The sequence below is a fragment of the Pelomonas lactea genome (assembly GCF_043555885.1).
GTDB classification, from domain to species: Bacteria; Pseudomonadota; Gammaproteobacteria; order Burkholderiales; family Burkholderiaceae_C; genus Pelomonas; species Pelomonas lactea.
The window spans coordinates 220,607-277,571 of sequence record NZ_JBIGHX010000006.1; the positions used below are offsets into that span (position 1 = coordinate 220,607).

Below are 56,965 nucleotides of genomic sequence, written 5' to 3' on the forward strand. Positions count from 1 at the left end.
CGCCCAGGCCGGGCGAGTTGCCCACGCTCAGGCCGCCCTCGAAGTACTTGTGGCCCGTGCCGGTCAGCAGCGCGCCGTTGCGCTGCGAGACGGCACCGAAGAACACGGCGGTGGCGCCGGCCGAGGTGCGCAGCTCGCTGCCGGCCTGCAGCTCCACGGCGTCGTAAAAGGTGGTGCTGCCGTTGCCGGAGAGGATGACCTGCCCGCCCTTCTGGTTCACCACGGCGCCGAACAGGTCGCTGTCGCCGGAGGTCACCAGCACCTGGCCGGCGTTGGTCAGGCCCTTGCTCACCGTCATGCGGGCGTCGCCCAGCAGCAGCCGCGCACCGGCGGCGTTGGTCCAGGCGCCTTCGGCCAGGGTGGTCGAGCGGTTCAGGTCGATGACGCCGCCGTTGCCGTTGAGCAGCGTGCCGGCCAGCTCCAGCCGGCCCTGGTTGATCTCGAAGGTGCCCAGGTTGCGGTGGCTGGCGCCGCGCAGCTGCAGGGTTTCGCCGGGCTGCACCAGCACGCGGCCGCTGGCCTGGTTGAGCAGGTCGGCGGCCAGGCCGGCACCGGTGCGCGGGCCACCCGCCACGCCGCGCAGCAGGCCGGCGTTGCTGAGGCTGGCGCTCATCACCAGCGGGTCGGCCTGCACCGTGCCCTGGTTGATGACCAGGCGCGAGAAGCTGCCCGTGCCGCTGAGCAGGCCGCGCGGGCCGATCACCACAGGGTCGGCGGCGTCGATGCTGCCGCCGACCATCTGCAGCGTCACCAGGCCGGTGCCGGTGCCCACCTGCAGGGACTTCAGCGTCACGGCGCCGGTGGGGCCGGTGACGTCGAGGCGGCTGGTGGTGTCCAGCACCACGTCGTGCACGTCGGCGGGGGCCAGGCCCAGCGTCCAGCGGGCGCTGTCGTCCCAGCTGCCGCCGGTGCTGCTGCGCCAGCGCAGCGTGGGCGTGAACAGGGACACGTTGTCCTTGCCCTTGGTCAGCTCCGCCTGGTAGGCCACCTGGCCCTTGTCGTTGATGGTCGCGTCACCCAGGCTCAGCACCACGTTGCTCAGGCCCACGGCGTCACCGGTGCGGGCCACCAGCACCTGCTCGATGCCATCGGTCAGCACCAGGGCATGGTCATTGCTGGCCGTGATGCCGCTGCCCAGCAGTTGGGCCTGCATCAGCACCTGCCCGCCGCCAGCCAGCGCCTTGAAGCTCAGGCTGCCCAGCGTCAGGCCCTGCAGGCCCGCGGCCGTGCTGGCCTGGCCGCCGCGGGCCAGCACGGTCTGGTCGCGCCACAGTGCATCTCGGGGCTCGGCCTGGCTGAGGAGCTGGCCGCTGTAGATGACCGCGCCGTCGCGGGTCGTGCCATGCAGCAGGGGGTTGCCCAGCTTCAGGGCTTGCCCGTCCACCGTGACGGTGCTGCCGGACAGCGCCACCAGGCTGGTGTCGCGCCAGATCGAGAGCCGGGACTCCGTTGGTCCGCCCGACGTCACCCGGGCGCTGTACGCCACCTGGCCGTTGTCGGCCAGGCTCAACCCGTTGAAGGTCATGAAGCGCTGCCCTTCGCCGGCCGCCGCGGCGCTGCCGCCGGCGCGGGCCAGCAGGGTCTGGCCGCGCCACACGCCCTCCTGCGACACGAAGCCGGAGTTGGCGTCGGTGAAGCGATGGTTGGTGTCGTCATGGCGGCCGATGAAGGCCAGCTCGCCGGCGGCATTGCTGTCTGCCTGCAGGAACGCCGTGAAGCTGCCAGCCAGCCCAGGCGCCGCCTCGCCGCCCAGCCGCAGCAGGCTGCCGTCCCGCCACAGGCTGGCCAGGGGGCGGTCGGCAGGCTGGCCGGTGCTTTGCAGCGCCGCGGCGTACAGCAGCGCGCCGCTGCGGCTGCGCCAGGTGCTGTCGATGCGGGTCAGCTGCCCGTTCACCGCGCGGCCGGAGGCGTCCTTGCCGATGGGCGAGCCGGTGCGCGCCAGCAGCCGGGTGCCGGTCCACAGCCCCACCTCGTTGCCCAGCACCGCGCTCGGGCCAGTGATGAAGCCCATGAAGCTGCCGCCACCCAGTGGGTTGAACCCCGTCAGCGTCTGGCCCTTGGCCAGACCGGTGACCGCGGCACCTTCCCGGGCAACCAGCGTGCTGCGCTGCCAGTAGGCTGCATCGTTGCCGGTGGCGACCGCCTTGCCGGCCAACTGGCTCATGAAGCCGAGTGCACCGTCATCACCCAGCGTGATCGGCCCTTGCACCCGGCTGAGCGTGGTGCCGGCCTCCAGGCCGCTGAGGCTGTCGCCGGTGGTGAAGACGACGGTGGTGCGGCCGGCCGGTGCGGCCAGGGCGGTGGGGCCGGCCAGCAGCAGGCCGGCCAGCGTGAGGGTTGTCAGGCGCAGGCGCGCCGCCAGGGTGTGCGACATGGGCGTTCGACCTCAGGCGTTGCGGCTTGCCTTGCGGCGCGACTGCAGCGCCACGCCCACCAGGCCCGCGGCCAGCAGCGCCCAGCTTTCGGGCTCGGGCACCGCGGCAGCGGCGAGGTAGATGCCGTCCGCCCCGTAGGCCTCGTCGAAGCCGCTGAACGTCAGCTGCACCTGCGTGAAGGGCTGGCTCTGCGACAGGCCGATGAACTGCGTGGCGCCGCTGGGCAGCACATCCGGCAGGCTCAGCACCGCGACGCCCGATGCATAGGTGCCGGCGTTGGTGGTCAGGCGCAGCGCGCCGGCGCGCACGGCGCTGTCACCGATGTCGGAACTGGTGAAGCCGAATGCGGTCACCGGCCGGGAGAAGGTGAAGGTCAGCGTGCCGGGCGTGGTGCCCGGGGCATAGACCAGCACGTAGTGGCTGCCGTCCGAGGCCGTCGTGTCGAAGCCGGGTTGCGGCGTGTTCGGGCTCGTCTGCACCGCCAGGCCGGGCAGGCTGACCGACAGGCTCACCAGCGGCGTGACGACCGGCGCCGTGCCCAGCGGCGTGCCGTCCAGCGTCTCGAAGCTTTCCATCGTCAGCCCGGGCACGGCGGCCAGGAAGCTGGCTTCACTGCTGAAGGTCTGGTCGGCGGCCTGGGCGCCGGTGCCGGCCGTCAGTGCGGCGGCCAGGGCCAGGCCCCGCAGGGGGGAATGAGGGGTGGGATTGCGCATGGATGTCTTCCTTGGGGCCCGTTCGGGCATCCAGGGTCATCCTGCCGGGCCACCGTCTCAGGGGCGTCTCAGCCGCTTCTCCCGGCGCGGCAGGCGCGGCGGCATCACCCCCCGGGGACGGGGGAGCCGATGGCGGGGACAGTGTTGTGGCTCAGCCCCAGCGCGGCTCGCGGTGGGCGTCGGCCGCATTGCCGCCGTTGGCGGCCAGCCAGGCGCAGGCGCGCCGGTGCAGGTCGGCGTAGCCCTTGGCTGCGGCCTGATCAGCCACGTCCTGCGCCAGCGGGCGCAGCGTGGCCTCGGGTTCGCCCATCAGGGTGCGGGCGTGCAGGGCCAGCAGTGCCGCCTCGGTGGCCCATTCCTGCAGGCCGTGGCTGCGGGCCACGGCGGCCTGGCGCTCGGCGGCGGCCAGCGCTGCGGCGCCGTCGCCCGCGGCCAGCGCCAGCGCGACGTCCACGCGCGCCTCGCGGGCCTGCACCATCGGGTGCTGCAGGCGGGCGCTGGCGTCGCGCAGGCGGGCGATGTCGTCGGCGTCCGGCGCCAGGCCCCGCGCGGTGGCGGTCAGCGTGGTCATCAGCACCCAGTTCGACACGCGCAGCGGCTCCCGGCTGTCGCGCAGCAGCGGCGCGGCGGCGGCCAGCGTGCGGGCGGCGTCGTCGGCCTGGCCGCACTGCAGCAGCAGCCGCGCCTGGCGCACGCGAGCCTCGGCCTCGAAGCCGGCGCTGGCCTGCGCCTGCGCCAGCGTGAGCGCCTGCGCCAGCGCAGCCTCGGCCTCGGCGTGGCGGCCGGCCGTGGTCAGCACGCTGCCCAGCACCAGCAGCGACAGCGTCTCGGTGTGGGCCACGCCGGCCCAGCTCTGCAGGCTGCGGCGCGCCATCGCCTCGGCCTGCGCCACCTCGCCCAGCGCGTGCAGCATGACGGCCAGGTCGTTCTCGATGGTGAGGCCGCGGCAGTGGTCGGGGTGGCGTTCCAGCAGCCGCGCCAGCGCGTCGTGCGCGGCGCGCACCTGGCCGCCGAACCAGTGGATCTGGCCCTCGAAGCTCAGCAGCGCGGGCAGCCGTGGCGCGGCCTCGCGCAGCCGCGCGTGCAGTGCCCAGGCGGCCGGGATGTCGGGCTCGCGCATGGCCAGCTCGATGAGCACCTCGTAGGCGTGGGTGCGCTCGCCCTCGGGCAGCGCCGGCAGCAGCTCGCGCAGCCGCGCGGCGTGCTGCACGGCCTGGGCCAGGTCACCGGCGAACACGCGGTTGTCCACCAGCGCGGCACGCAGCCGGCCTTCGATGAGGCGGTGCTGCTCGGGGTCGGCCACGCCGTCGAGCTGGGCCTGGATGGCGGTGAGCGCGGCCTCGCCGCGGGCCAGGTCTTCCAGCAGGTCGCAGGCGGCCAGCTCCAGCCGCGCGCGCAGCGACTGGGCCAGGTCCAGCGATTCGTCGGCCACCTCGCGCCAGACGGCGCAGGCCTCGTCGAAGCGGCCGCGCGCCTTGAGCTGCTCGGCGCCCTGGTGGCGCCAGGCCAGCGCGGTCTGCGGCTCGCCGGCGGCGCGCCAGTGCTCGGCGATGGCCATGGCGTCGGCCCAGGGCTGGTGGGCCAGCCACAGCGCGGCATGGCGGTGCAGGGCTGCGCGGCGCGGTGCGACAAGGTCGGCGACGGTGGCGGTGCGGATGAGGTCGTGGCTGCAGGCCAGCCCCGGGGGCTGGGCGCGCAGCATGCCGGCGGCCTGCGCCTGGTTGCGCGCCGTGGCCCAGTCGGCGTCGCCGGCCGCACCGGAGGGCAGGCCCAGCAGGCGGCGCAGGCCGTCCTCGGGCACGGGCTGCACGAACACCGCGGCAGCCTCCACGGCCTTGCGTGCCAGCGCGGGCAGCGCCTGCAGCCGGCGCTGCACCATCTGCCGCACGCGCTGGGGCAGCGCGTCGCCGCCCGCCACGGCCGGCGCGCCGGCGGCCACCAGCTCGCCCAGCGCGAAGGGGTTGCCGGCGCTGAGGTCGTGCAGGCGGTCCAGCTGCTCGGCGCCGAAGTCGCTGCCCGGCCAGCGGGCGCGGCAGACGGCCGGGAGTTGGTCCCGCGTGAGGGCGGGCAGGTCCAGCATCTGCAGCCGGCCGGCGCCGTGCAGCGGCTGCAGCGCCTGCTGCAGCGCGGCGCCCATCTCGTGGCTGCGCGCGGCGGCGCGCCAGCGCAGGCGGTCGCCGTGGGCCAGCAGCAGCAGCCATTCGACGGTGGCGGTGTCGCACCACTGCAGGTCGTCCACCAGCAGCACGGCGGTCAGCGCCTCGAAGGCGCGCGTCAGGGCTTCCGCCAGCCGGGCCTGGGCGGTGAGGGCGTCCAGCGCCGGCAGCGGCTCGTCGGGCGCGAGCTCGGGCAGCAGGCGGGCCAGGTCCAGGCGGTAGGGGCGCAGCGCGCCGTGGGGGTCGTCCAGTGCGGCCAGCAGCGCCGGCATGCGGGTGCGCAGGCAGTCCAGCAGCGGGCGGTAGGGCATGCCGTGCAGGCCTTCCAGCCCGCGCAGGCAGGGCGCGTGCGGGAAGGCGGCGGCCAGCAGCGTGCTCTTGCCGGCGCCCGGCTCGCCCAGCAGCAGCAGCGCGGGGGCCGTGCTGTGACGCAGCTGGTGGTGTTGTTCCTCGCGAGCGGGTGGCGCGGGGGCGGCGCCGGTATCGGCCGGTGCCTGGCGGCTGTCGCGCAGCCAGCGGCGGTGCAGCTCCCGGGCAGTGTCGCGGCACCAGTCGGTGAAGCCGTCGTAGCCGGCCAGGCGCCAGGCGGGTGGCCAGTCGGTGGGGTCTGGTGGCGGCGCGTCGGTGCGGGCGCTGAGGTCCGTGGGCAGGGCCAGGCGCAGCTGCTGGCCCTGCGCCTGCAGGCCGTCGGCGGCGCCCCAGCCGCGCAGCAGCGCGCGGGCGCGGTGCAGGTTGACGCGCAGATGGTGCAGCGCGTCGGTGGCGCTGGCGCCGGGCCAGAACAGCGCGGCCAGGCGCTCCCGCGGCAGGCCGGCCTCGCTGACCGCCAGCACGACGATGAGCGCGGCGGGCACGGTGGCCGGCAGCGGCAGGGCGCGGGCGCCCTCGGGGGCCCAGGCGGGTGGCGTCAGCAGGCGCAGCATGGTGGGTCGCAGTGTCGCCCAGGCCCTAGACTCGCGGCCCATGAGTTCAACCCCCTCCCTGGCCTTCATCGGCGGCGGCAACATGGCCGGCGCCATCCTCGGCGGTCTGCTGCGCGCGGGCCGGGTGAAGGCGGGCGACGTCATCGTCGTCGAGCCTTACGAACCGCAGCGCGACAAGCTGCGCGTCGATTTCGGCATCCACGCGCTGGCCGCCGGCGACGACTCGCTGGCACGTGCCAGCACGGTCGTCTGGGCCGTCAAGCCGCAGCTGTTCACCGCCGCGGCCGAGCCGCTGCAGGCCTGGCTGGGCGGCGCGCTGCATCTGTCGGTGATGGCGGGCATCCCGTCGGCCTCCATCGTGAAGCTGACCGGCAGCGAGCGCGTCGTGCGGTCCATGCCCAACACGCCGGCGCTGATCGGCCAGGGCATCACGGGCCTGTACGCGCGTCCGGCGGTGTCGGCCGAGGAGCGCGCGTCGGTGGAGCAGCTCCTGAAGCCGACCGGCCAGACGCTGTGGGTCGAGCGTGAGGATGACCTCGATGCCGTCACCGCACTGTCGGGCTCGGGCCCGGCCTATTTCTTCTTCTTCGTCGAAGCCATGATGGCCGCCGCCGTCGACATGGGCCTCACCGCCGAGCAGGGCAGGCGCCTGGCGCTGGCGACGTGCTCGGGTGCGGCCGCGCTGGGCCTGGCGTCCGACGAATCGCCCACGACGCTGCGCGAGCGCGTGACGAGCAAGGGCGGCACCACGCATGCGGCCATCTCGTCGCTGCAGGCCGACGCCGTCGACGCGGCCATCCGCCGCGCGGTCATCGCCGCGCAGCGGCGCGCCGCCGAGCTGGGCCGGGAGTTCGGCTGAAGACATGATGCCCCTCGTCCAAGGAATACCTTGGCCGGTCCCCCGCGGGGACGGCGATGCTTGGCGGATTGACCACCAAGCACATCGCCTGGGCGGGCCGGCTTGGGAGCGGCCCGGCGCTCGGCCCGCAGATCGCAGACGTCGTTACTGCTGACATGGGCATTTCGACCCGAGACAGCCTGCGCGACTGGCTGCGCGCCCCCGGGTCGCTGAGCCGCCGCCTGGCACGCCTGGGCGAGCGCTTCAGCGTGCAGGTGCTGCGCCAGCGCGTCGCGCCGTTCCGCGCTCTGGAGCGCGCCGCGCTGGGCCTGCCGCCGCGTGGCCTCACGGTGGTGCGAGAGGTGATCCTGCGCGTGGACGGCGAGCCGCTGGTCTGGGCCCGCTCGGCCGTGCACCAGCGCGCCACCACGGGGCCCTGGCGGGCGCTCAAGGGCCTGGGCGCCAAGCCGCTGGCCCACCTGCTGTACGACGACTATCGCATCCACCGCAGCGAGCTGCAGCCGCGCCGGCTCTCCCGTCACGGCCACACGCGCCGCCACGCCGCGCGCCAGTGGCAGGCGGCCACGGGCGGCGCGATGCCGGCGCAGATGCTGTGGTCGCGCCACTCGGTGTTCAGCCGTGGCGGCGCGCAGCTGCGCGTCATGGAGCTGTTCGCGCCGGGCCTGCGTCGCCACCGTCCGGGCAGACCCTAGCGAGGGTTGCCCCCTCAGTTGGGGGTTTAGCTGTCCGGCAGCTGACTTTCCGGGGATGAAAATGTTTCCACGGGCTCATTTATTCGCGACCCATGGCGCGGCGCCCATAAACTCTGCCGCAGCAGAGGGGCGTTAGACGACCTGCCGCGACACCGCAAAGGCAGGCATAAGAAGAGTGGGGCAATCATGAAGACCCGTGACGTGGCGATCTTCACCGGCGAGCGCTTTGTCGTGCCGCAGTGCATTCAGCGCATCGACCATCTTTCCACCCATGGCTGGCAGCTGCGCTACGGCGGCACCAAGCTGTTCTCCGACCACAGCCAGGACGGCACCGGCGCCCGCAAGGCGCTGGCGCTGGCCACCAAGGAACTGCTCAAGCGCATCGCGACGCTGCCGGCGCCGTCGCGCCTGCGCCGCACGCCCAGCCGCAAGAAGCAGAGCGACCTGCCGTCGGGCATCTCGGGCCCCATCGTTCGCCAGCGTGCGGGAAGTCGTGTCCGTGATTGCAGCTTCGCGGTAACCCTACCCCGCTTTGGCGACACGCCGCTGGCGCGCAGCGTCTACATCGGCACCGAGAACACCTACACCATCGAGCGCTACCAGGAAGCGCTGGAGCGCGCCGTGGCGTTGCGCGAGAAGGCCGAGGCGGCTTACCAGCGCGCCGCGACCAAGGAGCGCCGTGCCCAGGCGCAGGTGCTGAAGGCCGAGATGGCCAGCCTGCTGGGCAAGGGCTGAACGGCCTGAAACCCGGTTGAACCGGCGCAGGCGCCGGTGGCGGACACAATCGCCGGCCGGGCTTTGCGCCCGGCCCGCCCATGTCCCTCGCCGCCTCCCTGCCCGAACGACTTCTCGCACTGCTGAACGCGCTGCGGCCCGCGCCGCAGGCCGTCAATGCGCGCGAGCGGCTGCGCGTCGTGCTCGGCGCCGGTCTGGGCCTGCTGCTGGCGGGGCTGCTGAGCCGCGCCGAGATGCCGGCGGGCCTGCCCTGGCTGGTGGCGCCCATCGGTGCCAGCGCCGTGCTGGTGTTTGGCGTGCCGGCCAGCCCGCTGGCGCAGCCCTGGGCCGTCGTCGGCGGCAATACGCTGTCGGCGCTGGTGGGCATCGCCTGCATGAACTGGCTGCCGCTGCCGGCGCTGCCCACGGCGGCCATCGCCGTGGCGCTGGCCATCGCCGCGATGTTCCTGCTGCGCTGCCTGCACCCGCCCGGCGGCGCCGCGGCGCTGCTGATGGTGCTGACGGCCACGCACGACTGGCGCGTCGCCGTCGAGCCGGTGGCGCTGAACTCGCTGCTGCTGGTACTGGCCGGCATGGCCTACAACACGCTGACCGGCCGCCGCTACCCGCATGCCCAGCGCGTGCAGGCCGCGCCGCCGGCGCCCGCCGGCGCGCAGGTGGCGCCGCCGCGCTTCGGGGACGCCGAGCTCAACGAGGTGCTGGCCCGCTACAACCAGGTGCTGGACGTGCCGCGCGACGACCTCGCCGGCCTGCTGCACGAGGCCGAGCTGCTGAGCTACCGCAACCGGCTGGGCGGCCTGCGCTGCGCGGACATCATGTCCACGCCCGTCATCACGGCAGAGTTCGGCACGCCGCTGGCCGAGGCCTGGGCGCTGCTGCAGCAGCACCGCATCAAGGCGCTGCCGGTGGTGGACCGCGTGCAGCGCATCGTCGGCATCGTCACGCGGGCCGACTTCATGCGCGCCGCCGAGGCGGCGCAGCGCGAAGGCTTCGCGGGCCGGCTGCAGACGCTGCTCAAGCCCTCGCCGTCGACGCACTCCACCAAGCCCGAGGTGGTGGGCCAGATCATGACGCGCCAGGTGCGCGTGGCCAGCGCCGAGCGCGCCATCGCCGAACTGGTGCCGCTGTTCTCGGCCACCGGCCATCACCACCTTCCCATCGTCGGCGAGCAGGCCCGGCTCGTCGGCATCCTCACGCAGTCCGACCTCGTAAAGGCACTCAGCCATGGCCCATGAACCAAACTTCAACTGGGGCGTCATCGGCCCCGGTGGCATCGCCAACCGTTTTGCCGGCGCGCTGGCCGCCGTGCCCGGTGCGCGCCTGGCGGCCGTGTTCGCGCGCGACGCGGCCAAGGGCCAGGCCTATGCCGACCGGTGGCAGCAGCCCGGCGCGCCGGCGCGCGTGACGACAGCGCTGGCAGACCTGCTGGCCGACCCCGGCGTGGACGCCGTCTACATCGCCACGCCGCATTCCCACCACGGCGAGTACGTCCGCGCCGCGCTGCTGGCCGGCAAACCGGTGCTGTGCGAGAAGCCGCTGGTGACGTCGCTGGAGGAAGGCCAGGCCCTCATCGCCCTGGCCCGCGAGCGCGGCGTGTTCCTGATGGAGGCGGTGTGGACGCGCTTCCTGCCGGCCTACGAGCTGGCCGGCCGGCTGCTGCGCGAGGGCGCCATCGGCGAGCTGCGCGCGATGCAGTCCAGCTTCTGCTTCTCGTCGGCCTTCGACCCTGCCCACCGCAACTGGAACCCGGCGCTGGCCGGCGGCTCGCTGTGGGACATCGGCATCTACAACCTCGTCGTCACGCGCTGGGTGCTGCAGCAGTTCAACGGCGGCGAGTGCCCCGAGCCGGAGCGCATCGACGTGGCCGCCACGCTGGCGCCCACCGGGGTGGACGCGTCGGTGACGGCCACCTTCCACTTCCCCGGCGGCATCACGTCGCAGTTCCGTTGCGGCTTCGATGCGTCGTCGGTGAACGCGTTCGAGGCGCTGGGCGCCAAGGCCGGGCTGCGCTTCCCGGTGGACTTCTGGGGCTCCGAGGCGGTGGAGCTGGTCACGCGCAAGGCGCCGGCCCAGCGCTTCGACGCGCCGCACGTGCTCAACGGCTTCGAGGGCGAGATCGCCGAGGCGCAGGCCTGCATCCGCGCCGGCCTGCCCGAGAGCCCGCGCATGCCGCACAGCGAGACGCTGGGGCTGCTGCGCTGGAGCGACGCCATCCGCGAGAAGCTCCCGGGCGGCGTGAACAAGAAGGGCTGACGCGACCGCACGCCCAGCCCCGCAGGTTCAGCCTTCGCTGATGGCCTGACCCAGTTCGGCGTTGGAGAGAGCCCGGCCGTCCAGGCTCCAGGTGCCGTCGACGGCATGCAGGCCGTTCGTCCAGATGTTCCCGACCTGCAGGCGCCCGTTGGACAGGCGCTGCAGGATCTCGATCGCGCTTGCGAAGAAGGCCTGCTGTACGCCGCGGTCGGCGAGCGCGAAGGCGGGAGTCTTCGTTTCCAGCCATGCGCCGTCGACCTCCTCGCCAGCGGCGAACGTGCGGCCCCTGGGCAGCATGTGCAGGTGGGCGGTGACATTGGGTGTCATGACCTTGTTGCCGCTCAGGCCATGGCTCTCCAGCAGTGCGTGCGTCAGCTCCCCGATGGCCTGCTTTTCGCTGCCAGCGGGAAGAACGCCTTCGGTCAGGGTGAGGGTGATGGGCATGGATGCTCCTGTGGGTTGCGAATCAACGGCCGTTGGAATAACGACCGTTATCTGAGAATAGATAACGATCGTTATCTCGTCAACTAGACTGTGTTCCAAGTCATCAGCAGCGGGGACATCGATGTCGAGACAGGAGCAGAAGGCGCAGACACGGGGGCGCATCCTGGAGGCAGCCGGGCGCAGCTTCCGGCGCAGCGGGTACGGCGGAGTCGGGGTCGATGGCCTGGCCAAGGCCGCCGGCGTGACGTCAGGTGCGTTCTACGTGCACTTTGGGTCCAAGCAGGAGGCTTTCCGCGCTGCCGTCGAGGGCGGGTTGGCCGACTTGGAGGCGGGCGTGCGCTACTTCCAGCAGTCGTTCGCCGACACCTGGTGGGAGCGCTTCGTCCGCTTCTACCTGACCGACAAGCGCAGCTGTGATCTCGGCGAGAGTTGCAGCCTGCAAAGCCTGGCGCCGGAGGTGGCGCGGGCCGGCGAGGAGGAGCGTGCGGTGTTCGAGGCGGGCCTCGGCGCGGTGGCGCGGACGGTGGTGGACGGTCCGACATCCCCAGACAAGCCGCAGCGCCTTGAGGCCGCGTTGGCGGCACTTGCCATGCTGGTGGGCGCGGTGTCACTGGGCCGCGCCATGGCAACAGAGCCTGCAGCGGAGCAGGTGGCAGAGGCCATCGCTCGCGTACTGCTCAGCGGCCGCGGGCTTCGCGGCTGAGGCGCCGTCAGCGCGGAATCCAGATCCGGTTGTCGCGCGCCGGGTTGCGCTTGAGCGTCATCGCCAGGCCACCTTCGCCGTTGCTGGCGCTCTGCGCGCGTACCGCCGCGCCGCTGGCGCCTGGCAGCACGGGGCAGCTGCCGGTGTCGGCATGGCCCAGCGCCGTGGCGAGCATGGCTTCGGTGGTGTCGCCCAATGCGCGGCCGAAGTCGTCGGACACGCTGCAGCCCTTCACGAAGCGCGTGCCGGCGGTGCCGCCGGTGGTGGGCTCGAAGCCGTCGGCGTAATCGCCGAAGCCCTGCGCGTTGACGCCGGCGAACTCGATCGGGAAGTAGCTGATGCCGCAGTTGTCCTTGGCCGTGAAGCCATAGGGCTTGCCGCAGGTCTTGCCACCCACCAGCACCACGTCCACGCCCACGCCGCGCAGGCCGTTGACGATGGCCTCGCTGGCCGAGCAGGTGCCCGACTGCGCCAGCACGTAGACGCGGTTCAGGTTCAGCGTCGGCAGCGGTTCCTCGCGCGTGCAGCGCCCGCCGATCAGGATGCACGACTGCGTGTAGAACGGCGTGACCGCGTTGTCGGCGGCGCGCTTGGTGCTGTAGCGCAGCAGCTCGAAGGTCTGCCCGCTGGTGCGGGCGCTGCCGGCAATCATCTGTGCCAGCTCGGCGGCGATGTAGAGATAGCCGCCGCCGTTGTAGCGCAGGTCCAGCACCAGCTCCTGCACGCGCTGCGTCTGGAAGCCGCGCATCGCGTCGATGAGCTGCGCCTCGGCCGGCGCCACGTGGTCGTTGAACAGCAGGTAGCCGGTCTTGGTGCCCCGCGGCGTCGTGACGACGCGGGACAGCGGCACGGGCGTCTTCGTGATGCTGGCGCTGGTCAGGCTGCGCGTGATGGACGTGCCGTTGGCGCGCGTGAACACGAAGCTGTGCGGCGCGTTCAGCGCGCCGGGGAACAGCGCGGCGTTCAGCTTGTCCACGCCGGCGTCGTCGCCCGCGTCGGCGCTGGTGCCGTCCACGCTGGCCAGCTCGTCGCCGCGCACGATGCCCGCCAGATCGGCCGGGCTGCCGGGCTCGACGAAGGCGACGCGGATGCGCCGCGGCGGCGTCGGGCTCGTCAGCTTCCATTCGATGCCGTAGCCGGCCTCGACGGCGTTCTCGCTGAGCGCCTTCCACTTGTCGGTGGCGTAGGTGAAGCTGAAGCGGTCGCGGCGCTGGCCGGTGTCGGTCAGCGCGGGGGTCTTGAGCGCCTCGAAGTAGCTGTCCATCGCGACATAGACGTCGCTGCCGCTGTAGCCCGCGCCGCTCGGGTCCACGCGCGGCACCTCGTCGGGCCACAGGTAGGCCTCGTCGAAGTAGGCGCGCAGCCATTTCTTCTCGGTGTCCAGCGTGGACGTGCGCAGGTTGGCCGCGGCCAGCGTGTTGTTGGCGGCGCATTGCTGCGCGAAGCTGGCCGACGGGCCTTGCGGGTCGGGCGAGGTGTTGCCGGTGCTGCCCGTGGAACCGCCGGACCCGGACGAGCCGGACGACCCGGACGACCCGGAAGAGCCGGACGACCCCGACGTCGAGCCGCCCAGGATGGGCGTGCCGGCGCTGCCGCCGCCACCGCCGCAGCCGGCCAGGGCCAGGCCGACGGCCATGGCCAGTGCCCAGGTCCCGCGGATTGCATTCGTCATCACTTCACTCCCAGCTGACTCGCGGCAATGTAAGCCGATTCACAGGCCCGATCTCGGCAGCCTAGCGCGGCAGGCGCACGCGGTTGTCGCGGCCGGGGTGGCGACGCGCCAGCAGCGGCGTCGCGCCCTCGCCGGTGGGCGAGGACTGCGCCTGCACCGTCGCACCCGACGCACCCGGCAGCACCGGGCAGCGGCCCGTGTCCAGGTGGCCCAGCGCGGTGGCGAGCATGGCCTCGGCGGGGTCGCCCAGCGCGTGGGCCGGGTCGTCGGCCACGGTGCAGCCCTTGACGAAGCGGGTGCCGGTGTCGGCGCCGGCGGTCGGCTCGAAGCCGTCCGAGTAGTCGCCGAAGCCCTTGGCGTTGACGCCGACGAACTCGATGGGCAGGTAGGTCACGCCGCAGTTGTCCTTGCCGTTGAAGCCATAGGGCTTGCCGCAGGTCTTGCCGCCGATGAGCACCACGTCCACCCCCACGCCACGCAGGCCGTTGATGATGGCCTCGCTGGCCGAGCAGGTGCCCGACTGCGCCAGCACGTAGATGCGTGTGAGGCTCAGCTGCGGCAGCGCCTGCTCGCGCGTGCAGCGGCCGTTCACGAGGTAGCAGGAGGTCGTGTAGAACGGCGTCGTCTCGTTCTCGCTGCTGCGCCGGCTGTTGTAGGTCAGCCGCTCGAAGGCCTTGCCGCTGGTGGCGGTGCTGCCGGCGATCATCGCGGCCAGCTCGCTGGCGATGTAGAGGTAGCCGCCGCCGTTGTAGCGCAGGTCCAGCACCAGCTCGCGGACGCCCGCGGTCTGCAGGCCCTGCATGGCGGTGACGAGCTGCGCCTCGGACGGCGCCACGTGGTCGTTGAACAGCAGGTAGCCCGCGCGCGTGCCGGCCGGCGTCGTGACGACCTTGGACATCGGCACCGGCGTCTTCGTGACGTTGGCGCTGGTCAGGCTGCGCGTGATCGTGGAGCCGTCGGTGCGCGTGAAGACGAAGGTGCGCGTCGTGCCCAGCGCATCCGGGTACATGGCGGCCGTCAGCCGCTCCACGCCGCTGGCATCGGCCACGTCGGCGCTGGTGCCGTCGGCGGTCAGCAGCTGGTCGCCGCGGCGCAGGCCGGCCACGTCGGCGGGGCTGCCCGGCTCCACCTGGGCGATGAAGATGCGGCGCGGCGGGGTGTCCTGCGTCATCTTCCATTCCAGCCCGTAGCCGGCCTCGGTGGCGCTGTCGAACAGCGCGTTCCACTTGGCGGTGGGGTAGGTGAAGCTGAAGCGGTCACGGAAGGCGCCGGAGTCGGTGCGTTGCGGCGTCAGCAGCGCGTCGAAATAGGCGTCCATCGCGGCCTGCACGTCGCTGCCGCCGTAGGCCGGCAGGCTGGGGTCCACGCGCGGCACCTCGTCGCGCCACAGGTAGACCTCGTCGACGTAGGCGCGCAACCACTTCTTCTCCGTGTCCAGCGTGGACGTGCGCAGGTTGGCCGCGGCCAGCGTGTTGTTGGCGGCGCACTGCTGAGCGAAGCTGGCCGACGGTCCCTGCGGGTCGCCCGTGGCGGCGCCGTTGCTGCCGGTGCCGCCCGTGGATCCCGTCGATCCGGTGGGAGCGGTCGTGCCCCCACCCCCACCGCCGCCACAGCCGCTCAAGGCGAGGGCCAACACGGTGGCCAGCGTGGCGGCCGCTCGAATCGCTGTCGTCATCTTTTCCTAGTCCCTGAAATGAGCGGAGCAATGTACGCGCAATCCGGCGCCGCTTTCTCGCGGCGGCGCTCAGCGTGAGTAACGCTTCTCGATGTGGCCGATGCTGCCGTCGCGCAGCATGCTGGTCAGGCCGGCGTTCAGCGCCGCCAGCCCGGCGGCCGCGCGCGGGCTGGCGGTGCTGAACGCCATGAAGGTCGGCTCCGGGTTGAAGTGCTCCAGCGGCTGCCGCTCCACGCGGTCGGCCAGGCCCAGTTGGTGGATCTCCCAGGCGCCCGCCAGCGCGGTGGCGATGACGACGTCCGCCCGGCCGCGCTCCACCAGCTGCACGGCGCCGGCCACGTTGCGGCCCAGTTCGGGCTTGCCGGTCGCGGCGTTCAGCACGGCCTGGGGGTAGATGAAGCCGTCGCTCAGCGCCAGCCGCAGGCCGCGCAGGTCGCTGAGCTGGCGCAGCCGCGGGCCCGAGCCCTTGCGCGTGTAGAAGTAGTACTGCTTGCCGGCGCGGTAGGCCTTGCTCCAGCGCAGGAAGCGGTCGCGGTCGGGGCTGAAGTTGATCGTCGTCGTGAAGTCCGCCAGGCCTCGCTCCAGCATGAAGAGGGCGCGCTTCCACGGCACCCACTGCAGCTCGATGCGGCCCGTGTAGCCACCGCGGCGCAGCGCCTCGCGGGCGATGTCGATGTCTGCGCCCTCGCCACTGGCATCACCCGGCGGGTTCACCAGCGGCGGGTAGACGGCGTTCACCAGCACCAGCGTGGGCGCCGCGTCTGCGCCGTGCGCTTCGGCCGCTGCCAGCAGCGCGCCGCCGCAGGCCAGGAAGCGCCGCCTCGTGTTCATCGTGGCGTCAGCGCAGCGCCAGGTCTGCCGCCGTGCCGGCGAACACGGCCAGCCCCAGCCAGTGGTTGGCACGGAAGGCGGTGAAGCACTCGGCGCGGCTGCGCCGACGGATCAGCGTCCAGTGCCACAGGGCCTGCGCGGCCGCCACCGCCATGCCGGCCAGGAACCAGCGCCCCAGCCCCAACCGCAGGCCCAGGCCCGTCCACATCGCCAGGTAGGCGGCGTAGAAAGCCATGATGCCGGCCACGTCCCAGCGGCCCAGCGCGATGGCCGACGAGCGCACGCCGATCTTCAGGTCGTCGTCGCGGTCCACCATCGCGTACTCGGTGTCGTAGGCCAGCACCCAGAACAGGTTGGCCACCAGCAGCGCCCAGGCCGACAGCGGCACCGAGCGCAGATGCCACTCGGCGCCCCCCAGCGCCGCGGCGAACGCCATCGGGATGCCGAACGAGAACGCCACGCCCAGCACCGCCTGAGGCATGGCCAGCACGCGCTTGGCGAACGGATAGGCGATGGCCACGGCCAGCGCGGCGAAGCTCAGCAGGATGGCCGGCGGGTTGGTCGTCAGCACCAGGCCGAACGACACCAGCGCCAGCGCCGCGCCCAACACCAGCGCCTCCTTCACCGACACCGCGCCGGTCGTGACCGGCCGGGCGGCGGTGCGCTTCACGTGGCGGTCGAAGTCGCGGTCGGCGACGTCGTTGATGCAGCAGCCGGCCGAGCGCATGAGGATGGTGCCCAGCGTGAACACCGCCAGCAGGTGCCAGCCGGGGAAGCCGTCCGCCGCGATCCACAGCGCCGCCAGCGTGGGCCACAGCAGCAGCAGCCAGCCGGCCGGGCGGTCCCAGCGGATCAGCTGCAGGTAGAGCGCGAGCCGCGACGGCGGCGTGGCAGCGGGGGCGGAAGAAGTCATGCGGCGATTTTCACGCGTACTGGGCGCCTCAAGTCCTTGCCGGCGCCCGGCCAATGCCTGGCGCCTACAGTCGCCGACGTCTCGCCCATCTCTCACCTGCCATGACTGCTCTCGCCGACTTTCCCATCACGAAGAAATGGCCCGCCGCCCACCCGGAGCGCCTGCAGCTGTACTCGCTGCCCACGCCCAACGGCGTCAAGGTGTCCATCGCGCTGGAGGAGCTGGGCCTGGCCTACGAGCCACACCTGGTGAAGTTCGACACCAACGACCAGCTCACGCCCGAGTTCCTGTCGCTGAACCCGAACAACAAGATCCCGGCCATCATCGACCCGCAAGGCCCTGGCGGCGTGCCGCTGCCGCTGTTTGAGAGCGGCGCCATCCTCGTCTACCTGGCCGAGAAGACCGGCCGCCTGCTGCCCGCCGACCCCGCGCGCCGCTACGAGGCGCTGCAGTGGCTGATGTTCCAGATGGGCGGCATCGGGCCGATGTTTGGCCAGCTCGGCTTCTTCCACAAGTTCGCCGGCAAGGACTTCGAGGACAAGCGCCCGCGCGACCGCTACGTCGCCGAGTCGCGCCGGCTGCTGGCCGTGCTGGACAAGCACCTGCAGGGCAAGACCTGGCTGGTGGGTGACGAGTACACGGTGGCGGACGTCGCCGTCTTCCCGTGGGTCAACAACCTGATCGGCTTCTACGGCGCGGGCGAGCTGGTGGGCTACGCGGACTTCGCCAATGTCGAGCGCGTGCGCGCCGCCTTCATGGCGCGGCCGGCCGTGCAACGCGGGATGAAGGTTCCGGCGCGGGACTGAGGCACTGCCCGGCGTTCCCGGCGCTTTGGCATAGTCCGCAGCCGTTGCAGCTGCCCCCGACTCCCATGCGCTTCACGACGCTTCTGGCCGGCCTGGCCCTGATGGGCGGCCTCGCTCAGGCTGCCGAGATCCGCCTCGGTTCGCTGTCCTTGGACTGGCCGGCAGGCTACACGCTCAAGTCCGCGCAGCCGCCTTTCGAGCTGGCCGGCCCGCGGGGCATGAAGGTGCTGGTGACGGTGCTGCGGCCCGGCGCGTCTGTCAGCGCTGACACCCGCGGCAAGATGCAGGCCACCGTGGACCGCATGCTCACCGACCAGGCGGCCAGGGGCGGCAAGGTCGCCGTTCCGCTAGCCGGCGAGGCCCTGCCCGATGGCACCGTGCTGCGCTTCATCGGCAGTCAGACCTCGGGCCTGTTCGGCAGCGGCTATCTGCTGCAGTACGCGCTGCTGTCGCCCGGTGGGCCGCTGGCGCTGCTGACCTTCGAAGGCAAGGGCGACGCGGCGGCCGTGCATGCCGATGTGAAGGGGTTCTTCAACAGCGTGCAGTGGGAGGCCGGCGAGGGCAGCCTGGCCGAGCGCACCGCGTTCACCGAACGGGCGGCGGCGTTGCTGCGCGCGCAGCTGGGGCCGGATGCCGTGGTCATCGCCGAGCCGCTGACGCTGAAGGTGGGTGACCTGCAGGCCAACCTTGACCGCGTCTGGGGCTATTGCCGCACCAACGCGGCCGGTTGCGACGCCGAGCTGCAGCGCTACCTTCAAGGCGTCGCCGACGTGCGCAAGAATGCCGTCGCGGCGGTGAGCCGCGAGGCCGTGCGCGTGGCCATCCGCCCCGCCGACTATGTGCAGAACCTGCTGCGCGCCGACGCCGACGCCAAGCGGCCGCCACCGCTGTTCCGGCCCGTGGCCGACGGGTTGGTGGCCGTGCCGATGGTCGACTCGCCGCGCGCCGCGCGGCTGCTGCACGAGGGCGACTTGAAGACGCTGGGCCTGACGGCCGACCAGGCTTTCGACCTCGCGCTGGCCAACATGCGCCAGACGCTGAAGCCCACGGCCGACGCCGCCAGGCCGGCCAGGCCCGGTGCGCTGGGCACGATCCAGGGCGACTACTACGAGAGCAGCCGCCTGCTGCTGCGCGACGACTGGGCGGCACTGGCCCGGGCGCAGCAGGGCGTGCTGGTGGTGGCGGTGCCGGCCAAGGATGTGCTGGTCTACGGCGCCGACGATTCCGCAGCGGGCCTGGACGCGCTGCGCACGCTGGCCCGTGAGGTGGCGCGGCGCTCGCCTGGCCAGTTGAGCGACGTGCTGCTGCGCTGGACCGACGGCGGCTGGCAGGCGGTGCGCTGACGCTCAGTCCAGCGCGACGACCCGGTCCCCCGGCTGCGGCCGGCAGCCGTCGGCCAGCGGCGCGCCGCCGTCGCGCTGCACGACGCCGGCCGGCCCGTGGCAGAACTCCAGCCGCCGCGCCGCGGGCCAGCGCCGCTGCGCGAACGCCTCCAGGCTGGTGGGCAGGCTGGTCTGCACGGCGCCGGCGTTCAGCTGCTCGACCGGGTGGTCGTGGAAGTGCAGCCACGGCACGAATCGGCCCGCCAGCAGCAGCCACGGCGACGCCCGCACCGGCTCGGGCGCGTAGCCCTCACGCCGCAGCCAGGCCTGCGCGGCCTCGCGCGTGCGGGTGCCGGCCGAGGCCGCGGCCAGCAGCTCGGCGACCCACTGGTTGCAGTTCTGGTACGCCGTGCTGAACGCGTAGGCGTTGGCGCTGTAGCGCGCGTCCAGCAGGCCCAGCGCAACGTCCTTGTCCAGCGCCGCAGCGGCCAGCGGCGCGGCGGCCTCGGGCGGCAGCAGCAGCACGCTGATGTAGCCCACGTCGGCGTCGTCGCTGCCCGCGATGAAGCCGGCCAGCCCCTGGTCGAACAGCCGCGACCGGCGCTCGGCGCAGGCGTAGTAAAGCTGGCGCACGGCCCAGGGCGTGCCCAGCCCGTCGGGCAGCGCAATGGCGGCGTGCGAGTAGCGCAGGCCCACGCGCGACAGGTCGGTGCCCGAGCGGGCGATCAGCGCGGCCTGCGCGCCCGACGCGGCCAGCGCCTCGCGGATGACGGCCGCAAAGCGCAGCAGGCGGTCCTGCTGCGGGGCGGTGATGGCGGTGGTGCGGTCGCAGCCGCGCGGAGGCAGCCCGGCCTGGGCCGCGCCGGCGGCCGCCAGCAGCGCCGCGGCCAGCGCGGCGCGAGGGGTCAAGACTTGACGACGCGCGCGGCCAGCTCGCGGTGCCAGGCGTCTTCCAGCACCAGGAAGAAGGCCTTGCCCGTGTCGGCATGCGCGAACGCGACGCCGTAGGGCTGCGGCGTGGCCTGCACTTCGTCGCCCACGCTCACGGCGCGGGTGGCCAGCGCCTGCTGCGGCAGCGTCAGCTCCACCGTCTGGGCGCCGTCGCGCGCCAGCGTCAGGCGCAGCTTGCCGGCGTCGGCCTGGGCGACTTCGGTGACGCGGTAGCGGCCCTCGGCGCGCTTTTCGCCGCCGCTGCTGCTGCCGGAGGAGGCCTTGAACGAGTCCGACACGCTGCCGGACGAGGCCGAGCCGGCGCCCGCGGCGGAGGAGGCGAAGGATTCGGCCTGGGCGGCGGTGGCGGCCAGGGCGAGGAGGGTGACGAGGGCGAGGCGCATGGCGGTCAGGGGTGAGCCGAGGATGGGCAACGATAACGCGTCGGCATGTCCCGCCGCTGTCACGCCGTGCCGGCTTCCAGCGTGCTGAGGATGGGGCAGTCGGGCCGGTCGTCGCCGTGGCAGCTCGTCACCAGCGCCTGCAGCGTCGCCTTCATCGCGTTCAGCTCGGCCAGCTTGGCTTCCAGCTCGGCCAGGTGGGCCTGCGCCAGCGCGCGCACCTCGCGGCTGGGGCGGTCGCGGTCCTGCCACAGGCTCAGCAGCGTGCGGATCTGCTCCAGCGAGAAGCCGAGGTCGCGCGAATGGCGGATGAAGCGCAGCAGGTGCACCTCGCGCGGCCCGTAGACGCGGTAGCCGGCGTCGGTGCGCGGCGGCGCGGCGAACAGGCCCAGGCTTTCGTAGTGCCGCACCATCTTGGCCGACATGCCGGCCGCGCGGGCGGCGTCGCCGATGTTCATGCCGCCTCTCCCCGCGCGGTGCCGCGCCAGCGCCGCAGCGTCAGCGCATTGGCCACGACGCTGACGCTGCTGAAGGCCATGGCCGCGCCGGCGATGACCGGGTTCAGCAGCCCGAACGCCGCCAGCGGAATGCCCACCACGTTGTACGCGAACGCCCAGAACAGGCCCTGCCGGATCTTGGCGTAGGTGCGGCGCGAGATGTCCAGCGCGTCGGCCACCAGGCGCGGGTCGCCGCGCATCAGCGTGACGCCGGCGGCCTCGGTCGCCACGTCGGCGCCGCCGGCCATCGCGAAGCCCACCGACGCGGCGGCCAGCGCCGGGCCGTCGTTGAGGCCGTCGCCGACGAAGGCGACCACGGCGCCGGCCTCGTCGCGCAGCTGCTGCACGGCGGCGGCCTTGTCCGCGGGCAGTACCTCGGCACGCACATCGGCGATGCCCAGCTGCCGCGCCACCCCCAGCGCCGCGCCGCGGCTGTCGCCGGTCAGCATGACCGTGCGGATGCCGCGCGCCTGCAGCTCCGCGATGGCCGTGGCGGCCGTGTCCTTCACGCGGTCGCCGAAGGCCAGCAGGCCCAGCGGCTCGGCACCGTCCATCAGCCAGGACACGGTGTGGCCGTCGGCCTCCAGCTGCTGCGCGCGGGCCGCCAGTTCAGGGGACTGGACGCCCAGCTCCTGCGCCAGCCGCGCGCTGCCCAGCGACAGCGTGCGGCCCTGCACCACGGCCTGCACGCCGCGGCCCGGCAGCGCGCCGGCCTGCTCGGCCGGCAGCGCGGGCAGGTCTTTCGCCGCGTTCAGCACCGCCACGGCCAGCGGGTGGCTGCTGCTGCGCTGCAGCGCGGCGGCCAGCTGCAGCAGCCCGTCGCGCGTGCCGCCCTTCACCGGCACGGCCTCCACCAGCGCGGGCTGGCCCACGGTCAGCGTGCCGGTCTTGTCGAACGCGACGACGCTGACGGCATGCGCCAGCTCCAGCGCCTCGGCGTCCTTGATGAGGATGCCCTGCCGCGCCGCCACGCCGGTGCCCGCCATCAGCGTGGTGGGCGTGGCCAGGCCCAGCGCGCAGGGGCAGGCGATGACGAGCACCGCCACCGCGTTGACCAGCGCCTGCTCCACATCGCCCGCATGCAGCCACCAGCCCGCAAACGTCAGCGCCGCCAGCGCCAGCACCACCGGCACGAAGACGGCGCTGACGCGGTCCACGATGCGCTGGATGGGCGCCTTGGCGGCCTGCGCCGATTCGACGAGCCGGATGATGCGGGCCAGCGAGGTCTCGGCGCCCACGGCCGTCGTGCGCACCGTCAGCGCGCCCTCGGCGTTGATGGCGCCGCCCGTCACGCGCTCGCCGGGCGCCTTGGCCACGGGCAGGCTCTCGCCGGTCAGCAGCGACTCGTCCACATGGCTGCGGCCCGACACGATCTCGCCGTCCACCGGGATGCGGTCGCCGGGGCGCACGGCCACGAGGTCGCCCACGCGCACGTCGGCCACGGGCAACTCCACCTCGGCACCATCGCGCAGCACGCGGGCCGTCGTGGGCCGCAGCGCGTTCAGGGCGCGGATGGCATCGGTCGTCTGCCGCTTGGCGCGCTGCTCCAGCCACTTGCCCAGCAGCACCAGCGTGATGACGGCGGCCGACGCCTCGAAGTACAGGTGGGCGTGGCCCGGGTGCGTCAGCAGCAGCCACAGCGACAGCCCGTAGGCCGCCGACGTGCCCAGCGCCACCAGCAGGTCCATGTTGCCGCTGCCCGCGCGCACCGCCTGCCAGCCGGCGCGGTAGAAGCGCGCACCGAGGATGAACTGCACCGGCGTGGCCAGCAGCAGTTGCCAGCCGCCGGGCAGCATCCAGGTGATGTCGAACAGGCCCAGCGCCATCGGCAGCATCAGCGGCAGCGTCAGCACCGCGCCCACGGCCACGGGCCACCAGCCGGGCAGGCCGGCCGCCGCGGGTGCTGGCGGCGGCGCGTTCTGCTCGACGACGGTGGCCGGGTACCCCGCTTTGGCCAGCGCCGCCGCCAGCGCGGCCGCGGGCACGTTGGGCAGCGCCTTCACCGAGGCCTTCTCGGTGGCCAGGTTCACGCTGGCCGCCTGCACGCCGGGCACGGCCTGCAAGGCCCTCTCGACGCGGCGCACGCAGGAGGCGCAGCTCATGCCGCTGACCTGCAGCGTGACGTCGGCGAGCGCGGTGGAAGAAGAGGTGATGGTGTTCATGGCGGCATGCTCAACCTTGCCATGATGGCAAGGTCAAGTGCTGCCTGCGCTGATGGCGGTCAAAGCTTGCCGGCATCAGAGTTTCCACTGTGCTGTGATGCGTGTCGGAGAAAAAGGGCCAAAGCCATGACGGCGGCGGCGCACAAGCATGCTGGTGCGGCCCGTAAGGCGCTACGGGACCATGCGTACACCGACCAGGGTCAGCACAACTGCTGGTGGCGCTACTGCCGGCGCGTTCAACAGCTCGGCACGGAGGTGATGCCCAAAACGCAGGCGGTCTGACCGAGCGTTACTCTGTCGAGAAACCGCCAATTCAATCAGCTACTTGGAGAGTGTTGTATTGGGATGCGTCACCCGTCGCCGTGGATGATCTGCAGTTGGGTGACGTGTGCAATGTAGCGACCAACTTGCTGGTTATCAGGTTCGATCATGCGCCAGTATTCAAGCTGTCCCCTGAGCCGAAGCAGGTACTTTGCGTCCGAAGACTTCAGCTTCGCTTTGTGGCTCAAGTAACCAAAGCGTTCAATGAAGTGCATTAGGTGCGCGAGGTGGCGCCGTCGGCCTTTTGGCAGGCGCGGTGTTCCTGAGGCGATGTTCACTCCGGTGACAACTTTGGAGGTTGCCGACGGCCTAGCTAGACGAGTCTTCTTTCGATTCAATGCAAAGCCGGACTGACTTACGACAGATTCAACTAGAGGAAGCAGCGAGGGTGGTATGTACGCACCCGAAAAGCACATGTCATCGGCGTAACGGGTATAGGCGAGCCCAAAGCTGGAGGCTATCGAAGACAATCTATTGTCCAGAGTTCGACAGAGCGCGTTACTCAAATAAGGACTGGCTGGGCTACCTTGCGGCAAGTGGCCGTTGAGCGTGCAGAGCGAAGCAAGCGCAACAGAAACTTCGTAGTTGTAGCCCAGTGATGCAAACCACCCGACCAATCGCTTCTTTGATATTGAAGGAAAGAAGTCCTTGATATCCACGATGAGTACGTGGGACGCCTCGCCAAGATGTGGCTGTACGTTTGAAAGGATAGAGGTGCCAGCCTTGTAGGCGGTCGCTGCTGGATGTGAAGCCAGTCTGCTAACAATTTGATGCGCGATCCATCGTTGACATTCCTTGAGTGAAGGGTAGGGTGAAGAGATTTCTCTCAAGCCACCCGACCTCTTTGGAATTCGAAAGGTCCGATAGAAGTAGCTCGGCGCGCATGTCGCGCGGCCTAGGAAGTGTGGCGTTCGTCCCAGCAGTTCACAGAGGTGACGAAAGTCGAAGATTACGGGTACGCCTTTCTTGACCAGAGGCTTGATGTAGGAAACGTATTCCTTCGAAAGCTCAGGACGGATTCCCCGTGATCGGAAATGGGACTTCCACTCGTTCAGAGTAGGGAGTCTCTCAAGGGTGTCAGCCGCGCGATCCACAGAGCAAACCTTCTCGGTTTCATTCCTGACAACGACCAAGGGTCGTTGTCGCTTGCCGTCTATCCCAGAGGAAACGGCGTTTGCGCCGGTTCCGACAGGGATAGACGGTGCGATGCGTTGCTTGCAACGCGTCGCAGGGTCAGAGCTTCGCAGAAGCTATGACCCTTTAGGCCATAAGAAGCCTCAACATTGAGCGGCAACACGCCGTCATTCTGGATCGGCGCGACTGACGTTGCGAGTGTATAGGCTGCGTTGGGTTGCGCGTAAGAAGCGCCCGTGGTCTGGTAGGTAGAGCGAGCTCACCGGGAGCCTCGGCACATTGACTTCGGCTCTGAACGCCGCGCCTTGATATGTCCCAAGCTCCCGTACAGTTTGTAGAAGTTGATGCGAACCGTCAGCTGTCAAAGCCAGGTGGATGCCGTCTCGAGTAAGCAAACCGCGCTCTTGTAGCGCAACAAGCGTCGTTACAAAGCGCGGTAGATCCCAAGCCAACGCTGATCTTAGACGCACGACAGTATTTGAGTCTGCGTTGCGAAGACATTGCAGCAGGCTTCGTTCGTCCGAGGAAAGATGGGCTGGCACAGCTTTATTCCGAAGAAGCAGCTAGAGGGCGCGTGGAAGGAGTGGACGGCGATCTAGGTCTCCAACGCGCTGAGGCCACCAGAAAATTGGGAAGACATTGTTGGGGCAACTTCCAGTGTGTCTGGAGTACAGGGCCTCGGAGGCGGCGTATCCCAATGACGGCATCATCTCGTCCGCGAAGTGTGGCGCCAGTTGAGACTCAAGATCGTTCATTAATAAGTACTCGTTCGCTGCTGTGACGCAATCCGAGTAATCTTTGATTCCTTTCTTTAGGGCATAGCAGACGTTGAGCGAATCGAAGTTGTGTTCAATGGCGCGCAAGCCCTGCGTCATGCCAGCAATCGCAATACCATGAATAGAAGGCGGCGTAAGCTGCTTATCAAGGAACATGCGCCGCAGAGTTCGGACGCGTCCTTCAAAGGATTTTCCTGATCCAATGAACTCGTCAACCAGTAAAACGCAACTACAGGATTTTTCCTTTGCAGCTACGTCGTAACGATTTAGAGATCTGACCTTGTAGCGCCCTATTGCTGCAAGTGAGCTGACTAGGTCGTAGAGAACGCGCTGGGCGCTATCTTTATGACGATCTGCCGTCGTGGCGCACAGGACTGTTGTGGTTAGATCAAATGTCTCGTCGATGAAATGCGCCATGTCTAGTAGCGACTGCTCATACTGCTCCACCGAAAGGAAGGTGAAGCGTTCTAGCAGGCTGGCGATGAGAGCTGGGCCTTGTGCCACTCTGGCTTGCTCTGCTTCCTCAAGTAAAGCCACAAGTGAAGTTACACGTCGACTAGAACTACCTATCCATGGAAAATCGAGAGCGATTTCTTGAGCAAGGCGTTCGGCTGACACGATGTTTTCGCTTGGTTCTACTTGAGTTGCAAATTTTCTATGCTGAATAACTCATGCCGTCGTCGTTTAACCGAGGCCACTTAGCTCTACATAAGTTGTTGTCGAGCAATGAAGATTCGGTTGGTGGCAGACATTGCGTGGGCATTGAATTGAAGTGAAGTGAAAAGCGGTAGGCATTACTGCGACTTTGCCAGTCGGTCGAAGCGGGCACAACGGTGGAAACTCCGCGCGCAACCTAGCAACCTGCCTGCTGCAACAGTCACGCCCGTAGTCGCCGAGTTCGCCCATTCATCCGACGCGCACCGCCAGCCGCGCCTTCTCGATGGCGGCCAGCAGCGCCTCCTCGGAGAACGGCTTGCCCAGCAGCTGGGTCACGCCCGCCGCGCGGGCCTGCTCCTGCTTGTCGTCGGACGACGTGATCATCAGCACCGGCAGCTCGGCCGTGGCCGGTGCGGCGCGCACCTGGCGCGTCAGCTCGAAGCCGTCGATGCCGGGCATCTCGACGTCGGTGATCAGCACATGCGGGCGCTCGGCGGCCAGCAGCTCCAGCGCCTGCTCGCCGCTCTCGGCCAGCGCGACGCGGTAGGTCTGCGCGGCCAGCAGCCGGCTGAGCTTGACGCGCACGATCTTGGAGTCGTCGGCCACCAGCACCAGCGTCTCGTCGGCGCGCAGCTCGCGGGTGGGCTGGGCCGCGGCCGCAGCGGCGGCATTTGCGGCGGCGTTCGCGGCGGCTTCCTCGGCCTGGCGGGCGGCTTCGGCGGCCGCTTCGCGTTCGGCACGTTCGCGGGCTTCGGCGGCGAGGCGGGCGGCTTCGGCTTCCGCGGCGGCGCGGGCAGCCTCGGCGGCAGCGGCTTCGCGCTGGGCCTGTTCCCGCGCGGCGGCCTCGGCGGCTTCACGCTCGGCCTGCTCGCGGGCCTGTTGTTCTGCGGCTTCGGCGGCGGCCCGGGCGCGGGCTGCTTCCTCCTCGGCGGCGCGGCGGGCCTCGGCCTGCGCGGCCAGGCGGGCGGCTTCCGCAGCTTCAGCGGCTTCACGCGCGGCCCGCTCGGCGGCCTCGCGCTCGGCCTGTTCGCGGGCGGCGGCCTCTGCTGCTTCACGCTCGCGCGCTTCGGCAGCCAGGCGAGCGGCTTCGGCCGCCTCGGCTTCGCGGGCCGCGGCCTGTTCGGCGGCTTCGCGCTCGGCGCGTTCACGGGCCTCGCGCTCGGCTTGCTCGCGCGCCCGGGCGGCTTCGGCGGCCTGCTCGACTTGTTCGATCCGCTGGTGGACCTGGCCGCCGGCCAGGCGGGCGGCTTCGCCCTCGGCGATGCGGCGGGTGATGTCGGCGACGTCGCGCTCGGCGTCGCTGGCCTCCCGGGCCTCGTCGGCCAGGCGGCGCGCCTCGGCCGCGGCGGCCAGCGGCGGCTCGGTGGGCGGGGCGTCGCGTTCGGCGGCCAGGCGCTGCGCGCGGGCGACGTGCTCCGCCTGCTCCAGCGCGGCGCGCTGGGCCTCGCGGTGTTCGGCAGCGTCGCGGGCACGCTGCTGGCGCCGACGGCCCAGCCACACCAGCCACACGACGGTCACCGCGACTGCGGCGGCCAGGATCCAGATCAACAGCTCATTCATGGTTGGAGGGACCGCTCGACATCGCGGTCAGCAGACGCCATCTTGGCGCCCAAGCGTGGCAGCTTAACGAAGGCCCGGGGGTCTTGCCTTCGTCATGCCGCCTCGCCGGCAGTTTTGCTCAGTTTCTTGGTGGATTCAGGGGGCGGCGACGTGAGGCAGCGCCTGCAGCTCGAAGGCGATGCGCGCCCAGCGGCCATGGCCGTCCAGCGCCGTCAACGCGTGGGCGCCGGGCTGGCGCAGCGTCAGCGTCTGCACGCCGCCGGCGGCCTCGCTGCTGCCGGCGAGCTGGCCGTCCAGCAGCCAGCTCACGCCCTGCTGCGCGCCGATGGCCTGCAGCCGCAGCGTCACGTCGCGCTGGCCTGGCGTGGGGCGCAGCACGGTGCCGGGCTCCAGGCCGACGATGCGCAGCGCCTGCGCCGACGGCGTGCGCGGCGCGCAGCCGGGCGCCCAGGGCAGGCGCTCGGCGGGGTCCAGCAGCGCGGCGTCGAGGAAGGGGCCCAGCAGCGTGGGCCAGCGCACGGCTTCGGTGCGCGCGGCGTCGGGCGCGCAGTCGGGGCGCACGCGCTGGCCGTGCTGCGTCCACACGGCCTGCACGAGGCCGCCGGGCTGCAGCCGGTCGGGCAGCGTGGGCGGCACGGCGCCGTCCAGCGTCCAGGCGGTGCGGCGTTGCAGGCAGTGTTCGGGGGGCGTGGCGGCCTCGGCCGTGCCCAGCGGCCAGCAGATGGGCACGGCGTGCACGCTGTCGGGCTGGCGGCGCGGGGCCAGTTGTTGCCGGGCTTCGTCGGGGCCCAGCGCGGCGGCGATGTCGCGCAGCAGCGGGGCCGACGTGTTGGCGCCGAAGTGGCCGGGGTTGGGCGTGCCGTCGGGCCGGCCCACCCAGACGCCGAAGGTGTAGCGGTCCGTCACGCCCAGCGCCCACGCGTCGCGGAAGCCGAAGCTGGTGCCGGTCTTCCACGCGACGCGCTGGTTGCCCTCGCGGAACGGGCTGCCGGGGCGGCCGCCGTTCTCCAGGATCTCGCGCACGATGAAGGCGGCGCCCTCGCTCATCAGCCGCGTCTCCTGCACGGGCTCGCCCGGCGTGAGTCGGGGCTTGCCGGCGAGGCCGCTGCGGGCCAGCGCCGTGTAGGCGCCGACGAGTTCTTCCAGCGATGTGCTGCCGCCGCCCAGGATGAGGCTGAGGTTGGGCGCCGCGTTGGCCGGCATGCGCAGCCGCAGCCCCGCGTGGCGCAGCCGGCCGGCAAAGCGCTCGGCGCCCAGGCGCTCCAGCAGGTCCACGGCGGGCACGTTCAGCGAGCGCTGCAGCGCCTCGGCCACGCTGACGGGGCCGGAGAAGTCGGCCTGGAAGTTGCCCGGCGCGTAACCGCCGAAGTTCTGCGGCGCGTCGATGAGCAGGCTCTCGGAGTGGATCAGTCCTTCGTCCAGCGCCATCGCGTACAGGAAGGGCTTGAGCGTGGAGCCGGGCGAGCGGTGGGCGCGCACCATGTCCACGTGCGCGCCGCGGCGCGTGTCGGTGAAGTCGGCCGAGCCGGCGTAGCCGCGCACTTCCAGCGTGCGGTTGTCCACCACCAGCGCGGCCATCGAGTTGGCGTCGGGCAGCGTGTTGAGGCGGTCGGCCAGCAGCTGCTCCAGCCGCGCCTGCAGGCCGGCGTCCAGCGTCGTCTGGATGACGGCCTCGGCACGGCCGGCGCGGCGGGCCTGCTGGCGCAGCCGCTCGGCGGCCAGCGGCGCCAGCCAGCGCGCGCGCAGCGGCGGCGCGAAGACGCGCTCCAGCTTGGCGTCGGCCACGTCGGCGGCGCTCCACACGCCCAGCGTCTGCATGCGCGTGAGCACCTTGTCGCGTGCGGCCTGGGCGGCCGCGACGGCGCGGTCGGGCCGCAACCGCGTGGGCGACTGCGGCAGCGCGACGAGCAGCGCGGCCTCGGCCTGCGACAGCTCGGCCGCGCCCTTGCCGAGGTAGGCGCGCGCGGCCGTCTCCACGCCCTCCAGCGGGCCGCCCATGGGCGCGAGGTTGAGGTACAGCGACAGGATCTCGTGCTTGCTGAGGTGCAGCTCCAGCTGCAGCGCGCGCGCGATCTGCCTCAGCTTGGCCGGCACGCTGCGGCCGGCGGCGCGCTCGTCCACGAGGCGCGCCACCTGCATCGTCAGCGTGGACCCGCCCGACACGATGCGCCCGTGCCGCGCCCACTGCCACGCGGCGCGGGCCAATGCGACGGGGTTGACGCCTGGGTGCCAGCGGAACCAGCGGTCCTCGTAGTGCAGCAGCGCGGCCAGGTAGCGCGGCGACACGGCCTCGGGCGTCGTCGGGTGGCGCTGCGCGCCGTCGTCGCTGGCCCAGCTGCGCAACGGCGTGCCGTCGGCGGCCAGCACGGTCAGCGTGGGCGAGGTGGCCGTGGGCTGGGGCAGTGGGCAGACGAAGTCCAGCGCGAGCACGGCCAGCAGCGCGGCGGCCAGGCCCAGCTCGAAGCGGCGCAGGCGGCTGCGGGCCACGGCGCGCGCAGGCTCAGCGCGGGCTGGACGCCGCGCGCGCGCTGCGCACCGCCTGCAGCTCGGCCTTCAGCCACTGGGCGCTCTCCACCGGCGCCTTGCCCGCGCAGCGCACGAGGTAGGGCTTGCCGCTCATGCTGCTGCCGGACGCGCCCTGCTCGATGAACTGCTCGGCGGTCTTCACGAGGTCTTTGCCTTCGAGGTAATCCAGCTTCTTCAGCAGGTGCGCCCGGGCGTCGGCGCCGGCATACCAGCTGCCGTTGCGGTTGAACTCGCAGCCGGAGGATTGCAGGCGGGTCAGCAGCGCGTCGACCTCGGCGCGGGAGGCGGGGGGCAGCGGGGCGCCGGTGGCCACGGGGGCGAGCAGGAACAACACGAGGGACGTGAGGACGGTGCGCATGGCCGGATGCTACGAGGCCTTGCCGGTAGCTCGCCGCGCGGCCGCGGGCGCTGTACATGCCGGCGCTGGTGGCGCCGCGTCACAACCCGGCGGTGAAGCTGTTCGGTGAGCGGCTCAGGGCCCGCGGTCTGGCACCCAAGGCGGTGGTGGGGGCGTGCATGCACAAGCTGGCGATGCTGGTGTTCGGGGTGCTGAAGTCGGGCAGGCCGTTTGACCTCAAATTGGCCCTCCAAGGGGTTGACGATCAAGACGGTATCTGACCCCGATCCTTCCGATTCTTTCTGACCCCGATCCTTCTGCGACCTGACCGACTCCCCCGGCCCTGCGGCGGCCACGCTGGGGCGTGGCGCACCTTCGGGTCAGCCCTGGCGCCTGCCCGGGCTGCCTGCTGTCCTGCCGGCAGCGGCTCCGACCCATCCCCCCGCCCTTCCCGGGGAAGGGAGCGAGTCGCCCTCTGCCGTCACCGGGGCCTGCCACTTCGTCTGCAAGCCCCGCCGAACGGCGAGCGTCGGGTGTTGCGCCGCCGCGTCAAGGCCGAGCCCTTCGGGTGGCCTGGACGCTGCTGCTCACCACCGGTCCTGGCAGCGGCTGTTTGTGCTCATTTCTCGGGCTCAATCCTTCCGCCCAATAAGACGGCGACACCAATACTCAACAAACCGATTGCTACGGCAGCAAGCGTCTGTTTGGCAGTTAGCCCATACAAGATGAATCCGTATATTCCGCCGCCTGTGATGCCAGCCCCTATCAGCATCAGCCCTTTAGCAAGCATGCGCTTTCCAGTCTGTTGGCTCATAGCGGCCAACCAAAAGGCTCTGGCTCGGCTGAGTCCTGGCACTCGGACTTGAACTCAATTTTCACGTCGCACTCCTTCGCGCAAAATTGAACTCCGAGAAGCTCGGACACTGTCAATGATGTTTTAGATGACATCACCGATTTCGTCAGCCCGCCGACTTTAGGACCAATAGACATGGCCAATTTCCCGGCGCCACCTCCTAGCAAAAGCCCGCCGCCGGTCTTAAGCGCAAAGCAAGCCGTAAAGCAAGCTGCCGGGCTAGCCTTGCGCACTGGAAGGATTCCACCAGCGCATTCCCCGGTCACACAAATTGGCTTATTCGGGTCTTCGGTCGGATGGGGGCGGCATATGCCGGATGCGTCAGCCAAACCTCCAGGACCACACATTGTGTCCAACCCCCTGGGGTCTACGTTGGACACTGGATTTCCGCTCACGTAGGCGTAGGTGTTAATGCCACCTTTCAGCCCGATGGGGTCACTTTGAACGTAGCTCCGCTCAGGCACCCATGCCGTAGTTACAGGCGTTTTTGAGGCGTGACGCGGGATTGCAGAGCAAGGAAGAGGCACTCCCTGGGGTCGGCACAAATTTTTCTAGAGGCGCATTTTCGAAACTGCACAGGCTCACGGCACAAAGATTCTTGAGCGAATCGCGTCTAGCTCCTCCGTTAGTTCGGCCTTGTTTTCGCCGTTCATCCCGCTGATATCAACCCTCTCGGTAAATTTTTGCAACAACGGTGTGGCATTTTGCCAGAAATTAAACCTATTAGATGTCGCATCCAAGAAAGCGCCGAGCAATACGCCAAAACGCTCTTCATCAATGTCGTCGCGAAAAAGAAACTCCGCAAAACCAAGGCCGTAATAGCCAAGCACCGAATCTGGCATTGCACCCAGGTCAAGGCATCTAATTAAATAGTTATCCTCCAGAAGCGAGAAAATGTCCTCTTTGGTTTTGCCAAGGAACAATTCCATGACAGAGGCAAGGTCCGGGTCAGAATTGGGGTCGCCCCACAGTTCTGGAGCTGGCGGCAAAGGCGAATTCTCGCTTACTTGCATTGCTGACAATCCCAAGAGTTGGCCAAGATTCGCTCTAACCGCTTGATTGCCTTCGTGAGCGAGCGAATATCTCCTTCGTGATTCTTAGGCCAATATCGGTCATCCCATTCCTGACGCATATCTCTACATTGCTTCAGCCATTCAATTTCGTTGCGTTTGTCCTGGCAGTGGTCACCTGTCGGCGGCGGCGGATTGTTGCAGATATTTTTGTATCGACGATATTCTGTTTCTTTGGCGAACTCGTCTTTTCCTTCCACCGGAACCGAGAATATTAGGTTGTTCAACCACTCACCGGCAGCACGACCACCCCAAGCTCCAACCCGACCGCCAACAATTGCGCCCGGAACGCCGCCACCGGCAGGGAAAATGGCTTCGCCAACAACCACGCCGCCCGCTCGACCCGCCCAGCCACCTGCAAAGCCACCAACGTCGCCAAGGAAACTTAGGCCTTGGGGGTCCACATAACTGAGCGGATTTCCCCCCACGTACGCATACGTGTTGATGCCGCCGTTGAGCCCGATGGGGTCACTTTGAACATACCGCCCAGCGGTCGGATCGTAGTCCCGGAAGTGGTTGTAGAACCGCCCCCCAAAAGCCTCGTACTGCTGCCCTGGGAAGCGCAAGTTGAACTTCAGCGCCGGCCGTGCCGCCGTGGGTTGCTCTTCCGCAGGGCTGGCGCCAAACGGCTCTCCCAGCCAACGCCAGCGCAGCGCCCCACCGGGCTCCAGCAGCATGCGCGGCGTGTTCAGGTGGTCGGTGTGGATGGCGTAGGCCGCGAACTCATTGCCACCCAGATTGATGGCCACCACCGGAATGTCGCCCAGCCAGATGTACTCGTAGATCGGCGAGCCATCGACCTTGTACTCACCGATGAGGTGGTTCTCCAGGTCGTAGGCGTACAGCGTGATGGCTCGCGGGTTGGTTGGGCTGCCCGTCCACTGGCTGCGCCAGACGCGCCGGCCCATGGCGTCGTAGCCGAACTCCACGCCCGCCGCGCTGCCTTGCGCCATGCTCGCCAGGCGGCCTTCGAGGCTGTAGGTGGCGGTGTAGTTGGCACCCGACCCTGACTGCGTGTCGCTGAGCGTCGTGCCGTCCGGGTTGTAGGCCATGCTGCGCGCCGGGTTGGTCAGCGCATCGAGGCGGTTGCTGGTGGCCGCGACGGTGTAGCCCCGAGCCACGGAGCCTGCCGCGGAGGCCTTGCGGTTGCCGTTGGCGTCGTAGGTGTAGCTCCAGTTGGTGGCGGCGGTGACGTTGGTCAGCCGGCCGAGTTCGTCGTAGCTGAACGCCTGGTCGTAGTTGGGTGCGGGCTGCGCGGTGGCGGCGGCGTAGTGGGTGTAGCGGCTGATGCGGTCGGCATCGTCGTAGGTGATGTCGCGCACCAGGTTGCCCAGCGAATGACGCACGAGCCGGCCGTTCGTGTCGTAGACCCGCTGGTGAGCCCGCGGCGTCGAACCCGGGAAGCTCCAGACCCAGCTCTCGGGCTGGCCATTGGCGTTCATGACGATCTGGTCGATGAACGGGGTGAGCGGCGGCTCCTTGTTGATGGAGCGCACCTGCCCGTTGACCCGCACGAAGTTGATGACGCGGCCCGACGGGTACGTCATTGAGGTGATGTTGCCCGCGGCGTCGTAGGCGTAGCTCACCGTGCGGGTGCCACCCACGGACGTGGCCTGCGACGTGCCGACGACGCGGCCCAGCGCGTCGTAGCGGAAGGTCGTGTTGGCGTCCGCCGTGGCGGCGGTGGTCAGGCGGCCAATGCCGGCTCCGAAGCTCGTGCCCGTCTGGTCATACGTCCACGAGACCGAACGGTTGGTCGCTCCCGCCTTGCTGTAGACGACGTATTTGATGCGGCTGAGTTCGTCATAGCCGTAGCTGGCCAGGACGCCCCGCGCATCGGTGCGGGTCTTGAGGTTGCCGGCTGCGTCGTAGGTGCTGGCCGTGATGCCGGTGTCGGGGCTGGTGAGTTGCCTGACGTCGCCCAACCCTGTCGGCTGGTACTGGGTGGCGAGGGCGCGCGGATCGGTGACGGAAGTGAGTTGGTCCAGCAGGTCATAGCTGAACTGCGTCACGCCGGCCTTGGCGTCGGTGGTGCTGGTGCGCCGGCTGAGGGAGTCGTAGGCGTGCCGCGTGGACAGGGCCCGCGTGGCCGGTGCCACGACGGTCTTGGTCGGGTTGCCTTCGGCGTCGTACTCGTACTGGGTGACGGGCGCAGGCGAGACGGGCGGCGGCGGCAGGGTCTGCGCATGGGCCAGGCCGGCGGCCGCCAGCAGCAGCGCGACGGTTTGTGCGCGGGCGACGCCGGCCCCTGCTGTTGCCGCAGCGCTGTTCGGTGTCTTGTGCTTCACGGTCACTCCCTGCCCGTGACTTGTTGAATGCGGCCCAGCGCATCCGGCACGCGCGTGAGCGTGCGGGCCAGCTTGCCGCCGGGGTCGGTGACGGTCTCGCCGGTGCGGTTGCCGCTGTTGTCCAGTGTGTAGCTGACCTTGTTGCCCAGGTTGTCGGTGACGGCGATGAGCCGGTGCGCGTCGTCGTAGTCGTAGCTGACGAAGGTGGCGTCGGGCAGCGTCACCTTCTTGAGCAGTCCGGTGGGCCAGTAGTCGTAGCTGGTGGTGAGCCCGGCCGTCGTGGTGGTCTTGAGCCGCTGGCGCAGGTCAAAGGTGCGCGTGGTGGCGACGCCATTGGCATCCAGCATCTCCAGCCATTGGCCCGCCGGGTTGTACTTGGTGTAGCGGGTCACATGGTTGGCCGCGTTGGTGACCTTCTCCAGGTCGCCCTTGGTGTAGTCCGCCGTGGTGCTGGCGTAGTAGCTGTAGCTGGTCACCTTGTTGAGCGGGTCCGTGGCTGTCAGCACTTGGCCGTACTGGTTGTACGTCCACTGCTGCACTCGGGTGGGCACTTCGCTCGTCGGCGCCAGGACGGCAGAGAAGCCGAGCGCGCCGTTGGCATCGGTGGTGGCCTGCTCGACTTGTTTGCACAGCACGACGATGGGGCTGCCGTCGGGCAAGGTGGCGTTGCTGGGCGCACACGAGGCGGCGGCGCCACCATTGAAAGGGTCGGGTTGGCCGTTGTAGACCTTGGTGGTCAAGCGGCGAGGTTCTGCCACCTTGGTTTCAAGACGCCACATCGGATGCCACTGCTTGCTGATGCGGCGCGCATTGGCATGCAACGCCGCGCCTGTGGTCAGTACCGAATCGCAGGAGCTACCTGTCGCCAAACCCTCTACTCGACTGGTTTCAAGATTTCGGTTCAGGTCATGGACATAGCAGGCGCGATAGCCCTTGAAGTCTTCCATCCACGCAACGTTGCCGTTGGCATCGTAGTCCTGCTGACGGACGCTCTCCGAGCAACCCGCACCGGACGGCTGCGACTGCGACGTCAGCCTGTTGACGCCCTGCACGGACTTGAACGACAGCGTCGACTCACTGCCGTTGGGGCTGACAAGCTTCGCCTCCTGCGGAGGCGTCCAAGTGCAAGTTCGATAGATCACTTCTCTCGCTTCATCGAACTGGTCGATGCACGAGTTGGACGGTGCGACCCCATAGCTGGTCGAGAAGGAGCCAGCGGACGCAGACGTTGTTGAGACTGCGTTCTTTGATGCAGTGTCGTACGCGTAGGTCCCGAGCCTCTGGGCTGATTCGTCAGTCAGTCCTGTCAGTGCCCAAGGAAGAGTTGGCTCTTCATAGTGGAAACGTCGCTCCGTGGCGTCCGGCCAGTGAATCGCGGAAAGATTGGAATTCTCATAGGCAAGGTTTGTGACCTGCTGATCAGGCCCAACCATGCTGGATATAAAACCTTGAGCGTTGTACTTAAAGGAAATCGTTCTGCCGAAGTGATCGAACACCGAGACAAGCAATCCTCGCCTCGGTGCAATGTCAACCGGCGTGGATTCGTCGCTGTACTTCAGCGCCAAACCACCGCCACCAGCGTAATTGACGTACCCAAGCAAATGCGATTCGACATCACCAAAGGCTGCCGTTCGCGGCAAATAGGTTTCAACATAGCCATTGCCGTCGTCGAAATGAAGCCAGTATCCATACCAATCGCTGGACTGCGCCCATAATTTCTTATTGACAGACTTTTCAGAACCGTACGTATAGCTTGCGATGGCGGCATATATTTCCGCAACACCCGGCTGAAAACTGATCATCGACGGCAGCGCACCTCGCCATGAGTTCTTGCCGAGTTGCAGCGATCTTTGAATGTTCAACCCCCAGACCTTGCCAACAAGGGTTTGCTCCGTACGAGTGTAGGGAAAGGAGTCGGATGTGGTCGTCGAACTGGCCAATGGTGACGTTCGCATCTCGGAGCGTGTGTCGTACTGAAGCGCCAACTGCAGCCCTGCAACGCTTACTCCGAGAGGCTGCGTTTGCGTCTTCATTCCTGCCCCGGGGTGAATGGGGTTTCCTTTTGCAGGACAGTGTTTCGGGACGTCGGAAAGCTTCTCGACAATTGGATAGCACCCCTGCTTACTTTGTCCCTTTACATAGGCCGTATTGGGCGGACAAGTGGTCAGGCTAAGGTACCAAGAGTCTCCCTCACAACCCCAAACTCCCGAGCCCGGGCGGGTCTCGCGATAGTTGTCGCACATATATCCCGCCTGGATGCTGGTGGTGCCGCTACTTCCACACTCGACGCGGAGTCGCCATTCCACGCTGTCAGTTGCATGCTTTTTAACGAAATCAACGCAGAAATCTCGCGCACTCTCATTTGCGCTCAATCCAACAATGACCGTGTGATGCCATGTCACACGTCCCCCACCATAATCCATGGGAGAGTGTTTTCGATCTTCGTAATAGTATGCGTTGGCGCCTTTTGCCAACATCCCCATCGCGACAGCAATAAATAGAAATTTTATAAAAATGCGAAAACTCAAGGTGCACTCCTATTGGTGCTGCAAGGAGTGCTGCTCGTGCAACTAAACCTTAGCATATCAGCGGACCATATCTTATCTGCCGTGACGCTATTGTGAGAAGCGCCGAGGGAAAGCGGTATAAGTTACGTTGAGGTTAGGGATGGCCGTGAATCTGCCCCGCCGGCAGTTGGGAAGACGCCATTACTCTGGATTCAGGGCATGTCATGCCCGCTACATGGTCAGCGGGTTGACCCGGTAGTCGGAGCAGGTTTCGAGCTTGGCCGCCGCCCACCTCCGATGTAGCCCTCGCTGGTACACAGGCTCCGAGCGGAAGGTCTGTCTGGCCGATTGAGGGCTGACGGAGAAGTTTCGGCCGCGGTACGCGCATACGGCTTGATCCATGGCGGCTTCCATCGAAGCTCCTGGGTCGACAGTCAGGTCTTGAATCTAAGACCCATCCAATAGATCTCCGCAGTCGCCCCGGATCACCTCCCGGAGCGGGCGTTCTTCCGGCGACCAGCGCCGCACAAGAGTCACTTCTTGTCCACCACAACAATCTCCCCCTCCGGCTTGCCAACACCGCGAATCTCCGCCCGATACATATCCTCCGCAAACGTCGCCGGCACCACGTACCGGCCCGGCGTTACCACGCGCACCAGGTAGAACAGGTCCAGCGGCTGCCCCAGCTGGGCCGCGGCCACGAAGCGGTCGTCGCGGTACTCGGTGTGGACGATGCGCTCGTTGGCATTGGCCCGCGCCACGTTGACGCCGTCCACCGTGAACTCGCCGGCCTGCGGGCCCTGGCTGAGGTTGAGGTTCTCGATCTCGAAGCCGGCCGGGATGCGGTCCACCACCAGGCCGTCCTTGATCTGCTGCGCCGCCTTCACGCGCAGGCGCACGATGAACATCTCGCCGGTCGTGAACTGCCGTGCCGTGACCGGCGTGCCGGCGGTCGTGAACATCGCTCGTTCCACGCTGATGCGCTCGGCGCTGGGCGTCGGTGGCTTGACCGGGTAGCCCTGGGCCGTGACGTCCAGGTACAGCGGCTTGTCGCCGTCGTTCTTCAGCGCCAGGCCAGACTTCAGCTGCGCGACGTCGAAGCTCTGCTGGCCGGTGCCCCTGCCGGTCCACGCGTCGCTCTTGGCGCCGACGGCCAGCGTCGTCTTCCAGCCGTCGTCCTTCACAGCGCCGTTGGTGGCGGCCTGCACGGCGAGGAACAGCGCCAGGCGCTCCTGCGTGGAGTAGTAGTTGCGGCGCCCGAAATCGTCGGCCAGGTCGAACAGCAGGTTCTCGCGCTTGTCGTGCTGGACCTTGTGGCGCAGCAGCAGCGCGTAGGCCAGCGCGCGGTCGCGGATGCGCGAGCCGTAGTCGCCCAGCCACTGGCCCCAGTACCCGTCGTCCGGCTGGTAGCCGTAGCCGCGCGTCATCGCGTCGTCCAGCGCCGCCTTGGCGCGGGCCTCGTCACCCATGGCCTTCAGCGCCAGCGACAGCTGTACCAGCGGCAGCGGCGACAGCGCGTTGGCGCGGTGCTGGTCGTGCAGCGTGCGCAGCGTGGCCAGCGGCGCCTTCTGCTCGCGGGCCAGGATGTAGCCGGCGTGCGCCGCTTCCGCAAACCGCTGGTGCGCGATGCGCAGCAGCTCGGCGTCGCGGTAGTCGGCAATGGCGCCCTTGTCGTTGCGGCGCGGCTCCTTGGGTGGCGTGGTCTGCTGGCCAGGGCTGCGCTGGAACTGCTCGGTCAGGTTCTCCAGCGACTTCTTCAGCTGCGCCTCGGGCACGGCGAAGCCGGCGTCGCGCGCGTCTTGCAGGAAGCCGGTGACGTAGGCGCTCAGCCAGCCCTCGTAGGGGCTGCTGGCGGCCCACAGACCGTAGCCGCCGCGGGCCTGCTGCATGCCGGCGAGGCGGGCGAAGGCGCCTTCCAGCCGCTTGGCGCGTTCCTCGCGCGGCACCGGGGTCAGGCCCCAGCGCCTGGCGGCCTCGTCGTCGATGAAGACCAGTGGGTAGGCGCTGGACGTCGTCTGCTCCAGGCAGCCGTAGGGGTACATCAGCAAGCCCTTGACCTGGTCCTTGATGTCGATGGGCGGCGTGTTGGAGACGCTCAAGCCCAGCGTGGCGGAGCCGCTCCAGTAGGCGTCCAGCAGCGCCTTGTCGACGGTCTGCGTGGCGCCGGGCTCGATGCGGATGCGGCGGCTCTCGCGCGTCAGCGGCGTGACGGGCTGCACCTGCAGCGCCGCCTCGCGCACCAGGCTCAGCGTGCCGGCGCTGACGGTCAGCTTGATCGGCGCCAGGCCGTAGGCGTCCAGTGCCTCGGCCTGGAAGCGCAGGATCTGGCGCTGCTTGTCGGCGAGCTTCACGCTCTCGGCCGCGCCGGTGATGCGCACGGGGCCACTGGCGCTCAACGCGATCTTGACCTCCTGCGGCGCGCCGCTGAGGTTGGTCACGTCCAGCGCGATGGTCGCCTTGTCGCCCGGCGCGATGAAGCGCGGCAGGTTCAGCTCGGCCACCAAGGGAGCTGCGACGACGGTCTCGGCCTGCGTGCTGCCGTAGCTGTCGGCGCTCGACACGACGGCCATCAGCCGCAGCGTGCCGTTGAAGTCCGGCAGCTTGACGCTGATGACAGCCTCGCCCTTGGCGTCCAGCGCGACCGGGCCGCTGAACAGGTCCACCAGCAGCAGCTTGCGCGGCATGCTCTGCGTGTCGCGCTTGCCGGCGTCGCCGCCGAAGCGCTGCTGCGCGGTGTTGCCGTCCATCTTCTCGATCAGGCGGCCGTAGAGGTCCAGGATGTCGGCGCCGTAGCGGTGCTTGCCGAAGAAGAAGTCGGCCGGGTCGGGCGTCTTGAAGTTGGTGATGTTCAGGATGCCGACGTCGACCGCCGACACCGTGACGATGGCCGGCTTGCCCGCCAACTGCGGCACCTTGACCTTGATCGGCAGCGCCGTGGACGGCTGCGTCTTGGCGGGCGCTTCCAGCGCCACCTTCAGCTTGCGGTCCTCCCGGTTCAGCGGCAGGTGCACCAGGCCCAGCGCACGGGCCGGCGTCACGCGGTCGCCCTGGCTGCCGGGGCGGAAGGCGGCGACGGTGACGTACAGGTCGTTGCGCGCCCAGGCGGCATCGACCGGAATGTCCAGCTCCGTGCCCGCGGCCTTCACGCCAACGCGCTTGCTCCACAGCACCTTGTCGCCTTCCACGGTCACCACGGCCTCGCCGTCGTGCGGCGGCTTGATGGTCAGCCTGGCCGTGTCGCCGGGCTTGAACGGCGCGCCCTTCAACTGCAGCTGCACGCGGTCGGGGCGGTTGCCGAGGTCGTCAGCGTCCTGCGCGCCGTAGCCGGCATAGAAGGCGTAGCGCAGCGTCTGCTTGGTGTCGGGGTCCTCGATCTCCAGGCGGTAGCGGCCCCACTTCACCGGCAGGTTGACGGTGGTCTTGGCGGCCAGCTTCAGCGCGCGGGCCTCGACGAGCTCGTCCGTCGTGTTGAAGCCGGAGTGCCAGCCGCGGCCGTCGTCATAGCGCCAGTACCAGTTGCGCTCCTCGTAGGTGAGCGTGAGCTTCAGGTCCTTGGCCGGCTTGAAGGCGCCGGTGGGGTCGACCCGCACGATCTCGAAGCCGGCCAGGCCGCCCTCGGGCGCAACGTTGCGGTCGAACAGCGGGCGCACGGCCACGAGCGCCGGTGCCGGCCACCAGGTGCGCTCCAGGCTGCGCACCACCGGCCGGCCGCCGCTCTCCAGCAGGCTGAAGGCGCCGCGCACGCGCATCGGCGAGTGGCGCTCGGCCAGGTTGGCCGTCAGCGCCACCTCGGCCTTGCCGTCGGCGTCCAGCTCCTGCTCGGGCTGGTCCTGGCGCGAGCGGGCCTTGTCGTCGGCGAAGTCGCCGAACAGGAAGCCGGGCAGCTTCTGGCCCAGCGGGTTGGCGAGGCGCTCGGTCGACACGGTGGCCTGCAGGCGGTTGCCGGCGGCGGGCGCGCCGTAGAGGTAGTCGCCCTGCACCTGCACGGGCAGGTTAACGTCGCCCAGCAGCGCCGCGTCGGGCGCGGTCAGCGTGAGCTTCATGCGCTCGGGCAGGAACTCCTCGACCTTGAAGGCCCATTGCGCGTCGGGGGTCTTGGCGGCCGGGTCCACGCGGGCCTGCAGCGTCCAGCCGCCGGTGGGCGCGTCGGCCGGCAGCGCGATGGCGTGCTGGAAGTAGCCCTGACCCGTCTTGTGCGGTTGCACCAGCTGCTCGGCGAGCTTGCTGCCGTCGGGCTTCTTGATGGTCAGCGTCAGCGGCAGCAGCTTGGCCGGCACGCGGCCGTCGGCGTCGCGCGACAGCACGGACACGTTGAAGGTCTCGCCGGGCCGGTACAGGTCGCGGCCGGCGTAGACGAACAGCTTGTTGCTGCGCGACGGGTGGCCGGTGGCGTCGAACTCGCTCAGGTCCAGCGCCGCGTCGCGCAGCGACAGCACGGACATCTCGCTGCCCTTCTTCGCCAGCACGGCGCGGGCCTTGTCGCTGCTGCCGGTGAACACGGCATGACCGTCACTGTCCGTCTGCGCCTGGGCCAGCGCCTTGCCGGCCTCGTCGACGAGGCTGAGCTCGATGCCGCTCTGCGCCTTGCCGCTCTTCAGCGACGTCGTGAACACGTCCAGCTGCGCGGCATGGCGGCGCAGATGCAGGCCGATGTCGGTCACGTAGTAGTGCGTGACCTGGTAGTCCCAGCCGAATCGGCCGGGCTGGCTCATCACGGCGATGTAGATGCCGGGCTCCTGCAGCGCCTTGATCTTCTCGACGGGCAGGAAGCTGACGTTGCGGCGGTTGGGCCGCTCGTCGGTCTTGAAGCGGGTGATGTAGACGCTGTCGGTCATTGCGCGCAGCTCGTCCAGCGCCCAGCCGCCCACGGTGCCGCGCAGGCGGCGCTGGCTGTCGCCGTAGCCGTCGTAGTAGTACTCGCCGTCCTCGTCACTGCCGGTGCGGGCAGGCCGGTCGCGCCGGCCGCCCACCTGCTCCAGGAAGGCCGGCAGCGACGCCGGCTTCACGCGCAGGAACTGCACGTCCACCTCGGGCGTGTTGATGCTGACGACGGGCAGGCCGCCGTTCTGCCCGGCCGGCAGCACGAGGCCCTTGCTGGCGAAGTAGAAGCTGGCCGGCATGGCCTCGCTGGCGGCGTCGCAGGTCTGCGCCGTGGCGAGCTTGTTGCCCGAGTGCGAGGCCAGCTCGGCCTTCATCGTGATGCGGTAGGCGCGGTCCGGCGTCACGTAGGGCAGGTACAGCACGCGCGGGTTGTCGCCCAGCACCCAGCGGGCGGCCAGCGGCTTGAAGCTGGCCGGGTCGGCGGGCGTGGCCTTGGAGGACGGGTCGTCGGGGTCAGCCCGTCTGCCGGGCGTGCCCTCGGCGGCGGTCAGTAGCGCGCCGAAGTCCTGCCGGCGGTCCAGCGCCTGCGTGAACATGACGGCGATGGCCGGCGAGCCGTCCAGCAGCCGCGCCTTGCACTCGGTGAAGGCGAAGGCCGCTTCCTCGGCGCCGATCTCGGCGCTGCTGGGCAGGGCGGGTGAGCGGTGGGTGGCCCACCAACCGCCGGCTGCCGCCGCCGCCACGACCACGGCCGCAATCGCGCCCTGTACAAGCCTGGATGCCATCCCGTTCCTCCGCTGAGTGCGCGGCGAGTGTAGGGAGGCTCAGCGACGGATCTGGGCGGAGAAATTCCCCAAGTTGGGGAGGCGGCTCAGCGCTGCGGCGTCTGCATCGCCAGCGGCTCGTCCAGCAGGTCGCTGGCGGGCAGCACCACCAGCGCCAGCACGAAGCCCAGCACCGACACGAGCAGCGTGGCGGTGAACTTGAAGCGGGCGGACGTGGCCATGGGTCGATAGTGAGCCATGGTGGCGTTGCGCGCGCCCCCTAACTCGCAAGTGAATGCTGACGGCGTGTTGGCAGCAGTCGACAGCGCGGGCGCCGCCTCAGCCGGCGCGCCACTGGCCGGGCGTGGCGCCGGTGGCCGCCTTCACGTGGCGGCTCAGGTGGCTGGCCCCGGCGTAGCCGCAGGCAGCGGCGATGTCGGCCAGCGGCAGGCGCGTCTCGCGCAGCAGCGCGCGGGCGCGGTCCAGCCGGCGCGCGGCCACCCAGTCGTGCACCGTGCAGCCCATGGAGGCGCGGAACATGCGGGCGAAGTGGAACTCCGACAGGTTCGCCTGGGCCGCCAGCCGGGGCAGGCTGAGGTCGGCGCTGTCCAGGTGCGCGTCGACGAAGGCCAGCACGCGCCGGCGCGCCGTGCTGGAGAGCCCGCCGGCCGAACGCTCGGCCCGCTGGCGTTGGCGTGGTTGCGCCGCCTGCAGCACGAGGTGGTCCAGCGCGGCCTGGCTCAGCGCGTCGATGCGCAGGCGTTCGGTCGGGTCGCGCCAGTCCCGCGCGGCGACGCCCTGGGCCCAGGCGGCCAGCGTGGCGTCTTCGCCAAAGATGCGCTGCGCCAGTGTGAGGGCGCGCGGCTCGGCGTCCAGCAGCCGCACGGCGCGGTCGGCCCAGGCGCTGGGCGACAGGTACAGGTGCACGAAGCGCAGCGGGCCGGCCACGTTCCAGCGCGACTCGTGCTCGGCCGGCAGGATGCAGTGGCAGCCGGGGCGGCCGGTGTCGCGCGGCGTCTCGACGAGGTGGGTGCTGTGCCCGCCCTGCAGGTAGACCGACAGCGTGTGGTGGCCCGGTCGCTGGTAGTCCATGCGGCCGCCGTGGTTGTGCCATTGCACCAGGCGCAGCCCGTGGCCCAGCGCCAGTTCCCGCTCGCGGCGGGCGCTGGAGCGGCCGAGCACGTCGAAGACGGGCTGGTCGGCGGTGGCGTGGGCGGTCAGGTCGGCAGCCATGCCGTGATGCTAGGGCGCCGTTGCGGCGGGCGGTGCACCGCAGCGCAAGGAAGCGCAGGAATGTGCAATTGCGCGGCCAGCGTGCCGGCCACCATGGCGGCATGACTGCTGTGTTGTATGCGTTGGTGGTGCTGATCTGGGGCACCACATGGATTGCCCTGAAGTGGCAGCTGGGTGCGGTGCCGATTGCACTGTCGATTGCCTACCGGTTCGGGCTGGCGGCGGTGGTGCTGTTCGCCTGGCTGGCATGGCGTCGTCAGTGGGTGGTGCCGCGCGGCAAGGCGCTGGGCTGGGTGCTGGCGCAGGGGCTGTGCCTGTTCTGCCTGAACTTCGTCTGCTTCCTGAACGCCAGCCAGACGGTGGCCAGCGGGCTGGTGGCCGTGGTGTTCTCCAGCGCGGCGCTGTGGAACGCGTTGCTGGCGCGCGTGGTGCACGGCCGCGCCATCGCGCCGCAGGTGCTGGCCGGCGGGGCGTTCGGGCTCAGCGGGCTGGTGCTGCTGTTCTGGCCCGAGATCCGCGGTGGGCATGCCACCGCGGCCGGCCTGGCCTGGGCGCTGGGCGGCACGCTGTGCTTCTCCACCGGCAACCTGCTGTCCGCCGCGCTGCAGAAAGAGGGGCTGAAGCCGGTGCAGACCAACGCCTGGGGCATGGCGGTGGGCACGGCCATCCTGACCGGTTACGCGCTGGCGGCCGGCGTGCCGTTCGCGTTCGACGTGAGCGCGCGCTACGTCGGCGCGCTGCTGTACCTCGCCATTCCCGGCTCCGTCATCGGCTTCACGGCCTACCTGACGCTGGTGGGGCGGCTGGGCCCGGAGCGCGCGGCCTACAGCACGGTGCTGTTCCCGGTCGTCGCGCTGAACGTGTCGGCCTGGGCGGAGGGCTACCGGTGGACGGCGCCGGCCTTGATCGGCCTGCTGCTCGTGATGGCGGGCAACGTGCTGGTGTTCAGGAAGAAGACGCCTTCGGCTTCCGTTCCAGCAGCGCCATCGCCTCACCCACCAGCCCGCGCCTGAAGGCCAGCACGCAGACGATGAAGATCAGCCCGGTGACGAGGCTGACCGATTCGCCCAGGCTGTTGAACCAGGCGATGCCGGTCAGCTCGCCCAGCCAGTTGCCGAAGTCGCCGATCTTGTTCTCCAGCGCGATGATGACCAGCGCACCGACCATGGGGCCCACCAGCGTGCCCATGCCGCCCACCAGCGTCATCAGGATGACGAGGCCGGAGGTGGTCCAGATCGCGTCGGTCAGCGTCGCGAAGCCCAGCACCAGCGTCTTCGTCGCACCGGCCAGGCCGGCCAGCGCGGCGGACAGCACGAAGGCCAGCAGCTTGAAGTGCGCCGTGTCATAGCCCAGCGACGTGGCGCGTGCCTCGTTCTCGCGGATGCTGGTGAGCACCTGGCCGAACGGCGAATGGACGATGCGGTAGATGAGCCAGAACGCGGCGATGAACAGGCCCAGCACGACGTAGAACAGCGTCATGTCGCTGGTGAGATCGAGGCCGAGGAAGTGGCCGCGCGGCACGCTTTGCAGGCCGTCTTCCCCGCCGGTGAACGGCGCCTGCAGGAAGAAGAAGTACAGCATCTGCGCCAGCGCCAGCGTGATCATCGAGAAGTAGATGCCCGAGCGGCGGATGGCCAGCAGCCCGAACACCAGCCCCACGCCCGCGGCGCCGGCCATGCCGACCAGGATGCCCACCGGCGTGGGCAGGCCCCAGACCTTGAGCGCATGGCCGGTCACGTAGGCCGCCGTGCCCAGGAAGGCCGCGTGGCCGAACGACAGCAGGCCCGTGAAGCCCACCAGCAGGTTGAAGGCGCACGCGAACAGCGCGTAGCACAGCACCTTCATGACGAAGACGGGGTAGGCGCCCAGCAGCGGCAGGATGCCGATGCCGGCGAACAGCGCGATGTAGCCGACGAGCTTCTTGTTCATTTCTCTTTACCGAAGAGGCCCGCGGGGCGAACCAGAAGCACGATGGCCATGACGACGAACACGACCGTGTTGGACGCCTCGGGGTAGAACACCTTGGTCAGCCCCTCCACGATGCCCAGCCCCAGCCCGGTCAGGATGGAGCCGAGAATGGAGCCCATGCCGCCGATGACGACGACGGCGAACACCACGATGATGAGGTTGCTGCCCATCAGCGCCGACACCTGCAGGATGGGCGCGGCCAGCACGCCCGCGAACGCCGCCAGCGCCACGCCGCCGGCGTAGGTCAGCGTCACCATCGCGGGCACGTTGATGCCGAAGGCCTGCACGAGCTTGGGGTTCTCGGTGCCGGCGCGCAGCTTGGCGCCGAGCGACGTCTTCTCGATCAGCGCCCACACGGCAAAGCAGACGACCAGCGACGCGACGACCACCCAGGCCCGGTAGTTGGGCAGGATCATGAAGCCGAGGTTGGTGGCGCCCGTAAGCAGCTCGGGCACCTGGTAGGGCTGGCCCGAGACGCCATAGACGGAGCGGAACACGCCCTCGATGACCAGCGTGATGCCGAAGGTCAGCAGCAGGCCGTAGAGGTGGTCCAGCTTGTAGAGCCACTGCAGCATCGTGCGCTCGATGACGATGCCGATGAGGCCCACCGCGAGCGGCGCGAGACCGAGCATGACCCAGTAGTTCAGGCCCAGGTATTCCAGCCCCATCCAGGCGAAGAAGGCCCCCATCATGTACAACGCCCCGTGGGCGAAGTTGATGATGTTGAGCATGCCGAAGATGACGGCCAGGCCCAGCGACAGCATCGCGTAGAACGAGCCGTTGACGAGGCCCAGCAGCAGCTGGCCCAGCAGGGCCGGCAGGGGAATACCGAAGATCTCAGTCATCGCGCCGACTCAGGAGGTCACTTCTTCACCAGCGGGCACTTGCTGTCGGCCAGCTTCGTGAACGCTTCCTCGCCCGGGATCTTGGCGACGACCTTGTAGTAGTCCCACGGCTCGGTGGATTCCTTCACCGACTTCACCTGCATCAGGAACATGTCGTGGATGCCGCGGCCGTCTTCCTTGCGGATGGTGCCCTTGGTGTAGAAGTCGTTGATGGGCGTGTCCTTCATCTTGGCCACCACCTTGTCGGCGTCATCGCTCTTCAAGGCATCGACGGCCTTCAGGTAGTGCGTGACGGCGGAGTAGTCCGCCGCCTGCAGCGACGACGGCATGCGCTTCATCTTCTCGAAGAAGCGGCGGCTCCAGGCGCGGGCCTCCGGGCTCTGGTTCCAGTACCAGCTGTCGGTCAGGTACATGCCCTCGGTGGTCTTCAGGCCCAGCGAGTGCACGTCGTTGATGAACATCAGCAGGCCCGCGAGCTTCATGCCCTTGGTGATGCCGAACTCGTTGGCGGCCTTGATGGCGTTGATGGTGTCACCGCCGGCATTGGCCAGGCCCAGGATCTGCGCGCCGGAGCCCTGCGCCTGCAGCAGGAAGCTGGAGAAGTCGCTGGCGTTCAGCGGGTGCTTGACGCTGCCCTTCACGGTGCCGCCGTTCTTCTGCACGACGGCCGTGGTGTCGGCCTGCAGGGCCTGGCCGAAGGCGTAGTCGGCGGTCAGGAAGTACCAGTTCTTGCCGCCCGCCTTGGTGACCGCGCCGCCGGTGCCGTTGGCCAGCGCGACGGTGTCGTAGGCGTAGTGGATGGTGTAGGGCGTGCAGTTGGCGTTGGTCAGCGCAGAGCTGCCGGCGCCGATGGAGATGAAGGGGCGCTTCTTCTCGGCGGCCACGGTGGCCATGGCCAGGTTGGCGCCGGAGTTGGTGCCGCCGATCAGCAGGTCCAGCCCCTGCGTGTCGATCCACTCGCGGGCCTTGGCCGAGGCGACGTCGGCCTTGTTCTGGTGGTCGGCAAAGATCAGTTCGATCTTCTTGCCGGCGGCCATGCCCTTCATGTCGGCGATGGCCATCTTGAGGGCCTCCACGCCGCCGGCGCCGTCGATGTCGGCGTACACGCTGGACATGTCGGTCAGGAAGCCGATCTTGATGACGTCGCCGGAGATCTGGGCCTGGGCGGCGAAGCCGGCGGTGACGAGCGCGGTGGCGATGAGGGTCTTCTTCATGGTTTGTCTCCAGTGGGGTGTGGGGTCAGACGCTGAGCAGCTCGTCCATCTGCGCCTGGTGGGCGGGCAGGTCGGCAGCAGGGAAGGACAGCACGACTTCGCCGTGCTCGATGACGATGAAGTGGTCGGCCAGTGGCGCGGCGAAGCGGAAGTTCTGCTCCACCATGACGATGGTGAAGCCCTGGCTCTTCAGCGCGCGGATCATGCGGGCCAGGGCCTGGACGATGACGGGGGCCAGGCCTTCGGAGATCTCGTCCAGCAGCAGGATGTCGGCCCCCGTGCGCAGGATGCGCGCCACGGCCAGCATCTGCTGCTCACCGCCCGACAGCCGCGTGCCGGGGCTGTTGCGACGCTCCGCGAGGTTGGGAAACATCGCGTAGATCTCGGTCTCGCTCATGACCTTGCCGCGGCGGGCCTTCAGCAGCGGCGGCAGGCGCAGGTTCTCTTCAGTGGTCAGGCTGGCGAAGATGCCGCGCTCTTCGGGGCAGTAGCCGATGCCGAGGTTGGCGATGCGGTGGGTGGCCAGGCCGATGGTTTCGTCACCGTGGACCTTGATGGAGCCCTTGCGCGCGCCGGTCAGGCCCATGATGGCGCGCAGCGTCGTCGTGCGGCCGGCGCCGTTGCGGCCCAGCAGGGTGACGACCTGGCCGGGCTGAACGCTGAGGTTGATGCCGTGCAGGATGTGGCTCTCGCCGTACCAGGCGTGGAGGTTCTGGATTTCGAGTGCGGGCGTTGCCATGTGCGTTAGCTCGCTCGGTACTTCAGGTTGACGGGGAATGTCGTGCCGGGATGCGCGCCCGGCAGCGCGGTAACTTTCTTCTGGCCCTGCAGAAGAAAGTTACCCGCCCGCCGGGGCGGACTCCCGGCACCACACGGGCCACCAAGCAGAAGTACCGAGCCAGCAGCCAGCATCATCAATGCGCCCCCACCAACTCAGTCGCCTCAGTGCCCATATAAGCCTCCAGCACCGCCGGATGCTTCGACACCGTCGCATAGTCGCCCTCGGCCAGCACCGCGCCCCGCGCCAGCACCGTGATGCGGTCGGCGATGCTCGCCACCACCTTCATGTTGTGCTCCACCATCAGCACGGTGCGGCCCTCGGCCACGCGCTTGATGAGGGCGGTGACGCGGTCCACGTCCTCATGGCCCATGCCCTGCGTCGGCTCGTCCAGCAGCATCAGCTGCGGCTCCATGGCCATCGTGGTGGCGATCTCCAGCGCACGCTTGCGGCCATAGGGCAGGTCTCCAGCCTTCAAATGCGCCATGTCACGCAGGTCCACCAGCTCCAGCAGCGACAGCACCTTGGCGTCCAGCGTCTTCAGGCCCGTGAGCCCCTTCCAGAAATGGAAGCTCGTGCCGGTGAAGCGCTGCAGGCCGATGCGCACGTTTTCCAGCACCGTCAGGTGCGGGAACACGGCCGAGATCTGAAACGAGCGGATCACGCCCCGGCGTGCGATCTGCGCGGAGGTCTCACCCGTGATGTCGGCGCCAGCGAGCACGATGCGGCCGCGCGTCGGCGTGAGGAACTTGGTGAGCAGGTTGAAGCAGGTCGTCTTGCCGGCGCCGTTGGGGCCCAGCAGCGCGTGGATGTGGCCGCGCCGCACCTGCAGGTTGACGGCGTCCACGGCGGTGAAGCCCTTGAACTCCTTCGTCAGGTCCTGCGTCTCGAGAATGAATTCGCTCATGGACGTACCGGTTGCGCTGCGACTCTAGGGCTTCAGCCATGACGCTGGCTTACGGGCATTCACGGGGTTTGGTCTGCCGACAAGAAACGTTCGATGAGGCCGATCTGCTCGGGGGTGTTCAGCGCCGGCGCATGGCCGCAGCCAGGGATCAGCGCGACGGCCGCGCGCGGGCCGCGTTCGCGCATGGCCTGCGCTGTTTCCGCGGTCAGCAGCGTCGAGTCCTCACCGCGCAGGCACAGCACGGGCAGGTCCAGCTGGTCCCACGCCGCCCACAGGCCGTAGTCGTCGGGGTGGTGCTCGAACTGCTGCGCCAGCGCGGGGTCGTAGTGCGGCGTCACGCAGCCGTCGGGCAGGCGGCGCAGCGAGTGTTCGGTGAGCGCGCGCCACTGGCTGTCACTGAGGTGACCGAAGCTCGCGTAGATCTCGCGGAAGTAGCCCTCCAGCGCGCTGACCGTCGCGAAGCTCGGTGGCTGGCCGGCATAGGCCTGGATGCGGGCCAGCGCCGGCGCGGCCAGCTCGGGCCCGTTGTCGTTCAGCACCAGCCGCTTGATGCGGCCGCGCAGCCTGGTTGCCGCGCCCAGCGTGCCGATGGCGCCACCCATGGACGTGCCCACCCAGTGCACCTTCTGCAGGCCCAGCTGGTCCAGCAGCGCCTCGGCCTGCTCCACGTAGAACGCCAGGCAGTACTCGCGCGCCGGGTCCACCGCCCACTGCGACAGGCCGCGGCCTAAGGTGTCGGGGCAAACGACATGCCAGCGTGCGCTGAGCGCGGCGGCGAAGTCGTCGAAGTCGCGCCCGGTGCGCGCCAGGCCGTGCCAGGCGATGACGGTGGGCGCGGCGTCGTCACCCCATTCGGTGATGTGGATCTCGCGACCCAGGCAGTTCAGGTAGCGCGATCTCATGTTTTGCTTCTCCCTCGCGTCCACGCCGCCAGCCGCAGCCGCCCGACGATGCCGCCGGGGAAGTGGTACACGGCCAGCACGAACAGCAGGCCCAGCCACAGCAGCCAGCGGTCGGGCGACACCAGCGTGCTCAGCACCGGCACGCCGTCCACCAGCGAGCCGGCGCCCTTCAGCAGCGCCTGCAGGTAGTTCTGCGCGACGATGAACAGCACGCTGCCGATGACGGCGCCGTAAACCGTGCCCATGCCGCCGATGACGACGATGAGCAGCAGGTCCAGCATGATCTCCATGCTCATCGCCGTCTCGGGGCCGGTGTAGCGCAGCCACAGCGCCAGCAGCGCGCCGCCGCAGCAGGCCAGCAGCGCGGCGACCATGTTGGCGCCGGTGCGGTAGACCACCACGCGGTAGCCGATGGCCTCGGCGCGGAACTCGTTCTCGCGGATGGCCTGCAGCACGCGGCCGAACGGCGAGTTGACGATGCGCAGCAGCAGCGCGATCAGGGCGGTGACGGCGACGAACAGCCCGTAGTAGGTCAGCAGCCTGCCGTCCAGCATGACGCCGAGGAACGGCTCGTCCATGAACTCGGTCGACGGCCGCAGCACCTCGGGCAGCTGGAAGTTCAGCCCGTCCTCGCCGCCGGTGATGTCGCTGAGCTGCGAGCACAGCGTCATGAAGGCCGACGCGACCGCCAGCGTGATCATCGCGAAGAAGATCGCCTTCACGCGCAGGCTGGCCAGGCCCATGCCCAGCGCCAGCACGGCACTCAGCGCGAGCGCGGCGGCGAAGCCGATGGCGAGCGATGCCCAGTCCGGGCCCAGCCGTGTCGACGCGATGGCAATGCCGTAGGCGCCGATGCCGACAAACATCGTGTGCGCGAAGCTGACGATGCCGGTGTAGCCCAGCAGCAGGTCGTAGCTGGCCACCAGCAGGATGAACACGAGGATCTTGGCTGCGACGTTCAGCGCCTGCGTGCCGGGGAAGATGAACGGCGCACCGAGCAGGCCAACGAAGCAGGCGATGAGCAGGGCTGCCAGGATGCGGCTGCGCGGCAGGTCGTGGGACAGCAGTGCGCGGATCATTTCGCCCCCACCGGGTAGAGGCCTTGCGGGCGCCACAGCAGGATGGCGACCATCAGCCCGATGTTGGAGAACAGCGCGGCCTTGGGCGCGAGGAAGCCCACGTAGTTGGCCACCAGCCCGACGAGCAGCGCGCCCACCAGGCAGCCCACCGTGGAGCCCAGCCCGCCGATGATGATGACGATGAACAGCAGCAGGTTCACCTGCGCGCCGATCTGCGGCGTGACGCCCTGCTGCACCAGGCCCCACAGCACGCCGCCCAGGCCCGCCAGCGCCGAGCCGGCAACGAACACGCCGACGAACAGGCGCTTGATGCGGTAGCCCAGCGCCTCGACCATCTCGCGGTCCTGCACGCCGGCGCGGATGAGCAGGCCGATCTTGGTGCGGTTCAGCACGAGCAGCAGCGCAATGAGGACCGTGATGCCGATGAGCATGGACAGCACACGGAACTTCTCCACCGCCACGTCGCCGAACAGGAAGATGCCGCGCAGCGCGTCGGGCAGCGGCAGCGGGATCATCTGCGCGCCCCAGCTGGCCTTGATCAGCTCCTCGCCGATGATCATGCCGCCCATGGTGATGAGGATCTGCTTGAGGTGCTGGCCGTAGACGGGCCGCACCAGCACGCGCTCGAACACCAGGCCCACGGCGGCGGCGATGGCCATGCCGGCCAGGCACGCTGTCGCGAGGGCTGCCAGGTTGGCGAGGACGTCTGGGCTGGTGGCCCACGGCGCCATCGCCGCCAGCACGGTCGTGGCCATGAAGGCGCCCAGCGCGATGAACACGCCGTGGCCGAAGTTCAGGACGTCCATCAGGCCGAACACCAGCGTCAGGCCGGAGGCGATGACGAAGATGATCAGGCCCATGGCGATGCCGGCCAGCGTCAGGTTGAGCCAGGTGCTGGGGCTGCCGGTGAGAGGCAGCGCGAGCAGTGTGATTGCTGCAAGCAGCGCTATGGGTTTGGGGTCGAGTTTCATGGGCTCGCTACTTCTGGTTGGTGGCGAGCCCGAAGGCTTGTCGAGACGGGTCATTGATGCGCCCCCAACGACAGCCCCAACAGCCGCTGCTGCAACCCTGAATCCTCGATCAACTCTCGCATCGCGCCGCGATGCACGATCCGCCCGTCGTCCATGACGGCCACCGAATCACCCAGCTCAGCGGCGACGCGGAAGTTCTGCTCCACCAGCAGCACCGTCGTCTGCGACGTCTTCTTCAGCTCGCGCAGCGCCGCGATCAGGTTCTCCACGATGGCCGGCGCCAGGCCCTTGCTGGGCTCGTCGATGACCAGCAGTTCGCGCGGCTCGATCAGCGCGCGGGCAATCGCCACCATCTGCTTCTGCCCCCCGCTCAGCTTGCCCGCCGGGTGCTGCCAGAAGGTCTTCAGCGCGGGGAACAGACCGAACAGCCAGTCCAGCCGCGCCGCATCCAGGTCCGCCAGCCGCTTGGCCGAGCGGGCCGCCAGCAGCAGGTTCTCTGCCACCGTCAGCTCGCCGAAGATGCCCATGGTCTCGGGCACGTAGGCGATGCCGCGCGACGCGATGTCGGGCGTGGCGAGCTTCGTGATGTCCTCGCCCTTGAACGTCACCGTGCCGGCGCTGGCCGTCCACAGCCCCATCAGCGTGCGCAGCGTGCTCGTCTTGCCGGCGCCGTTGCGGCCCAGCAGCATCGTCACCTGCCCGGCGGGAACGTCCAGGTCCACGCCATGCAGGATGTGATACGCCCCGACGTGGGTGTGAACACCGCGCAATGCCAGCAGAGAGCTTGTTGACCCTCCGGTCGCTTCGCGACCACCTCCCCGAGGGAGGGGAGCGCCGCCTTCGGGCGGCCGTGCGCCGGCGCTCATGCCGCCACCCCGAGGTAGGCCTCTTGCACGATGGGCGAGGCGATGACGGTGGCCGGGTCGCCGTCGGCGACGAGCTTGCCCTGGTGCAGCACGATGATGCGGTCGGCCAGTTCGCGCACGACGTCCATCTTGTGCTCCACCAGCAGCAGCGTGTGCTTCTTCTCCGCCTTCAGCGCGCGGATCAGGTCCAGCACCACGGGCACCTCGTCCACGCTCATGCCGGCCGTCGGCTCGTCGAACAGATAGACCTTGGGGTCCAGGGCGATCAGCATCGCCACTTCCAGCTTGCGCTGGTCGCCGTGCGGCAGGCTGGCGGCGAAGTCGGTGGCGCGGTGGTCCAGCCGAACCCGCTTCAAGATGGCCTCGGCCTCGGCGATCAGGTCGCGGTGCGACAGCCACACCGACAGCAGCTTCAGGCCCAGCCCGCGCCGCGCCTGCACGGCCAGCCGCACGTTCTCCAGCACCGTGAGGTGGGCGAACAGCTGTGTCAGCTGAAAGGCTCGGCCCAGGCCGCGCCGCGTGCGCTGCGGGGCACCGAGCGCGGTGAGGTTTTCGCCGTCCAGCCACACCTCGCCACTGGTCGCGTGCAACTGGCCGGAGATCAGGTTGAAGTACGTCGTCTTGCCCGCGCCGTTGGGGCCGACGATGGCCGTCAGCGTGCCGGGCTGGAAGGCGCACGACACGCCGTCGACGGCCACGTGGCCGCCGAAGCGGATCGTCAGGTTCTTGGTTTCGAGCACGGGCCGCCCGCGTTCAGCGCTTGTTGCGGATAGGGACCTGCATTTCCTCGGGCTTGATCTCTCGCACCAGCTCCGGCACGCCCCACGGGAAGGCCGGGTCCGCCTTGATGCGGAAGTGGTACATCGACTGCATCGCCTGGTGGTCCTCGGCGCGGAAGGTCATCTTGCCCTTGGGCGTCTCGAAGCTCATGCCCTCCATGGCCTTGATGAGCTTGTTGGTGGTGGTGTCGCCCGCCGTCTTCTTGAGGGCCTCCACCAGCGCGATGCCGGCGCTCATGCCGCCCGCGGTGAAGAAGTCGGGCGGTGCCTTGAACTGCTTGTAGTGGTTGGCCACCAGCCACTCGTTGACCGGGTTCTTCGGGATGCCGAAGTAGTAATAGGTCGCGCCCTCCATGCCGGGGAACTGCTTGTAGGCCGTCATGGCCGGCAGGATGTTGCCGCCCGAACCGACGGCAATGCCGTAGCGCTTCTGCAGGTCCAGCGCGGCGAGTGCGCCGAAGGGCGTGGTGGCCCCGGCCCAGACGACGGCGATGACCTTCGGGCCCGGCTTGTCCTTCAGCGAATCGACCAGGCGCTGGATGCCGGCGGTGAAGTCGGTCGTCGCCGTGGGCAGGTATTCCTCGTGGACGATCTTCGCCTTCTTCAGCGCTTCCTTGTAGGCCTTCACGGCATCACGGCCGAAGGCGTAGTCCTGGGCCAGGATGCCGATGTTCAGGCCGGCGATGTCGGAGGCCACGGCATTGCCGATGGCGTCCTGCGACGAGTTGCGGCCGGTGCGGAAGATGTACTTGTTCCACTTGTCGCCGGTGATGGAGTCGGCCACGGCGGGCTCCACCAGCAGGATCTTTTTGTACTCCTCGGCTACGGGCAGCATGGCCAGCGCCACGCCGCTGGACGACGGGCCCACGGCGATGTCGGCCTTGTCGTCACCGTAGGCCGCGGCCAGCAGGCTCTTGCCCACGTCGGGCTTGCCCTGGTCGTCCTTCTCGATGACGACGAGCTTCTTGCCCGCGATGGTCATCGTGCCGCCGGTGGCGTAGTCCAGGCCCATCATCAGCCCGATCTGCGTCTGCTTGCCGTAGGCCTCCAGCGGGCCGGTCTTGCTGTAGACGTGGGCGATGCGGATCTCGTTGCCGGCGGCCAGCGTCAGGCCGGGCAGGGCCGCGGTCAAGGTGGCGGCCGCGAGGGCGAAGCGGCGCGTGGTGAGGCGCATGGGCTTTGTCTCCTGAAGTTTGTCGGTCTGCTCTGTCGGCAGACGTTCAACTTCCCTTTTTGCAAGGGCCGTGCCCGGCGGGGAAGGGGCGCTGGGAGCGGTTTTTGTGCGGGTTGTCCCGATGTTTTTGGCCTGCGGGTGTTCGACGAGTGTCTGGCGGTCAGTCGCTGTCTGAAACCTGGACAAAATTCAGAGGCGCGTCCTGATCCTGGCTAGCAGATGCCAAGCGAGTTGAGCCGCGATCATCAGCATCGCGACGGGCAGCGCCAGGGTTGCATAGAACAGCTGCGCCACGTGGCGCTCACCATCTGGAACCCACCATTGCGCCCACGCTTGGTAGACCAAAAGCAGGGCGCACAGCGCCGCAAGCGGGATCCACATTCGAGGCCGGAGTCGCTTGCTGGAGCCGCCCACCAGGACGAACGGCAGTTGCGGTGCGGCCATCAGCAACCAGTGCATCGCGACCTGCGCAACCCAGTCTGGGATCGATGAGTACGCGACACGGGAGACGGCCAACAGCAACGGCAGCAGCAAGCTTGTTGCCACTGTCTTGGCGAAGCGAGAACCTAGGAAGGCGCTCGTCATAGTTCTGCAGATCGCTCCAAATCCGGCCAGCGTGCCAACCGTTCGTACAGCGAAGCCCGCGAAATCTGCAGCAGCCTTGCCGCTGCCATCCGGTTGCCGCCGGTCGCCTGCAGCGCGCGGCGGATGGCGTCGCGCTCCAGCGCCTCGATCAGCTCGGGCAGCGGGGCCACGGCCTGGGCCGTTGTCACCGCGGCAGGCGACGGCGCCGGTGCAGGTGCCGGCGCAGCAGCTGCCGCTGCCTGCGGCAACGCCGGCCCGCCCTGGAAATGCGCCGCCGTCAGCTGCATGTCGTCGCTCATCAGGCTGACCTGCTCCAGCGTGTTGCGCAGCTCGCGGATGTTGCCGGGCCAGGGTTGCTGCATCAGCCAGTCGATGGCGTCGGGGCTCAGCAGCTTCTGCGGCATGCCGCTGCGGCGGGCGATGTCTTCGCCCAGCGCCTCGGCCAGCGCCTCGATGTCGTCCAGCCGCTCGCGCAGCGCCGGCACGCGGATGGGCAGCACGTTGAGGCGGTAGTACAGGTCGGCGCGGAAGGTGCCTGCCGCCACCATGGCGGCCAGGTCGCGGCTGGTGGCGGCGATGACGCGTACGTCCACGCGCATCACCGTGTTGCTGCCCAGCGGTTCCACCTCCTGCTCCTGCAGCACGCGCAGCAGCTTGCTCTGCAGCGCCAGCGGCATGTCGCCGATCTCGTCGAGGAACAGCGTGCCGCCGTCGGCCAGCTTGAACTTGCCATCGCGGCCCTTGCGTTCCGCGCCCGTGTAGGCGCCCGGCGCGACGCCGAAGAACTCGGCCTCCAGCAGCGTCTCGGGCACGGCGGCGATGTTGACGCCCACCAGCGGCCGGTGCGCGCGGCGCGAGGCCGAATGGATGGCGTGGGCCATCAGCTCCTTGCCGGTGCCGGTCTCGCCCAGCAGCAGCACGGTGGAATCGGTCTGCGCGACGCGGCGCGCCTGGCGCTTCACTTCGAGTGCCGCGGGGCTGGCGCCGA

The 56,965-nt window shown here is 69.3% G+C and carries 46 protein-coding genes and 1 pseudogene (2 of these 47 cut by a window edge); 10 read left to right on the forward strand and 37 right to left on the reverse strand.

Annotated elements, in window-relative coordinates; genetic code table 11:
* The 3 genes from ACG04Q_RS17795 to ACG04Q_RS17805 form a co-directional block, all read right to left on the reverse strand.
* A protein-coding gene (locus tag ACG04Q_RS17795; RefSeq protein WP_394512449.1) for a DUF7453 family protein crosses the window boundary here: on the reverse strand, positions 1-2,374 show its 5' portion. 404 nt of this gene lie to the left of the window's left edge; only the first 2,374 of its 2,778 coding nucleotides appear in the window; the start codon lies at positions 2,372-2,374; its stop codon lies off the left edge, out of view.
* A 12-nt stretch (positions 2,375-2,386) separates the two neighbouring features.
* Positions 2,387-3,088, reverse strand: a complete 702-nt coding sequence (locus ACG04Q_RS17800) for a PEP-CTERM sorting domain-containing protein (RefSeq protein WP_394512450.1) — start codon at positions 3,086-3,088, stop codon at positions 2,387-2,389.
* 151 nt (positions 3,089-3,239) lie between these two features.
* A complete protein-coding gene (locus ACG04Q_RS17805) occupies positions 3,240-6,167 on the reverse strand; it encodes an ATP-binding protein (RefSeq protein ID WP_394512451.1) in 2,928 nt (975 codons plus the stop codon).
* Between the two features lie 40 nt (positions 6,168-6,207).
* Here ACG04Q_RS17805 and proC point away from each other — a divergent pair, with 40 nt between their 5' ends.
* The 5 genes from proC (at position 6,208) to ACG04Q_RS17830 (ending at position 10,706) form a co-directional block, all read left to right on the forward strand.
* On the forward strand, positions 6,208-7,026 hold the full coding sequence (gene proC, locus ACG04Q_RS17810) for a pyrroline-5-carboxylate reductase (RefSeq protein WP_394512452.1): 819 nt from the start codon (positions 6,208-6,210) through the stop codon (positions 7,024-7,026).
* Positions 7,027-7,181: 155 nt separating this feature from the next.
* Complete coding sequence (locus ACG04Q_RS17815; RefSeq protein ID WP_394512453.1) at positions 7,182-7,718, forward strand: chorismate--pyruvate lyase family protein; 537 nt, start codon at positions 7,182-7,184, stop codon at positions 7,716-7,718.
* A gap of 186 nt (positions 7,719-7,904) precedes the next feature.
* Complete coding sequence (locus tag ACG04Q_RS17820) at positions 7,905-8,453, forward strand: hypothetical protein (protein ID WP_394512454.1); 549 nt, start codon at positions 7,905-7,907, stop codon at positions 8,451-8,453.
* Between the two features lie 80 nt (positions 8,454-8,533).
* Complete coding sequence (locus tag ACG04Q_RS17825; protein WP_394512455.1) at positions 8,534-9,688, forward strand: HPP family protein; 1,155 nt, start codon at positions 8,534-8,536, stop codon at positions 9,686-9,688.
* The gene (locus ACG04Q_RS17830; protein WP_394512456.1) at positions 9,678-10,706 is read left to right on the forward strand and encodes a Gfo/Idh/MocA family protein; all 1,029 of its coding nucleotides are present in this window, start codon (positions 9,678-9,680) and stop codon (positions 10,704-10,706) included. Before ACG04Q_RS17825 ends, ACG04Q_RS17830 begins: the two co-directional genes overlap by 11 nt.
* Positions 10,707-10,733: 27 nt before the next feature.
* Here ACG04Q_RS17830 and ACG04Q_RS17835 read toward each other — a convergent pair whose 3' ends face one another.
* On the reverse strand, positions 10,734-11,150 hold the full coding sequence (locus tag ACG04Q_RS17835; protein ID WP_394512457.1) for a 4-oxalocrotonate tautomerase: 417 nt from the start codon (positions 11,148-11,150) through the stop codon (positions 10,734-10,736).
* A gap of 121 nt (positions 11,151-11,271) precedes the next feature.
* Here ACG04Q_RS17835 and ACG04Q_RS17840 point away from each other — a divergent pair, with 121 nt between their 5' ends.
* Positions 11,272-11,853 carry a TetR/AcrR family transcriptional regulator gene (locus ACG04Q_RS17840; RefSeq protein WP_394512458.1) on the forward strand — a complete coding sequence of 194 codons (582 nt, stop codon included), beginning with the start codon at positions 11,272-11,274 and terminating at the stop codon, positions 11,851-11,853.
* A 7-nt stretch (positions 11,854-11,860) separates the two neighbouring features.
* Here ACG04Q_RS17840 and ACG04Q_RS17845 read toward each other — a convergent pair whose 3' ends face one another.
* From ACG04Q_RS17845 to ubiA, 4 genes are all read right to left on the reverse strand, one after another.
* Entirely contained in the window at positions 11,861-13,525 is a 1,665-nt protein-coding gene (locus ACG04Q_RS17845) for a S41 family peptidase (RefSeq protein WP_394512459.1), read from the reverse strand.
* A gap of 61 nt (positions 13,526-13,586) precedes the next feature.
* Positions 13,587-15,200, reverse strand: a complete 1,614-nt coding sequence (locus ACG04Q_RS17850; protein WP_394512460.1) for a S41 family peptidase — start codon at positions 15,198-15,200, stop codon at positions 13,587-13,589.
* A gap of 69 nt (positions 15,201-15,269) precedes the next feature.
* The gene (locus ACG04Q_RS17855; protein ID WP_394512461.1) at positions 15,270-16,031 is read right to left on the reverse strand and encodes a substrate-binding periplasmic protein; all 762 of its coding nucleotides are present in this window, start codon (positions 16,029-16,031) and stop codon (positions 15,270-15,272) included.
* Positions 16,032-16,038: 7 nt separating this feature from the next.
* A complete protein-coding gene (ubiA, locus tag ACG04Q_RS17860; RefSeq protein ID WP_394512462.1) occupies positions 16,039-16,944 on the reverse strand; it encodes a 4-hydroxybenzoate octaprenyltransferase in 906 nt (301 codons plus the stop codon).
* Between the two features lie 101 nt (positions 16,945-17,045).
* Here ubiA and ACG04Q_RS17865 point away from each other — a divergent pair, with 101 nt between their 5' ends.
* Together ACG04Q_RS17865 and ACG04Q_RS17870 are read left to right on the forward strand one after the other, a co-directional pair.
* The gene (locus ACG04Q_RS17865) at positions 17,046-17,750 is read left to right on the forward strand and encodes a glutathione binding-like protein (RefSeq protein WP_394512463.1); all 705 of its coding nucleotides are present in this window, start codon (positions 17,046-17,048) and stop codon (positions 17,748-17,750) included.
* 65 nt (positions 17,751-17,815) lie between these two features.
* Complete coding sequence (locus tag ACG04Q_RS17870) at positions 17,816-19,093, forward strand: DUF1444 domain-containing protein (protein WP_394512465.1); 1,278 nt, start codon at positions 17,816-17,818, stop codon at positions 19,091-19,093.
* Between the two features lie 3 nt (positions 19,094-19,096).
* On the opposite strand, the gene ACG04Q_RS17875 is transcribed toward ACG04Q_RS17870, so the two are convergent.
* The 9 genes from ACG04Q_RS17875 to ACG04Q_RS17915 form a co-directional block, all read right to left on the reverse strand.
* Positions 19,097-19,981 (reverse strand): DUF2145 domain-containing protein, encoded by an 885-nt coding sequence (locus ACG04Q_RS17875; protein ID WP_394512466.1) that lies wholly within the window; start codon positions 19,979-19,981, stop codon positions 19,097-19,099.
* Entirely contained in the window at positions 19,978-20,406 is a 429-nt protein-coding gene (locus ACG04Q_RS17880) for a hypothetical protein (RefSeq protein WP_394512467.1), read from the reverse strand. The genes ACG04Q_RS17875 and ACG04Q_RS17880 overlap by 4 nt, the downstream gene beginning before the upstream one ends.
* Positions 20,407-20,465: 59 nt before the next feature.
* Entirely contained in the window at positions 20,466-20,861 is a 396-nt protein-coding gene (gene cueR / locus ACG04Q_RS17885; protein WP_394512468.1) for a Cu(I)-responsive transcriptional regulator, read from the reverse strand.
* Positions 20,858-23,062 carry a heavy metal translocating P-type ATPase gene (locus ACG04Q_RS17890; RefSeq protein ID WP_394512469.1) on the reverse strand — a complete coding sequence of 735 codons (2,205 nt, stop codon included), beginning with the start codon at positions 23,060-23,062 and terminating at the stop codon, positions 20,858-20,860. Before ACG04Q_RS17890 ends, cueR begins: the two co-directional genes overlap by 4 nt.
* A gap of 350 nt (positions 23,063-23,412) precedes the next feature.
* The gene (locus ACG04Q_RS17895; protein ID WP_394512594.1) at positions 23,413-24,477 is read right to left on the reverse strand and encodes a reverse transcriptase domain-containing protein; all 1,065 of its coding nucleotides are present in this window, start codon (positions 24,475-24,477) and stop codon (positions 23,413-23,415) included.
* 603 nt (positions 24,478-25,080) lie between these two features.
* On the reverse strand, positions 25,081-25,911 hold the full coding sequence (locus ACG04Q_RS17900; RefSeq protein WP_394512470.1) for a phosphoribosyltransferase-like protein: 831 nt from the start codon (positions 25,909-25,911) through the stop codon (positions 25,081-25,083).
* Positions 25,912-26,199: 288 nt separating this feature from the next.
* A complete protein-coding gene (locus tag ACG04Q_RS17905) occupies positions 26,200-27,510 on the reverse strand; it encodes a response regulator (protein WP_394512471.1) in 1,311 nt (436 codons plus the stop codon).
* 135 nt (positions 27,511-27,645) lie between these two features.
* Complete coding sequence (gene pbpC, locus ACG04Q_RS17910; protein ID WP_394512472.1) at positions 27,646-29,997, reverse strand: penicillin-binding protein 1C; 2,352 nt, start codon at positions 29,995-29,997, stop codon at positions 27,646-27,648.
* 13 nt (positions 29,998-30,010) lie between these two features.
* Positions 30,011-30,394, reverse strand: a complete 384-nt coding sequence (locus tag ACG04Q_RS17915; protein ID WP_394512473.1) for a YfeK family protein — start codon at positions 30,392-30,394, stop codon at positions 30,011-30,013.
* A 53-nt stretch (positions 30,395-30,447) separates the two neighbouring features.
* Between ACG04Q_RS17915 and ACG04Q_RS17920 the strand changes: the two are divergent.
* Positions 30,448-30,654: pseudogene (locus tag ACG04Q_RS17920) on the forward strand (IS110 family RNA-guided transposase); the annotation flags it as partial.
* A 529-nt stretch (positions 30,655-31,183) separates the two neighbouring features.
* Here the strand turns inward: ACG04Q_RS17920 and ACG04Q_RS17925 are convergent.
* From ACG04Q_RS17925 to ACG04Q_RS17955, 7 genes are all read right to left on the reverse strand, one after another.
* Entirely contained in the window at positions 31,184-31,753 is a 570-nt protein-coding gene (locus ACG04Q_RS17925) for an RHS repeat-associated core domain-containing protein (protein WP_394512476.1), read from the reverse strand.
* A gap of 54 nt (positions 31,754-31,807) precedes the next feature.
* Positions 31,808-32,239 (reverse strand): hypothetical protein, encoded by a 432-nt coding sequence (locus ACG04Q_RS17930; RefSeq protein ID WP_394512477.1) that lies wholly within the window; start codon positions 32,237-32,239, stop codon positions 31,808-31,810.
* Positions 32,230-34,584: an RHS repeat domain-containing protein gene (locus ACG04Q_RS17935; protein WP_394512478.1), complete on the reverse strand. Its 2,355-nt coding sequence runs from the start codon at positions 34,582-34,584 to the stop codon at positions 32,230-32,232. Before ACG04Q_RS17935 ends, ACG04Q_RS17930 begins: the two co-directional genes overlap by 10 nt.
* 2 nt (positions 34,585-34,586) lie before the next feature.
* A complete protein-coding gene (locus ACG04Q_RS17940) occupies positions 34,587-37,112 on the reverse strand; it encodes a hypothetical protein (RefSeq protein WP_394512480.1) in 2,526 nt (841 codons plus the stop codon).
* 512 nt (positions 37,113-37,624) lie between these two features.
* On the reverse strand, positions 37,625-42,697 hold the full coding sequence (locus ACG04Q_RS17945; protein ID WP_394512481.1) for an alpha-2-macroglobulin family protein: 5,073 nt from the start codon (positions 42,695-42,697) through the stop codon (positions 37,625-37,627).
* An 86-nt stretch (positions 42,698-42,783) separates the two neighbouring features.
* A complete protein-coding gene (locus ACG04Q_RS17950) occupies positions 42,784-42,918 on the reverse strand; it encodes a hypothetical protein (protein ID WP_394512482.1) in 135 nt (44 codons plus the stop codon).
* Positions 42,919-43,015: 97 nt separating this feature from the next.
* On the reverse strand, positions 43,016-43,909 hold the full coding sequence (locus tag ACG04Q_RS17955; RefSeq protein WP_394512483.1) for a helix-turn-helix domain-containing protein: 894 nt from the start codon (positions 43,907-43,909) through the stop codon (positions 43,016-43,018).
* 101 nt (positions 43,910-44,010) lie between these two features.
* Here ACG04Q_RS17955 and ACG04Q_RS17960 point away from each other — a divergent pair, with 101 nt between their 5' ends.
* Positions 44,011-44,922, forward strand: coding sequence for a DMT family transporter (locus tag ACG04Q_RS17960; protein ID WP_394512484.1), 912 nt, complete (start codon positions 44,011-44,013; stop codon positions 44,920-44,922).
* Here the strand turns inward: ACG04Q_RS17960 and ACG04Q_RS17965 are convergent.
* From ACG04Q_RS17965 to ACG04Q_RS18025, 13 genes are all read right to left on the reverse strand, one after another.
* Positions 44,855-45,838, reverse strand: coding sequence for a branched-chain amino acid ABC transporter permease (locus tag ACG04Q_RS17965; RefSeq protein WP_394512485.1), 984 nt, complete (start codon positions 45,836-45,838; stop codon positions 44,855-44,857). The two genes, ACG04Q_RS17960 and ACG04Q_RS17965, sit on opposite strands and share 68 nt — an antisense overlap.
* On the reverse strand, positions 45,835-46,722 hold the full coding sequence (locus ACG04Q_RS17970) for a branched-chain amino acid ABC transporter permease (RefSeq protein WP_394512486.1): 888 nt from the start codon (positions 46,720-46,722) through the stop codon (positions 45,835-45,837). The genes ACG04Q_RS17965 and ACG04Q_RS17970 overlap by 4 nt, the downstream gene beginning before the upstream one ends.
* Before the next feature lie 17 nt (positions 46,723-46,739).
* On the reverse strand, positions 46,740-47,936 hold the full coding sequence (locus tag ACG04Q_RS17975) for an ABC transporter substrate-binding protein (RefSeq protein WP_394512487.1): 1,197 nt from the start codon (positions 47,934-47,936) through the stop codon (positions 46,740-46,742).
* 25 nt (positions 47,937-47,961) lie between these two features.
* Positions 47,962-48,675, reverse strand: a complete 714-nt coding sequence (locus ACG04Q_RS17980; RefSeq protein ID WP_394512489.1) for an ABC transporter ATP-binding protein — start codon at positions 48,673-48,675, stop codon at positions 47,962-47,964.
* Positions 48,676-48,850: 175 nt separating this feature from the next.
* Positions 48,851-49,621: an ABC transporter ATP-binding protein gene (locus tag ACG04Q_RS17985; RefSeq protein ID WP_394512491.1), complete on the reverse strand. Its 771-nt coding sequence runs from the start codon at positions 49,619-49,621 to the stop codon at positions 48,851-48,853.
* Between the two features lie 59 nt (positions 49,622-49,680).
* Positions 49,681-50,523, reverse strand: a complete 843-nt coding sequence (locus tag ACG04Q_RS17990) for an alpha/beta fold hydrolase (RefSeq protein WP_394512493.1) — start codon at positions 50,521-50,523, stop codon at positions 49,681-49,683.
* The gene (locus ACG04Q_RS17995; protein WP_394512495.1) at positions 50,520-51,602 is read right to left on the reverse strand and encodes a branched-chain amino acid ABC transporter permease; all 1,083 of its coding nucleotides are present in this window, start codon (positions 51,600-51,602) and stop codon (positions 50,520-50,522) included. Before ACG04Q_RS17995 ends, ACG04Q_RS17990 begins: the two co-directional genes overlap by 4 nt.
* Positions 51,599-52,627, reverse strand: coding sequence for a branched-chain amino acid ABC transporter permease (locus tag ACG04Q_RS18000; RefSeq protein ID WP_394512497.1), 1,029 nt, complete (start codon positions 52,625-52,627; stop codon positions 51,599-51,601). The genes ACG04Q_RS17995 and ACG04Q_RS18000 overlap by 4 nt, the downstream gene beginning before the upstream one ends.
* On the reverse strand, positions 52,624-53,295 hold the full coding sequence (locus ACG04Q_RS18005) for an ABC transporter ATP-binding protein (RefSeq protein ID WP_394512499.1): 672 nt from the start codon (positions 53,293-53,295) through the stop codon (positions 52,624-52,626). The genes ACG04Q_RS18000 and ACG04Q_RS18005 overlap by 4 nt, the downstream gene beginning before the upstream one ends.
* A 140-nt stretch (positions 53,296-53,435) precedes the next feature.
* Positions 53,436-54,179 carry an ABC transporter ATP-binding protein gene (locus ACG04Q_RS18010; protein WP_394512501.1) on the reverse strand — a complete coding sequence of 248 codons (744 nt, stop codon included), beginning with the start codon at positions 54,177-54,179 and terminating at the stop codon, positions 53,436-53,438.
* Positions 54,180-54,192: 13 nt separating this feature from the next.
* On the reverse strand, positions 54,193-55,392 hold the full coding sequence (locus ACG04Q_RS18015; protein ID WP_394512503.1) for a substrate-binding domain-containing protein: 1,200 nt from the start codon (positions 55,390-55,392) through the stop codon (positions 54,193-54,195).
* A 189-nt stretch (positions 55,393-55,581) separates the two neighbouring features.
* A complete protein-coding gene (locus ACG04Q_RS18020; RefSeq protein WP_394512505.1) occupies positions 55,582-55,977 on the reverse strand; it encodes a hypothetical protein in 396 nt (131 codons plus the stop codon).
* Positions 55,974-56,965 carry the 3' portion of a sigma-54 interaction domain-containing protein gene (locus ACG04Q_RS18025; protein ID WP_394512507.1) on the reverse strand. Its footprint extends 508 nt past the window's final position, so 992 of the gene's 1,500 nt are visible here — the last part of the coding sequence; its start codon lies off the right edge, out of view; the stop codon is at positions 55,974-55,976. Before ACG04Q_RS18025 ends, ACG04Q_RS18020 begins: the two co-directional genes overlap by 4 nt.

Bases quoted from the DNA above. Each gene is read 5' to 3' on its own strand.
- ACG04Q_RS17800 (WP_394512450.1), bottom strand. From the start codon at position 3,088: ATGCGCAATCCCACCCCTCATTCCCCCCTGCGGGGCCTGGCCCTGGCC.
- ACG04Q_RS17805 (WP_394512451.1), bottom strand. From the start codon at position 6,167: ATGCTGCGCCTGCTGACGCCACCCGCCTGGGCCCCCGAGGGCGCCCGC.
- proC (WP_394512452.1), top strand. From the start codon at position 6,208: ATGAGTTCAACCCCCTCCCTGGCCTTCATCGGCGGCGGCAACATGGCC.
- ACG04Q_RS17815 (WP_394512453.1), top strand. From the start codon at position 7,182: ATGGGCATTTCGACCCGAGACAGCCTGCGCGACTGGCTGCGCGCCCCC.
- ACG04Q_RS17820 (WP_394512454.1), top strand. From the start codon at position 7,905: ATGAAGACCCGTGACGTGGCGATCTTCACCGGCGAGCGCTTTGTCGTG.
- ACG04Q_RS17825 (WP_394512455.1), top strand. From the start codon at position 8,534: ATGTCCCTCGCCGCCTCCCTGCCCGAACGACTTCTCGCACTGCTGAAC.
- ACG04Q_RS17830 (WP_394512456.1), top strand. From the start codon at position 9,678: ATGGCCCATGAACCAAACTTCAACTGGGGCGTCATCGGCCCCGGTGGC.
- ACG04Q_RS17835 (WP_394512457.1), bottom strand. From the start codon at position 11,150: ATGCCCATCACCCTCACCCTGACCGAAGGCGTTCTTCCCGCTGGCAGC.
- ACG04Q_RS17840 (WP_394512458.1), top strand. From the start codon at position 11,272: ATGTCGAGACAGGAGCAGAAGGCGCAGACACGGGGGCGCATCCTGGAG.
- ACG04Q_RS17845 (WP_394512459.1), bottom strand. From the start codon at position 13,525: ATGACGAATGCAATCCGCGGGACCTGGGCACTGGCCATGGCCGTCGGC.
- ACG04Q_RS17850 (WP_394512460.1), bottom strand. From the start codon at position 15,200: ATGACGACAGCGATTCGAGCGGCCGCCACGCTGGCCACCGTGTTGGCC.
- ACG04Q_RS17855 (WP_394512461.1), bottom strand. From the start codon at position 16,031: ATGAACACGAGGCGGCGCTTCCTGGCCTGCGGCGGCGCGCTGCTGGCA.
- ubiA (WP_394512462.1), bottom strand. From the start codon at position 16,944: ATGACTTCTTCCGCCCCCGCTGCCACGCCGCCGTCGCGGCTCGCGCTC.
- ACG04Q_RS17865 (WP_394512463.1), top strand. From the start codon at position 17,046: ATGACTGCTCTCGCCGACTTTCCCATCACGAAGAAATGGCCCGCCGCC.
- ACG04Q_RS17870 (WP_394512465.1), top strand. From the start codon at position 17,816: ATGCGCTTCACGACGCTTCTGGCCGGCCTGGCCCTGATGGGCGGCCTC.
- ACG04Q_RS17880 (WP_394512467.1), bottom strand. From the start codon at position 20,406: ATGCGCCTCGCCCTCGTCACCCTCCTCGCCCTGGCCGCCACCGCCGCC.
- cueR (WP_394512468.1), bottom strand. From the start codon at position 20,861: ATGAACATCGGCGACGCCGCCCGCGCGGCCGGCATGTCGGCCAAGATG.
- ACG04Q_RS17890 (WP_394512469.1), bottom strand. From the start codon at position 23,062: ATGAACACCATCACCTCTTCTTCCACCGCGCTCGCCGACGTCACGCTG.
- ACG04Q_RS17905 (WP_394512471.1), bottom strand. From the start codon at position 27,510: ATGAATGAGCTGTTGATCTGGATCCTGGCCGCCGCAGTCGCGGTGACC.
- ACG04Q_RS17915 (WP_394512473.1), bottom strand. From the start codon at position 30,394: ATGCGCACCGTCCTCACGTCCCTCGTGTTGTTCCTGCTCGCCCCCGTG.
- ACG04Q_RS17930 (WP_394512477.1), bottom strand. From the start codon at position 32,239: ATGCAAGTAAGCGAGAATTCGCCTTTGCCGCCAGCTCCAGAACTGTGG.
- ACG04Q_RS17945 (WP_394512481.1), bottom strand. From the start codon at position 42,697: ATGGCATCCAGGCTTGTACAGGGCGCGATTGCGGCCGTGGTCGTGGCG.
- ACG04Q_RS17950 (WP_394512482.1), bottom strand. From the start codon at position 42,918: ATGGCCACGTCCGCCCGCTTCAAGTTCACCGCCACGCTGCTCGTGTCG.
- ACG04Q_RS17955 (WP_394512483.1), bottom strand. From the start codon at position 43,909: ATGGCTGCCGACCTGACCGCCCACGCCACCGCCGACCAGCCCGTCTTC.
- ACG04Q_RS17960 (WP_394512484.1), top strand. From the start codon at position 44,011: ATGACTGCTGTGTTGTATGCGTTGGTGGTGCTGATCTGGGGCACCACA.
- ACG04Q_RS17965 (WP_394512485.1), bottom strand. From the start codon at position 45,838: ATGAACAAGAAGCTCGTCGGCTACATCGCGCTGTTCGCCGGCATCGGC.
- ACG04Q_RS17970 (WP_394512486.1), bottom strand. From the start codon at position 46,722: ATGACTGAGATCTTCGGTATTCCCCTGCCGGCCCTGCTGGGCCAGCTG.
- ACG04Q_RS17975 (WP_394512487.1), bottom strand. From the start codon at position 47,936: ATGAAGAAGACCCTCATCGCCACCGCGCTCGTCACCGCCGGCTTCGCC.
- ACG04Q_RS17980 (WP_394512489.1), bottom strand. From the start codon at position 48,675: ATGGCAACGCCCGCACTCGAAATCCAGAACCTCCACGCCTGGTACGGC.
- ACG04Q_RS17985 (WP_394512491.1), bottom strand. From the start codon at position 49,621: ATGAGCGAATTCATTCTCGAGACGCAGGACCTGACGAAGGAGTTCAAG.
- ACG04Q_RS17990 (WP_394512493.1), bottom strand. From the start codon at position 50,523: ATGAGATCGCGCTACCTGAACTGCCTGGGTCGCGAGATCCACATCACC.
- ACG04Q_RS17995 (WP_394512495.1), bottom strand. From the start codon at position 51,602: ATGATCCGCGCACTGCTGTCCCACGACCTGCCGCGCAGCCGCATCCTG.
- ACG04Q_RS18000 (WP_394512497.1), bottom strand. From the start codon at position 52,627: ATGACCCGTCTCGACAAGCCTTCGGGCTCGCCACCAACCAGAAGTAGC.
- ACG04Q_RS18015 (WP_394512503.1), bottom strand. From the start codon at position 55,392: ATGCGCCTCACCACGCGCCGCTTCGCCCTCGCGGCCGCCACCTTGACC.
- ACG04Q_RS18020 (WP_394512505.1), bottom strand. From the start codon at position 55,977: ATGACGAGCGCCTTCCTAGGTTCTCGCTTCGCCAAGACAGTGGCAACA.